This is a genomic window from Paenibacillus sp. UNC499MF (assembly GCF_900107975.1).
Classification (GTDB): domain Bacteria; phylum Bacillota; class Bacilli; order Paenibacillales; family NBRC-103111; genus Paenibacillus_F.
On the sequence record NZ_FNVF01000018.1, the window covers coordinates 9,759 to 67,429 of the forward strand.

Genomic DNA, 57,671 nt, shown 5'->3' on the forward strand with positions numbered 1-57,671 from the left:
CGGGCGACCACGCTCGTCGGCAAAGTCCACAAAGAGCTGAACGTGGACCTGCCGCTGCGCGATGTTTTCCGGCATTCGACGGTTGAAGAAATGGCCGAAGCAATCGCCCGGATGGAACGGCACGAGCACGTTTCCATCCCTGTTGCCGAAGATCGGGAGTACTATCCGATGTCGTCGGCGCAAAAACGGCTCTATATCCAGCACACGCTGGATGGAGCGGATGAGCTTTACAACATGCCGGAGATGCTTCAGCTCGAAGGGCCGGTGGATATCGGCCGCATAGAGGAAGCTTTCCGGACCTTGATCGCAAGGCATGAGACGCTGCGTACCGGATTTGAAATGGTGCACGGCGAACCGGTTCAGCGGGTGCATGCTCATGTGGAATTTGCAGTCGAACGGAGCAAAGCGGCCCAAGAGGAGGCGGAACAGATCGTCCGCCGCTTCGTCCGCGCGTTCGACTTGAAGACACCGCCTCTGCTTCGCGCGGGCCTGATCGAGCTGGAGCCGGAGCTGCACCTTCTAATGTTCGATATGCACCATATGGTGTCCGACGGTGTGTCCATGTCGATATTGGTGGACGAATTCTCCAGACTCTATGCGGGAGAAACACTTCCTCCGCTGCGTATTCAATACAAGGATTACGCGGTGTGGCAGCAGAGCGAAACGTACAGGGAGCGCACACGGCGGCAGGAGGCGTACTGGCTGCAAGCTCTCGCCGGCGAGCTGCCTGACGCCGAGCTCCCGGCCGACTATGATCGTCCGTCGGTACGGAGCTATGAGGGCGCTCATCTGGAATTCGAAGTCGGCGAGGAGCTTACGGCAGAGCTGAATAAACTGGCGGCCCGGTCCGGAATCACCTTGTTTATGATCCTTTTATCCGCCTACAGCGTGCTGCTGTCCAAATACAGCGGACAAGAAGATGTGATTGTCGGAACGCCCGTCGCAGGCAGAACCGATGCGGATCTGGAGCCGGTTATCGGCATGTTCGTCAACACACTGGCGATCCGCAACCGGCCTGCCGGTGATAAAACCTTCCTTTCCTACCTGGAAGAAGTGAAGGAAATGGCATTGGGAGCTTTCGAGCATCAGGATTATCCGTTCGAGGAGCTTGTGGAGCGTTTGAATGTGAAACGCGATACGGGTCGGAACCCGCTGTTCGATACGGTGTTCGATATGCAGAATATCGAGGAGCACGACGCCGAGCTGGGGACCCTTCGTCTTAAGCCGTATGAGCTGGACGATTTGGAAGAAGCGAAGTTCGATCTCACCTTGTTCATGTCCGAAGAGAACGGAACGCTCAGCGGAGGCTTCTTTTACGCGACGAAATTGTTCCAAGAGGGAAGAATCCGGACGATGGTCCGGGATTACCTGCATGTCCTGTCCCAGATTTGCGAAAATCCCGAAAGCCGGTTAAGCGGGATTCACTGCCTCAAGCCTTCTGCCGGCACGAAGAGTTCGGTAGATGCGATTGAATTTGCCTTTTAGACAAAGCCCTGACAGCTGCTAGGTGTTCATGCCTGAAGAGTGTGTGTCCGGTAAAAAGGGACGCGCACTCCGGGTATGGGCGATCTTATTTTAGGGGAGGTACGCATGAAATCACTGTTTGAAAAGGAAGAAGCGTATTGGAAACAAAAATTCAACGCCGAAGACAGCTTGACCTTTCTTCCGTACAATCCGCCTTCCGAGATTATGGACCGCCCGGATTCCGAAGAGAAACCGGACGTTGTCAGCCTTACGCTGCCGCCGGAATTGTCCGGAAGAATCCTCCGGCTTGCCAACGGCTCGGATCTGGCTGTTTTTATGATCGTCCTGGCGGGGGTAAACTGCCTGCTCCACATTTATGCGAGACGGGAAAATGTGCTCGTCGGGATTCCTGCCGATACGGGAAACGGGGAAGAGCCGGCGATCCACGATTTTCTTCTGATTAAAACGTACATAAACCGCGATAGCACGTTCAAATCCCTGCTTGGCCAAGTGAAGCCGGCTATCGGCGAAGCGCTGGAAAATCAGCAGCTTCCTTTCAGGAAAATGACGGAAGCCCTAAACATCGAGATTGCTCCCGAAGGAATTCCTGTCTTGAATACGATTGTTACCTACAAAAAAATCCATAAGGCGGATATTCAAGGAAAAGCCGCTGCGGATACCGTTTTTGAATTCGATCTGAGCGGTGACTCCATCCGGATGAACGTCTGTTTCAACGGCCGGCGGTATGATCCCGGTTTTATCGAAAAGGCCGCGGCGCATCTCGTGCAGCTTTTGTCCGTCCTGTTATTTCAGCCGGATCTTGAATTGGGTAAGGCGGATATGCTTACTCCTTCCGAGAAACACCGGCTGCTTGCTGAATTTAACGACACGGAAACGGACTATGACCGGGACCAAACGATTCATGGTTTGATCGAAGAGCAGGCTGCCCGCGTTCCGGATGCGACAGCCGTAGTTTACGAGCAGGAACATCTCACTTATCGGGAGCTCAACGAGCGGGCGAACCGTCTGGCGCGGACGCTGCGTGCGGCCGGTGTGCAGCCGGATCAGCTCGTCGGCCTGATGGCCGGACGCTCGCTGGAAATAGCGGTCGGCATTTTGGCCGTGTTGAAAGCCGGCGGCGCTTATGTGCCGATCGATCCCGAGTATCCCGAAGAGCGCATCCGCTACCTGCTGGAAGATTCGGGTGCGAAGCTGCTGCTGACTCAGGGGCGGCTGCTGGATCGTGTTCCGTTCGAAGGAACCGTATTGACGCTCGACGACGAGAGCTCCTACAGCGGCGACGGAACGAATCTGGAGCCGGTTAACGGTCCGGATCATCTGGCCTACGTTATCTACACGTCGGGAACGACGGGGAAACCGAAGGGCGTCATGGTGGAACACCACGGCCTGGTCAGCCTGAAGAACATGTTCCGGGACACGCTGGGCATCACCGAAACGGACAGAATCGTCCAGTTCGCGAGCCTGTCGTTCGACGCGTCGTGCTGGGAGGTGTTCAAAGCGCTGTTTTTCGGGGCCGCTCTCTACATCCCCACAGCCGAGACCATTCTGGACAACCGGTCGTTTCAGCGCTATATGAACGATAACGGAATTACGGCGGCTATCCTACCCCCGACGTATGCGGCCTATTTAAATCCGGATCATATGCCGGAGCTTCAAAAGCTGATCACCGGAGGCTCGGCTGTATCGGCCGAATTCGTTCAGCAGTGGAAAGACAAAGTGCGGTACTTCAACGCTTACGGTCCGACGGAGGCGTCGATCGTCACTTCCGTTTGGACGGCCGGCAACGGGGATAACGGGCTGAAGCCGATTCCGATCGGCCGGCCGATTCAGAACCACCGGATTTACATCCTGGATGATCACCTGCAATTGGTTCCTGCTGGAGTGGAGGGAGAGCTGTGTATAGCGGGCGAAGGCTTGGCGCGAGGATATTTGAACCGTCCCGAGCTGACGGCTGAGAAGTTCGTCGAAAATCCTTTTTCGCCGGGCGAGCGGATGTACCGGACCGGGGACCTGGCCCGGTGGCTGCCGGACGGGAACATCGAATACAGGGGCCGCATCGATCATCAGGTGAAGGTCCGCGGTTACCGGATCGAGACGGGCGAAATCGAGGAGCGGCTCCTCCAAGTTCCGTCCGTGCAGGAAGCGATCGTCATCGCCCGGGAGGAGGCGGACGGCCAGCAGCTGTGCGCTTACTTCGTGGCGCAGTCGAAGCTGACGGCCGGCGGGCTCAAGGAAGCGCTGGCTAAAGTGCTTCCGGGCTACATGATCCCGGCGCACTTCGTGCAGCTGGTGCGGATGCCGCTGACGCCGAACGGCAAAATCGACCGGAAGGCTTTGCCCGCTCCGGAAGAGAGCGCAGAGGAACCGGCCGAATATATCGCTCCCCGCACGCTTTTGGAAGTGAAGATCGCCCAGATCTGGAAGGATGTGCTCGGTCTCCGCAGAATCAGCGTGAAAGACAACTTTTTCGATCTCGGAGGCAGTTCCTTGAGTCTTATGCGGCTGATTCAAACGATTTATGACGAAACCGGCATCGAAGTTCCGCTGAATCAGCAGTTTAAGAATTTAACGGTGGAAGCGATGGCGCTCGGAAGCGGTGAATCGGGCCTGGAGATAAAGGGGCAGTCGTTCATCAAGCTCAATAAGAGCGGAGCCATGAACGTATTTTGCTTTCCGCCGGGAAGCGGATTCGGTATCGGGTACCGGGAACTCGCAAACCTGCTGGACGACCGTTTCGTCCTGTACGGGACCGATTTTATCGAAGATTCAGAAAGCTACGAAGCGATGCTGGACGGCTATGTCGACGAAATCGTGCGCCTTCAGGAGGAAGCTCCTTACGTGCTGCTCGGCTATTGCTTCGGCGGCAATTTGATGTTTGAGGTCGCTCAGAGGATGGAGAAGAGAGGCTTCCGCGTCTCGGACTTGATTATGGTGGACTCCTGGATTAAGGAAACCTTGACACCCCTGGAGACAACCGACAGTGAATGGCAGGAAATACTGGAGGATTTGTCGGAATCGGAAAAAGAACTAATGGCGAACCCCGTTATCCGCGAGCGTGTCGGCAGCAAAGTGCGTGCAACTTTGATGTATGAAGCGCAGCTTATAAACAGGGGAACGGTTGAAGGGCATATCCATGAGCTGATCGCCGAAGACAGCGACGCCTTCCGGCTGGAGCACGGCCTGCCGTCCTGGCGCGGAGCGGCTGCGGGAATCTACACGGAATACAAACTCGCGGGCGCACACGAGAAGCTGCTTGAACCGGAATGTCTGGACGGAACGGCCGAAGTCATCCTCCGGATTCTGGAGGAAATCGCTCGGCGGAGCGGTGCATCGACGAAGGTGCTGCATGGAAGCTGACGGCCAGTCCATCACCGGGAAGGGGGAGCTAATGGCGGCACAAAAAAGCAAGCGCGTGTATGCGGCATGGAAAGCGTTCCGCTGGTTATTAATATTTGTAAACCGTCACAGAGGGTGGATGATCGCAGGCACCGTATCCGCGATTGCGGCAGCCGTTATCGAAGTATGGACGGGCAGCTTGATCGAGCAGCTGACCTCCCAGGCCGAGAACGGAGCGGGGCCGGTTGTCATGGAAATCGTTTGGACCGTTTTTTTCGTCATTCTGATCGGGGTGCCCGCGAAATACTTGATGATCTACGGAGTCGAGAGAAGCAGCGCCTCGGCTGTGAGAGATATCCGCAACCATGTGATGAACCATATCGGCAAATTGCCTATTCATTATGTGGAAAAACAGCATTCCGGCGATATTTTGTCCCGAATCAGTAGTGATCTTCAGCTTATTCAGCAATTTATGAGCCGGGATCTGGCCCAATGGTTTTATCATCCGCTGCTGTTCGTGGGCTGCTTCACCTATCTGATCTGGATTCAATGGGAGCTGATGATGTACAGTCTGCTGCTTTTTCCCGTATCCCTGCTTGTGTCTCACTGGATCGGCAAGCAGCTTCAGCAGCTGACGGAAGAAGCCCAGGCGAACATGGGACGGATGAACATGAATCTGCAGGATACGCTTGGTGGTATGCCGGTGGTGAAAAGTTACCTGCTGTCAGGACTGCTGTTCCGCTCCTACCAGTCTCTCTTGCTGCTGACGGCTCAGAAGAAACTGGCCGTGAAGAAGAGGGAAGCGTGGGTCAATCCCCTCTTGTCGACGCTCATGATCAGCCCAATTATTTTTGCCGTAAGCTACGGCAGTTATCTGATTTCCAAGGGGGAGCTCGGTACCGGAGAACTTATCGCGTTCCTCTACCTGCTCAATCTGTGTCTGGAGCCGCTGGATCATATTCCCGAGCTTATCACGCGCACGTTTGAGATGTCCGGTGCTTTAAAGCGGGTTTCCGAACTATTGGAACAGCCTGCCGAAAATCAGCAGGGGCATGCGATCGCGAAAACCGCCTCTGCTCCGGTCGAGTTCCGGGACGTGTCTTTCTCCTATGAGAACGGATCTCCCATATTGCAAAATTTGAGTTTTACGGTTCCGGAAGGAAAGACGATCGCCCTGGTAGGCGCAAGCGGCGGAGGCAAGAGCACGGTTTTCAAACTGCTGTGCGGTTTTTATCCGCTGGAGGACGGGCAGGGGAACATTCGCGTATTCGGCCAGCAGGTAAACGGCAGCAACCCGGATCAGCTGCGTTCCCATTTTGCCGTGGTGACTCAGGAGTCTTACTTGTTCAGCGGCACCGTAGCCGACAATATCGCGTACGGCCGGGAAGACGCGTCCATGGACGAAGTGATCGCCGCGGCAAAATCGGCGCAAGCGCACACGTTCATTATGAGTCTGCCGGAAGGGTATCAGACATATGTCGGGGAACGGGGCGGCTTTCTCTCGGGGGGCCAGCGTCAGCGGATCGCCATAGCCCGGGCTCTTCTCAAGAATGCTCCGATTCTATTGCTCGATGAGCCTACATCCGCTCTGGATCCGGAATCCGAGGGTGCGGTGCAGGAAGCGCTGGGTGTTCTGATGAGAGAAAGAACGACAATCGTAATCGCCCACCGGCTGTCTACCGTTCAGAATGCGGACGAAATATGGGTTATGGAACACGGAAGGCTTGTTGAAGCGGGGACCCATACGCAGCTTCTGGAGAAGAAAGGGCTGTACGCTCAATCGTATCTCCAGGAGTTTACCGGTCCTGCGGAAAGCAAGGAGGTCGTTTACACATGAAGAGCGGCGGATTAGTCTCACAGGTGAAAGAACTGTTGTACTTAATGAGATTCATGAACCGCAGACGCAAAATTCAGTACTACACGGGTCTCGGTATTACGGCAGTCAACCAGACGTTGTTTCTCGTTTCCTTCAGTCTGGTTGTCCAGAATCTGGTCAACTTTGCCGATTACCGCGATGCGGCTCTGATGTATCGTGCTTTTTATATTCTTGCGGGAGCTTTGCTTCTCGAAAATGTCATTTCCCCCTGGTTCACGTATTTGTATCACCGCAGCGTCGAATTTACGATTGTGGACATGCGTGAGCGTCTGTACCGGAAATTTTGCCGGCTCCGGCCGAGATACCTGGAGCAGACGCATCACGGCGACCTGCTGTCGCGTGTAAACAACGATGTGGCCGCGGTGGAACTCACCTTTTCCAGCATTTATTTCATGCTGCTGCTGCAGGTGGTGTTCAGTGTAGGCTCTATCATTTCGATGGTGCTGATCGACTGGAGATTCGCTACCGTTTCGCTGCTCGTTCTGCTTGTTTCATTCTCGATCAGTGCCCGGTTTGCCCGGCAAATCCGTGTTCTTTCCGAGAAGTCGCTGCAAACTCTCGCACGGATGACCGAAAAGTTTAAGGACTTTATCGGAGGCATTCAGCTTGTGAAGCTGTTTCATATTCGGCCGGTTTATTCGCAATACCGGAACCTGAACGAAGAAGTGACCCGGCTTGCCGAGCAGACCGCAAGGAAGAACGGGCTGCAGGCCGCCGTCAACCATTTTGTCAGCTATGTCACGTTCTGCGGCATCATCGTCATCGGAAGTCTGCTATACGCTTACGGGCTTATCGGAATGGGAAGCGTTGCGGCGCTTGCCGTTCTCCAGATCAACCTGACCCATGCGATTATGAATTTCGGGACCGTGCTGTCCATGGCGCAAAATTCGCTGGCCGGCGCGCACCGGATTGAGGAAATTTTAGCGGAGGAAGAAGAGCCGGAGAGGCTTGGATTGCCCGATCCCGCAAAATCCTCGGAAGCGATGGTGGAATTCCGGGACGTGGAATTTTCCTATCAGGCGGACAAAAAAGTGCTGTGCAGGATGTCCATGAAGGTGTATCCGGGACAGGTCGCGGCGATTGTGGGCGCGAGCGGGAGCGGCAAAAGCACCTTGATCAAGCTGCTGCTCGGCTTTTATCCCGCGGACAGCGGAGAGATCTTGCTCGGCGGCAAACTGTTCGGCTCGTATACGCTGGAAGAAATCCGCGGGCAGATCGCTTATGTGCCGCAGGAGCCGTTTTTATTCAGCGGAACGATCGAAGAGAACATCCGTTACGGCAATCCTCAGGCAGCGGCGGACGACGTGATCAAGGCGGCCAAGGCCGCGTATGCCCATCATTTTATCGAGGAACTGCCGAACGGCTATCAAACCCAGACAGGGGAGCGGGGAGCCTCCTTGTCGGGCGGGCAGAGGCAGCGTATCGCCATAGCCCGGGCCATCCTGAAAAACGCCCCGATTCTGCTTCTCGACGAGGCCACGTCCGCGCTCGACAACGAGTCGGAGCATTGGGTGCAGAAGGCGCTGGTCGAACTGATGAAGGGCAGGACGACGATTCTGATCGCTCACCGCCTGAGCACGGTGGAGAAGGCGGATTCCATTACCGTGATGAATCAGGGCACGGTTGTAGAGCGGGGAACGCACCGGGACCTGCTGGCAAAAGGCGGCTATTACGCGAGGCTGTATGGCTGAGAGACCCGGACCCGGCACAAAGCTATACCCTTATGCCCGCGCAGGGCACAATATCCTGAACCGCAGTCCGGTGAACCGGACTGCGGTTATTTTGCGTGCGGAAGGGAACAACTGCTGATAGAGCAGTTTTATGTATTCGCGCGTTCCGGACCGGAAGGATGGATAATCCGCTCCATATCGGTATAATGAGGGTACGAAAGTCGGGCGATACCGGGCGTGGAAGGTGATGAAATGAACAAGGATTTTAAAATGATGAAGGCGCTGATCGAGCTGCTGGATTCCGAAGAACGGTGGTTTACTTTCGGCGAGGCCGAAAGGGAGCTTGGCATATCGGACAAGTCCGTCCGGAGACTGGTGGAGGAGATCACGGCGCTTATGCCGGAGACAATGAGTATCGAAGTTTCCAGAGGCAAGGGCATCTTCTTCCGCCGCGAACGTCACGGACCGACTATCCGGGAAGTCCTGGTGGAGCAGTTCAGGCAGACATCTTATTACCGCCTCATGCACAGGTTGTTCATCTACGGTGGTCAGGCTTCTGCCGAGGAGCTTGCGGAGCTGCTTTATATGAGCGCTTCGTCGTTTAAAAAATTCATTATTCAACTGAATCGGGAAGATTTGAAGCCGTCCTGCCTGCGGCTCGCTTATTCTTCTCCGGCGCTTAAAGGAAATGAAATACACATCCGTTATTTTTACTGGAAATTATTTTCCGATTCACACCCCTATACAGGCTGGCCGTTCGCAGAGGTTGATTATCATCAAATCCGGGACTGGATAACGGAATTGGAAGAGGAGCAAGGAATCGTTTATTTTCTGAATTCCAAACGGAGTCTGATTTTCCTCATCGCCGTTACGCTGGAGAGAATCCGGCAGGGTCATTCCGTTTCGGTAAGCCGGGAGCTTTACGATTGGGAGAATGGCGCTTTCCATGAATCCGTCCGCCGTTTAGCAGGAAAGCTGGGACAAGAGTACGGCCTGGACATGGCCCGGGAAGAAATGTACTTCCTGCAGTCGTTATTCAGTCTGAGCCAATACCATTACCGGAACGAAAAGGAAATGGCCCTGGAGCAGGAGGAGGCTCTTCAGCGGAACGAGGAGCCCAAATACCGGATGATCAACAAACTTTTACCTTTGCTTAGAGAAACCTTTCCTTCGTTAGCTGCCGGCCGGAGGTTTGTCATGGAAATGTGCGAGTTTTTCGAGAAGCTGATGATCGATAATGCCATTCCCGAACTGATGGCCGTATCGAAAAGCCGACTGATCGCCTACATGCGCCAGGAAGAGCCTCTTATTTACGAAGGGGTAACGGAGTGTATAAACCGGTGGAGCCGTGAATACCCCGCCGTATCGGTCAGCTCGTACCATCTCGTCAAACTCGGTTTTATCGTCAGCTCCAATGTCCGGTATAAAAGCAAAAAAGCTTTTCTCATTATCGGCGAAGAATTTTCCGTCCGTCATTATGTGGCGAACCGGATTAAACGAGAGATCGGCGACGAGTTGACGATTGAAACTTCCATCCTGCATGAACTAAGCGATGCAACCGTACGTGAGAGGGAAATTGATTTTATTATAAGCACGATGCCCGTTGCGCTGAAAACCGTGCCCGCCGTGATCATTTCCGCGATACCGACGAAAAGGGATCTGGAAAACATCCGCAAAGAACTGCTGGAGTAAACGCTTGGTCCCGATTATTCCGTATTCAACGGCTTATAAGTGTCTAGTTTCCGGCCGCGGATTCTTTTATGCTGTGGTTGAAAGCGGTTGCGAACCGCCGATCCACGACAATCGAGGAGGAAACACAACATGAGTATCCACTTGGAAGCCAAACCCGGAGAAATCGCCGAACGCGTCCTGCTGCCGGGAGATCCGCTGCGTGCTAAATTCGTGGCCGAGAATTTCCTGACTGATGTGCGCTGCCATAACGAAGTGAGAGGGATGTACGGCTATACGGGGTTATATAAAGGAGTTCCCGTTTCGGTTCAAGGTACCGGTATGGGTAATCCTTCGATGAGCATTTACGTGACGGAGTTAATCCGGGATTACGGGGCAAAGAAACTGATCCGGATCGGTACGTGCGGCGCGATGCAGCCAAACCTGAAGATCCGCGATCTTGTGCTGGCCCAGGCGGTCTCGACGGACAGCAACATGACGGACAAAATGTTCCACGGCTGCAGCTACGCCCCCACGGCCGATTTCGGTATGCTGATGCAGGCGTATCAGGGAGCGAAGCGGAGCGGCGCCAACGTATTTGCCGGGAATGTGTACAATTCCGATGAATTTTACCGCCATACCCTCGACAGACTGCATACGTTTATGGAGTTCGGCGTTCTCGCCGTCGAGATGGAAAGCACCGCGCTTTACACGCTTGCCGCCAAATACGGAGTGAAAGCGCTGAGTATTTTGACCGTGGGCAGCCAGCTTCTTACAAACGAACGTTCCGCGCACAAAGACAGCGAGCAATCTTTCAACCAGATGGCCGAAGTCGCCCTGCAGACGATTATCGAGGATGCCGTATGAAATATGCGGTAGCTTTGATCGGCCTTATCGTCATTTTGTCGCTCGCGTGGCTTGTCAGTTCGGATAAGAAAAAAATCAAGTACCGGCCTGTACTTGTGATGATTGCCCTGCAAATCATTTTAGGAATGATTTTGCTTAAAACGGGTGTCGGGGAATTTCTGGTTAAAGGATTCGCCGACGGGTTTGCCAAGCTGCTCGGCTTTGCCAACGCGGGAACGGACTTCGTCTTCGGCGGAATCGTAAACGATAAAATTCACTCGTTTTTCTTTCACGTCCTGATGCCGATCGTGTTCATGTCCGCTCTGATCGGAATCTTGCAGTATTACAGAATACTGCCTTTTATTATCAAATACATCGGGCTTGCCTTAAGTAAAGTAAACGGCATGGGAAAACTGGAATCTTACAATGCGGTAGCATCCGCGATTCTCGGACAGAACGAAGTGTTTATCTCTATCAAAAAGCAGATCGGGCTGCTGCCGAGAAACCGGCTCTATACATTGTGCGCGTCCGCCATGTCGACAGTATCCATGTCGATTGTCGGTTCCTATATGACGATGCTGAAGCCGGAATATGTGGTGGCCGCGCTGGTGCTGAACCTTCTGGGCGGATTTATTATCGCGTCGATCATCAATCCGTATGAGGTGAAGCCGGAAGAAGATATTTTGGAAACCCGGGACGAGACGAAGCAGACATTTTTCGAAATGCTGGGCGAGTATATTATGGACGGCTTCAAAGTCGTCGTAATCGTCGGCGCCATGCTGGTCGGATTTGTTGCTCTCATCGCCATGATTAACGGCATTTTCAGCGGTGTGTTCGGAATTTCGTTCCAAAACATTCTCGGGTACGTTCTTGCTCCGTTCGCCTTCCTCATAGGCGTTCCTTGGAACGAGGCCGTACAAGCGGGAAGCATCATGGCTACCAAAATTGTAGCGAATGAGTTCGTGGCTATGCTTGATTTTGTGAAAATTCAAGGCGATTTCAGTGAACGTACCCGTGCAATCGTGTCCGTATTCCTTATCTCGTTCGCTAACTTCGGATCGATCGGTACGATCGTGGGCGCGGTGAAGGGGCTAAACGAGAAGCAGGGCAACGTAGTGGCCGGTTTCGGGCTTAAGCTCTTGTACGGAGCGGCTCTCGTAAGCTTTCTGTCGGCCACGATTATAAGTATCATATTCTGATCATTGCCCATTGATTTTAAGATATACTCCAGACATATGAAGAACCGAGTGCAGCTTTGACTAAGGCTAACCGCCAAAACTCGTAACCTCGAAAAGTATTCCGTCCAGAGCGGTAAAATACAGGGTGTAGCCGTTCCGGATCTTTTTGGGGCCTTCTTCCACCGGAATGCCGGAGCTGAGGAGCCGGTTGTAAAAAGCATCCACTTCCTCCGGCGTATCCCTGTAAAAACCGAGATGAAAGTCTTTGGGGTAGGCGGGAGGCTGTGCACCGGGTTTAGAAAAATTGCTGAGAACGAGGCTGAATCCCTCACTGTCGCTCATGGCGGCAATGACTTCCCCTTTCTGTTCGAGCAGCTTAAAGTCGAAAATTTGTTCGAAAAAAAGCCGGGCTTCCGTCAAGTTGTTTACACACAGATTCAAATGGTTAAGTTTCATGATTTTTCTCTCCTTTTGGGTTCCTTTAATCTAGGCTTCGGTACGTAATTTGACGTGCGACTACGGAATGATGCCGAAGCTGTTACTGAACGGGTTTAACAGTAGTGAATATAATCTAATGGCATTAGAATAATCTAATGGTGTTAGAATATAGGACTATGTTATACTTGTCAAGTAAAAAAGGAGGGAGCTTTATGGCAAGAAAACGGACCGTTTCGGCTCATCCGCCAACCGGACGTCATGAGGATGAAAATCTGCATACTCCGCTGGACCGGAACCGGATTGTCCAAACAGCGCTTCAGCTTCTGAATGAAAGCGGCCTGAAAGAGCTGAGCATGCGAAAAATCGCGGATAAGCTTCAGGTTAAAACCGCCTCTCTATATTATCACGTCGAAGACAAAGACCAACTGATGCGGCTGCTGCTGGATCAAATATGCGGGACCATGGCTTGGCCGGACTCATCGCTTCCATGGAATAAGCAGTTGATAATGTGGGCGGAGCAATTCAAGCATGTTCTGCTTTCGCACCGGGATGCGGTGGAGTTGTTCAATTCGGGCTTTGGCGGAGGCTATGAACGATTAACGCAGATGGAAAAACTCTACGGGTTATTTGTTACGGCGGGATTTAAGGACGATCAGATCCCTTGGATCGCTTCGATGGTCAAAAATTACGTGCTCGGATTCGCCGCCGAAGAAGCGAGAATTCACGCATTTGCCGGTGGGGTTCAGACAACGCCGAAGGAACTTGGCGAACAGTACAGCTGTTTTTTCAGGCAGCTTCCCGAAGAGCGGTTTCCGCATTTGATTCGACTTGCCTCTCATACGACGAACACGAATTGGGCGAAGGAGTTCGAATTCGGACTGGGTGTGCTAATAAACGGCTTTGCGGCGAAGCTTCAAGACAATGCGTAACCTTTTCAAACACTATCTCCTATAAAAGAATACAAAACCACCGGCTGCGAAATGCCGGTCAATGAGCCGGAAGCGATTTATGCTTCCGGTTTTTCAGGTTTTTACAGAGAAGCGGCATCAACGAGCAGGGGCGGAACGGAGCTTGAAGATGTCTGGGCCCGAACTACGCGGGAATCCGCAAATCATCCGGAGTTAAATGAAGCGAAATCAATTAATTAATGAGATTAATAATAAATGACGTGTAATTATGGACACTTGGCCTGTGCGTCAAAAGGAATACGAAGTATTTCGTGATCCCGAAATCCGGCAGGTTATGGAGAAAGAGAACATCAAGCTGATTAAATGACGGAATTTACGCGATTTGCAGCGAATCGATTAAACGCATCGGTATGGGAATGGGTACCGGCTAAGCGCTAAAGGGCTGATCGCACCGTAACCGGAGCGGTCAGTTTTTTGGTTCAGAAGGAAGCTGACATGAAGATAATTAATAGGAAATCCATATTAATTACTCGACAAACATATATTTTTCATATCAAAAAAGGCTTGTTATAATCGGAGGCAAACGATGGGAGGCTGGATCAATGAAATACAGGAAGCTGGGAAAAAGCGGCTTATCAGTCAGTGAGATGGCTCTGGGGAATTGGATCACACACGGGGCTCAAGTGGATGACAGCACGGCGCAAGCCTGTGTGAATGCCGCACTAGACGCGGGGATCACGACTTTCGACACGGCGGATGTTTATTCCGAGACGAGAGCGGAGTCCGTGCTGGGAGCGTCGCTCAAAGGAATCCGGCGTGACAACATCGAGCTCTGCACGAAAGTATTTCATCCGACAGGCAGCGGACCCAACGACAGAGGGCTGTCGCGCAAACATATCATGGAAGGCTGCGAAGCTTCCCTGCGCCGATTGCAAACCGATTATATCGATGTGTATTACGCACACCGGTTTGATCCGGATGTGCCGCTTGAGGAAACCTTCTTGGCTTTCTCGGATCTCGTCCGGCAGGGGAAAGTTCTTTACATCGGGGTCAGCGAATGGACTGCCGAACAGATTAAGCGGGGTGCGTCTCTGGCAAAAGAGCTGCGCGTTCCATTTGTGGCGAGTCAGCCCCAATACTCCATGCTGTGGCGGGTGATCGAAGCCGAAGTTATCCCGGCTTGCGAGCGTGAGGGCATCGGACAAGTGGTGTGGTCGCCGCTGGCACAGGGTATTCTTTCCGGCAAATATGCGCCCGGCAAGCCGGTGCCCCAAGGTTCCCGCGCTTCCGCAGCGGCGGGTGCCCCTTTTTTCGATCGTTTAGCCGGACAGTGGCTGCGTGAAGAAACGCTCCGGGCTGTCGAGCGGATCCGTCCCCTTGCCGAACAATCCGGTTTGACAATGCCTCAGCTTGCATTGGCATGGGTTCTGCAAAACCCGCACGTTTCATCGGCTATTATCGGGGCCTCAAAGCCCGAGCAGGTAAAAGAAAACGTAAAAGCGGCAGGAGTCGGGCTGGATGCCGAGGTTATGAAGCAGATCGACCATATTTTAAACGGCATTGCGGAATTTGACCCGGGAAAAACCTGTTAAGCATGCGGAGCCAAGGCCTCGGCGGCCGTTTTTTCTTCCAGAATGTTAAGAAAATTCGTCAGAACGGCGTCGCTGTCTGATTTCCAAGACGCATAAAGAGGAACGGACGGCGTGATTTCACTGAAGGAGCGGAACACGACATCCTCCCGCCGGAAGGCGGAAACCGAAGAAGGAACTATGGAGATGCCTATTCCCGCCGCCACGAGATTAACGATCGTATACATTTGAACCGCTTCCTGTACGATACGGGGCTGAAATCCATGCTTTCCGCAGAAACCGAAAATCAGCTCATGAAAAGCCGCCCCTTTATTGTGCGGAGGCATGATAAAAGGCTCGTCCGCCAGAGCATGTATAGACAGAGACATTTGTGCGGCTAACGGGTGAGTAACGGGCAAAACGGCAAGCAGAGATTCGTTTGCATAAAGACGCGAATTTATGTGAGCCGACGGGCCGGCCGAACGCAGGAAGCCAACGTCGATTTTTTTGTCGTGCAGAGCTTTCAGCTGCTGGGTGGTCGTCATTTCCGTAAGCGTGAGCTGAACATCCGGAAACTTTTCGCGATACGCTTTTAAGACTTCGACCATGGTGCCGCCGACTGCCGAATCCACGAATGCGATGGACAAATTTCCGGTTTTACCTTGTCCGGCGAGCTGTGTTTTTCGGATCGACTGCTCCAATTGAGCGACAAGGCTTCTCGACTCTTCTAAAAATACCGCTCCCGCAGGAGTCAGCCGAACCTGCCGTTTGGTACGTTCGAACAGTTTGACCCCGAGTTCTTCCTCCAGGACCTGGATTTGCTGGCTTAAAGGAGGCTGGGTCATGTTAAGCTTCTTCGCGGCCCGGTTGAAGTGAAGCTCTTCCGCCACGGCGATAAAATAATGCAATTTTTTCAAGTCCATACGTTCAAATTTCCTTCCGCAAGAAATAGTCAATTCCTTTGCAAATTCACTTTATCACAGGCTCTCACGCGGCGGCAAAATTCCGTACGAGGGTCTGTATTTTTCTTTTATTGAGTTTTCTCCGATCCGGGTAATGTATGGCATAACGCAATTCGGCGCTTGCCGTACAAAAAGGAGAGGGGGAGAGGAACATGTACCTTCAGAGCCGTTTTTTCCGTATATGCCTGGGAATTATATCGGTGCTTCTGATTATTCTGCTGTTCAGCAAGATCAGTTTCGTGTTCAATCCCTTGATCACGATGATCAATATTTTGATCGTTCCGTTTATGATGGCGGGCTTTTTCTATTATCTGCTCCGCCCCGTGATCCATTATTTAACGACCCGGAAACTGAATAAAGTGTTGTCTATTCTTCTGGTGTATTTTGTACTGGGTGCGATCACCGTCGTCTTCGTAGCGGGCGTATGGCCGACACTGCAGCACCAGGTGGAGAATTTCGTAAACGGGGTTCCCGGACTGATCGAAAACTTCAAGCATCAGATGGCCAGGCTGCAGCAGAACCGGATGTTCTCCATGTTCGCAGGGAGCGAATCGGATCTGTCGACCAAGCTTTCGGATTATTTGAACCGCGGGATTACGGCGGCTTCCGATTATGTGTCCAATGTGGTTTCGATTTTGACCAATTTTGTGATTATTATTGCGACAGTGCCGATCATTCTGTATTACATGTTGAAGGAAAGCGAGCATATTCCGTCCTCGATTCTGACTGTCATTCCAAGGCGCTACCGCCGGGACGGGAAGGAAGTGCTGGGCCAAATCGATTCCGCGCTGAGCGGGTTTATCGTGGGTCGCGTCATCATCACCTGTTTGCTGGGTGTCATGCTGTACATAGGTTTTCTGATTATCGATCTTCCGTACTCGCTTCTGCTGGCCATCGCGGCTACGATATTGAATATCATCCCGTACATCGGGCCTATTCTCGGCGCTATCCCGACGATTATCGTCGCTTTTACCGTTTCCCCTGCCATGGTAGCCTGGGTGCTGATTGTAACGGTTATCGCGCAGCAAATCGAAGGTAACCTGCTTTCTCCTCACATTTACGGAAAAAGACTCGATATCCACCCGCTGACGACCGTGATCCTGCTGCTGGTCGCCGGGGATATCGCGGGAATACTTGGCGTGATTCTGGCGATACCCGCGTACATTGTGCTGAAAATTATAATCGTGCGCATTTATTCGCTGTTTCTGGCGGAGAAAGTGGAGGAGCTCGTGGAATAAAAGCCGCTTCTCCGTAAGAAAGGCTGCCGCCGGGCAGTCTTTTTCTTTGGGGAAAGAAGGTGGTAAAATTTACGGGAGGAGGGGATTGTTCATGCAAAACGTGCTTATTTTGGGCGGAACGCGCTTTTTCGGTAAAAAGCTTACCGCGAATCTGCTTAGAAGCGGGGCCGATGTAACCATTCTGACCCGGGGGAATGCTTCCGATTCGTTCGGACCTGACGTCAAAAGACTTATTGCCGACCGCACGGATGCGGCAGCGCTGCGTCAGGCGGTCGGTTCCGGAGACTACGACGTGGTGTACGACAACATTTGTTACACGCCTCAAGATGCGGAAGCCGCAGTCCGGTTGTTTGACGGCCGAGCCGGCCGGTATATCGTGACGTCATCGAAGAGCGTCTACCCGTTTGGCGGCCCCCGCAAAAAGGAAAGCGATTTCGATCCTTACCGCTATCCGCTGCCTTCCGAATACCCGGACAAGCCGGATTACGCGGAAGGCAAGCGGCTTGTGGAAACGGTATTGTTCCGGCAAGCGACTTTTCCGGCCGCGGCCGTACGGTTTCCCATCGTGCTCGGATCCGATGACTATACGCGCAGGCTGCATTTTCATATCGAGCATATCAAGCAGGGACTTCCGCTCGGTATCCCGAACCCGGATGCGCTCCTGACCTTCATCGACTCCGATGAAGCGGCTTCTTTCCTGGGCTGGCTTGGAACTTCCGCGCTGGAAGGACCCGTGAACGCCTGCTCCAAGGGAGAGACTACGCCGGGTAAAATCGTCTCCCTGATCGAGGAAGCTTTGAACACGAAAGCGCACGTTGCCGACAAAACGGACGATGATCACATGTCCCCGTTCGGCGTACCGGAATCCTGGTACATGGACACGTCCAAAGCCGAATCTGCCGGCTATACGTTCCGTCAGTTGGACGACTGGCTGCCGGACTTGATCCGCAAGCTTGCAGGAGAAAGCTAGACTGGCATAGTTTGCAGGGCTAAGCGTCACCGTGGAGCAGAAACGCTCGCATAGGTTGCCGTCGGCAGTAAATGGCCGGAGATAGCTGCACTTTGGTTGCGGAATTACAAAAAGCACACCCCTATAACGGAGTGTGCTTTTTTGTATGGGATGTAGTCAGATGTTAGCTTCAATCTCGGAAGCCTGTGCTCCCTCATGCGGCTTGTTCTCATTCCGGGTGCGAACTCCGGCTTTTGGCTTGAATGGATAAATTGACATAAACAAGCTTAATCCTGCTATGAACGCGAATTCTTCAAAATTTGAATAACTCGTCAGTATCGATTGCAAAGGTGTTACAAAGAGAAATAGAGGATAGAAGCTCAGAACAAAAAAAATGACAAAGACAGTAAAAAATAATGCCCGATGAACATGCGGTTTACTGGTTATGAAAAGCGTACCGCTGCAAAAACCCGTTCCCATAAACAGCAAAATTTTAAAGATACCGAGCAAGGGAAAAAAAGTCTGGGGTAGCCTCGCAAATCCTTCGTCGATAGATGCTCTAAGCTGTGTCGTAACAAAAAAGAAAATTGCGGCCCCGATCAACCAAATAAAAATAAACGCCGTTTTGTTCAGTTTCACAGAAAAATACTCTCCTTAAATTGCGATAGGTTGTTTTTACCGGACAATCGGCCTTCATTACGGGTAAAAAAGGCACGCTCTATCAAGGGAGCACGTCTATACGCGATTCAAGTTAACCGGCCTTTAAAAGTTCTAGTAGCCTGCGGCCCGGTCACTTACGGGTTCTCCTGCCTGGTGCGGATGAGCCGGGGACTTTCCCTTGAATTTGTAAAGCGACATAAATAAGCACAAACCCGCTACGAACGCGAATTTTTGGTAATGGAGAATAAGGAAATCTGTCATCGGCATAGGCATGGCAAATATCAGAAGCGGGTAAAAGCTCAAGAGAAGAAACACAAGGAATACCGTGAAAAACAAGGCCCGGTGAACAGTCAGTTGACTGGTTAGAAAGAGAGTGCCGCTGTAAATTCCGGTCAGCATATACAACAAAATTTTGAAGCCGCTGAGCAAGAGAATGATTGAGTAAGTAGATTTGATACTTTCAGCATCCAGAAACCGTTCCAATTTTATGATCCCGTAAAAAACAATTGCGGCCCCGATTAACCAAATAAAAATAAACGCCGTTCTGTTTAATCGCATAGAAAGAAATCCTCCTTGAAGTTGTCAGGTTAAATTTACCATATTAATTGGAATATGGGTAGCGAAGCTGTATGGACGATTGACTTTCCGCCGGGAAGAATCCGTTTCCCGCTTGCCAAAGCATATATTGTCGTATATTATAGACATTATAGATCCGCAATTAAAAAATGACGAATAAGCTCGTTAATCTTCGTTCATTTTTAATTCGCACGGGAAGGAGGCGCAGCCCAATCATGCAATTTTCCAAAAGCACCGGATACGCTCTGCATGCACTGATTCATTTAGCCCATACGGAGCGCGGCCGCAACGTAGGCATTAAGGAATTAGCGGCCTGGCTCGGCGTGTCCGAAAGCTACTTGTCCAAAATTATGTCCAAGCTTCGGCAGGACGGTATCGTTCGTGCGGTACCGGGAGCAAGCGGGGGTTACGAGCTAGCGCGGAAGACTGATGAAATCTCTTTTTTTGATGTCATTCAGGTGATCGAAGGACGCCAGCATATGTATGAATGTTTCAAAATCAGCGAAGAACATCACCCGATGTTTTTCGAATCGGAGATTCTGGAGCCTGAATCGCCGGACGGTGCGGACGACAGAGAATGTCTCGTTAAAAAAGTGATGATGGGCGCCGAACGGCATCTGAACGATTATTTAAGAAAGCACACGATCCAGTCGGTACTTGACTCGGCGTCCGCCTGCAGCGGCGAAGTCACGCACAAGAAGGAATAGCCTTTTTGTATTCTAATTATAGACATTAAAGATCCATAAGGAGGAGAATATGGAGCAGCATATCGATGTAGGCATTATCGGCGGGGGGCCGGCGGGTTTGAACGCGGCCCTCGTACTTGGCAGAGCAAGGAAAAGTGTGGTCGTTATCGACGAAGAGCGTCCGCGCAACAGGGTTACCCGCGAGTCTCACGGCTTTCTGACACGGGACGGCATCAGCCCCGCAGAATTCCGCCGTATCGCGAGGGAGCAAATTGCAGCGTATCCTTCGGTCTCTTTCGATGCGGATGCGGCCGAATCCGTCACGGGATCGGATGGCAATTTTCAAATCACGACCCGTCAAGGAACGGTCTACCGGTGTAAAAAACTTCTTTTCGCTACGGGAAAGAAAGACCTTCCGCTCGATATTAACGGTTTGGCGGACGTTTACGGCAAAAGCGCGTTTGTCTGTCCTTACTGCGACGGATGGGAATTGAGGGACCAGCCTCTGGTTCTGATTGTCAAGGGAGGGGCCGCGATGCATTCGGCCCGTACGATTTCCGGCTGGTCCGCGCGGACGACGATCTGTACCAACGGTCCCGATGAGCTAACGGAAGAACAGCGTGAAGAGCTTAACGCGCATCGTGTGCCGGTTTACGATTCGCCCATCGTGCGCATTGAATCGAGCGGCGGCATGGTCGAAGAGGTTGTGCTTCAGGATGGCAGCGCCATTCCATGCAAAGGAATTTTCTTCGCGCCCAAGCTGGCCGCCGGTTCGGATCTTCCCCGTGAGATCGGCTGCCGCATGACGGAAGGGGGATCCGTGGTAGCCGATCCTTTCGGCAAAACGAACGTGCCTGGAGTCTTCTCTGCCGGAGATTCCGCAACCGAAATGTATCAGGCGATCACGGCCGCCTCTCTCGGATCCCTTGCCGCCGTCGGCATAAACACGGAGCTGCTTGCAGAAGCCTGGGGCAACCGCGACTAGCGGCAGCTTCTGCAAGTACATGGATGCAGCGGGTATGCAAGTGGCTGGCCTGTCCAGTCTGACCCCGCAACCTCTTCTTTTTAAGTAAACGCAGCGGCCCTCTGAGGCCGTTTTTTTATTGTTGGAATCGTGCCGGTATTATGTTGACTGGTCGGTTAGCATCCGGTACAATTTTATTAACCGATCGGTTAGTATAGAGGAAGGAGGGCACCGGTTGCCTTTACAACTTTACGAAAGAAACGCGATCTTCGAAGCTTGTCTTTCCGTTTTCGCGCGCCACGGGTATAAAGACACTTCGACCGGAATGCTGGCGGAGGCGGCCGGAATTTCCAAGGCGTTAATTTTTCACCATTTCAAAAGCAAAAAACTGCTGTATTTCAGCCTGGTGGATCACTGTTTCGAGAAGGCGAGGGAAGAACTCCGGTTGGAAGCTGTTCCGGACTACGGTGATTTTTTTGAAGCGATTGACGCACACAGCCGCAAAAAGCTTGATTATTTCCGGAAGCATCCAAAAGATATTCAATTGATTTACGAGGTCTATTATCAACCCCCGGAAGAGCTGAAAGAGGAGATCGACAAGAAATACGGGCACGTACTAGCTTCCAAGCATGAGGTGTGGGAGCGGTTGTTTGAGAGTGTGCCGCTCCGGGAGGGAGTGGACCGTAAGCAGGCATTTGAGCTGGTCATCATTACCCTGGAGCATTTTGAGAACAAGTTCGTAACCGAGGTTACGGATCTTAGCGCCATCGACGACCATTATATCGAAAACATGTTCAAAAAGATGAATGAATTCTGTACCATGATCCGTCATGGCATTGCACAGAATCATGCTTAAACGATGCAGCACGATATTTTCCTCATAAAGGTCAGCCGGTTTTCCGCTTATTCGCTTTTAAGAAGAAGGGAGTAAATCCATGGAAAAAATTACGGGCGGCGATTTAAATTCGCCGGAAACGATGCGTGATGTGGCCGCGTTCTATAAACGGCTGGCTGCACAGAAGGAGCCGCTTATCCGCCTGGATGATTTTTACGGTATGGGAGGGGCCTGGGTCGCTTATCGTCACGAGGATGTGGCCGCGATGCTGAAAGATCCCCGGCTTGTCAAAGATATGAGGAAATACGTGCCGCAGAACGAGCCGGAAGCAGCAGGGGCAAGCACGTATGTGGGCAAGCTGTTTGAATGGTTGAGGAACATGCCGAATATGCTGACGTCCGATCCGCCCGATCATACCCGGCTGCGCAGGCTCGCTTCGAAAGCTTTTACCCCTCAGATGATTGAGGGTCTGCGTCCGCGCATCCAGCAGATCGCCGACGAGCTTCTGGATGACGTTCAGGAGCGGGGCCGGATGGATCTTGTCGCGGATTTCGCTTACCCGCTGCCGATTATCGTCATTTCGGAGATACTGGGGATTCCGGCGGCAGACCGCAGCCTTTTCCGGGGCTGGACTCAGAAACTTCTGCAGGCCGCAACGGACCCTAGTCAAGGTTCCGCGGCGGAAGATACGCTGGATGAGTTCATTGCGTATATCCGGACGCTTCTGGACGAAAAACGCCGCAATCCCGGCTCCGATGTGACAAGCGGTCTTGTCCAGGCGTACGAACAGGGAGACAAGCTGAGCGAGAACGAGCTTCTCTCCACAATCTGGCTGCTTATCATCGCCGGTCACGAAACGACGGTCAACCTGATCGGCAACGGTGTGCTCGCGCTGCTGCAGCATCCTGGACAAATGCGCCTGCTCCGGGAAACGCCGTCTCTCCTCCCGAATGCGGTAGAAGAACTGCTGCGCATGGAAGGCCCCATTGTCATTGCCAGCCGGTTTGCCGGAGAGAACATCGCCATGCACGGCAAAGTCATCCGCGAAGGGGAGATCGTGCTGCTGACTCTGGCCGCCGCCAACCTGGATCCGCAGAAATTTGCGGATTCCGATAAGCTCGATATCACCCGTGAAGAGAACGAACATCTCGCCTTCGGCAAAGGGATCCACCACTGCCTCGGCGCGCCGCTTGCCCGAATGGAAGGGGAAATTGCTTTCGGCACGCTTTTGCGGCGGCTGCCGGACCTGCGTCTTGCCGTCGAACCGGAGAGGCTCGTTTATAACCATGGAAAGCTGCGCTCACTTACCAGCCTGCCTGTAATTTTTTAATCGAAAATTAGAAAAAAGACCAGCAAAAACAGAGGAAAACGCACTTGCATTGAGTTTTAGACATCCTACTCTATGTGCAAACAAGTAAAGCCCCATCCAATTGGACGGGGCTTCGTTTGTTACCTGATGTATGGATCATTGACCTATTCCTCTTTAGTTCCTCCAGCCGCCCAATAGCCAGCCGGAAAAGCAACCAGGAATGTGGCAATAAAGCGGATAGTCATGTTTGAATCATAGTAAAAATCAAGTCTTGTCGCAATTATAAGGACCGCAAGGACAAAAGGGACAGTCAGAAGTACTCTCTGGGTGCAAGTTTTCACAGCATCACCACCGTTTTACAGCTTAATTATATTTCTTTCGTAATCAATTAAAATTTATAACCTGTATCAACGTAAGGCTTACTTAAGACCGTTTTTTCAACTGTGTTCTAAACGGGTCAGTGCAAGTGCGGCAGACAGAATTTGTCAAATGGTTTTCTACACAGTTCTATCCATTAATGCCGATTTAATGGATAATACCATAAAATAGTACCGATTATTTACAATTCAGTCAATAGTAACGTAGAGTCATACATGCTCTAGCCGTTAAGTAAACTTGGTCGCAACTTTTATGGAAACGACCGTAGGACAACGTTATCCAGCTCTATAACGATATACCTAAGTATCCAAGCATCACAAAGGAAAGGCCATCAAAGAGAAGACCGCATCCTTAAATCGTTTTAATCCCGCACGCAGCTCTCTTTCATTCAAATAAGAATAACTGATCCGCACCCGGGATGCCGACTCTCTCAGCGGATCACAGATCGTACCCGGGACGAAGGTAAGGGACTGCTCCATGCAGCGGCTGAGCAAGCGGTCCATCGGTACCGAAGCCGGCAGCTCCACCCACAGATTAAATCCGCCGGCAGGACTGGTCCACCGCCAACCCGTTCCGGCCAATTCATCTTCCATGATGTCCTTGCGCACCGCCAGGGCGATTCTCAGTTTCTCCAGATGCTGCTGCATCCGGTCGGAGAAGAAATAGTGCAAGAAAATTTTCTGATTGAGCAGGGGAGCCCCGCTGTCGGACAACGATTTGGCCCGGATCAGATAGGTCATGATCGACGGACGGCAGGCCACAACGGCAACGCTTAAGCCGGGAGCGATATATTTGCTGAAACTGCGGAGATAGATGACGTACCCTGCGGTGTCGTAAGCAAAGAGCGGCAGGGGAGGCTTATCGCCGAAGTAAATATCGCGGCACGGATCGTCTTCGATCAGCAGGCACTTGTACGTCTCCGCGAGCTCGACCAGTTTCTTCCGCTGTTCGGCCGGTACGGTATAACCCGTCGGGTTGTGAAAGGTAGGGTTGAGGTAGAACAGGCGCGGCCTGCAGGTCCGCATGAGCAGCTCCACCTGCTCCAGATCGTAGCCGGACGGATGAATATCGACCGGTATGATGCGGGCACCCTGCCGGCTGAAAACGTCTATGGCCGGACTGTAAGTCGGCCGTTCCAGCATAACGGCATCCCTCGGTTTTACGAGGACTCTGGCGACCAGATCGATGGCCTCCTGGGAACCGGAGGTGATGAGCAGTTCATCGGGAGACACGAAAAAACGGTAGTTCTTCGAAAAATACTCGCGAAGAGCTTCCCGCAGCTCCTGATCCCCCTGAACGGTCGAGTAGGTGCCCAGCACTTTCGGATACAGATCGAACACTTTTTTTACATATTCCGACAAGTACAGATTCGGCAGCAGGTTAGGATCGAGCAGCGCTTTGGAAAATTGATAGTCCGCCTGCACTTGATGAATTTCCGAAAGATGGCTTTCATGCACATACGCGGAAACGATCGGATCGTTCGAAGAACCCAAGATCGACCGGCTGCCGGGATGAACATAGTACCCAGATTTGTCTTTTACATACACGTCTTCACTGTTCTTCAGCAGCTGATAAGCCTTGAATACAGTCAGCCGATGGACCCGGAATTCCGCCGCCAGCGACCGGATCGAAGGAAGCTTGTCATGCGCTTTCCATTCTCCGCGTCTAATCCTTTCCAGCAGATAATCGTAAATTTGTTCGAACAGCTTATCCGAATGGACGTTCCGATGATTTTCTTTTTCCACCCTGCATCGCTCATTTCCTCGGTTTCGGTTTCCTCCAGTATAGCCGATATCGGCGTTAATCTGTTCTGCACTTTAAAATCTGTTCTGTTCAACCCCCTTTATACTGGGGAAAAGGAGGAATGGATATGATCCCGTTCAACTATATCCTGATGTGTTTAATTTTCGGGACAACTTTTTTGGTCATCAAAGTGGGGATCGACGCCGGCGCGTCCCCCTTCTTCTCGGCCGGAATCCGGTTTTTTCTTGCCGGCGCTATTCTGTTTATTGCCATGATCCTGCAAAAGAAAGCGAGAATCTCGCTTCTGCTACGCAAAGAGATGGTGCTTACCGGACTCGCGCTTACTTTCGGTGTTTTTGCCAGCCTGTACTGGGCGGAGCAGTATGTAAGCTCCGGAATCGCCGCCGTACTGTCGGCAACGGCTCCGCTTATGATTATGCTGCTCCAGACGGTCATGACCCGGCAGAACATGTCCGCATCGTCCTGGACAGGCTGCCTGGTGGGACTTGCGGGTGTGATTATTTTGCTCCTGCCCGGTATGACCGTCGCTTTCAGCACGGTTTGGGCGGCGGGATGCATCGCGGTTTTGACGGGGCAGATCTTTTATTCGGCGGGCACGGTGTATTCCAGGCGGGTGATTCGGAGATTTTCGGATACGTCTCCGATTGCGCTGAATGCGGCCCAAATGCTGCACGGGGGAGTCATGCTTCTGGTATTGTCGCTGTTCACGGAGCAAATACATCCGGAAGCGATGCTTGTTCCGGAAGCCGCTTTTTCACTGCTGTATCTGGTTGTTTTCGGCTCGATGATGGGGCACACCATATTTTACTGGCTTGTAGCCAAGACGAATCCCGTTTTTCCGTCCACCTGGCTTTATGTTTCTCCGCTGATCGCCCTCAGCCTGGGAGTTTATCTTTACGGTGAGCCCCTCTCGTTTTTATCGCTTCTGGGGGGAGTCACTATTATCGCGGGCATTCTTCTGATTAATCTCAAAAGCCTGCGGCAGCTCGCGGGCAGCCGGACTAATCTGGCTGAACGAAGTTAGCGGGCGGGAGGACTTACGGACCAAAACCGGCAGATCATTCGATATCAAAATGTTCACAAATATGTCACTTATGCGGAGCCTTTCATTGTCCCTATAATAACAAAGGTAAACAGAGAGGATGATGGAAGTGCCGACAACGAAGAAAGAACATATTTATTATGGCTTGATGATGTGCTGCGGGATGGTCGTGGGTATGATGTCTTATAATTTAATTAGGAATGGCCTCATCGGCACGATATCCTGGCAAGGATTACTGCTTCAATTCGTACTTTGCTTTATTACCGCGTTTCTTGTGGAATCGTTTGTCGTAGGTCCCCTGGCGAAGAAAATTGCTTTCTCGCTGCCTTTTGACAAGTCGAAGCAGATACTGGTTATCCTGTCCATGTCCGTCTGTATGGTAACCGGAATGGTTCTTGTTATGTCGGTGTACGGACTGGCGACGTCTTACTTCATGAATCCCCCGGCGGGACAATCATTGCTGGGAAGCTATTTTACGACGGTAGGTAAAAATTTTATATTTGCTCTGCCTCTGCAGCTCCTTATTGTAGGACCGATTGCCCGCTATTTGTTTAAAAGATTCATTAAAAGCGAAAAAATGACGATATCTCCAACCTGATTTCACGTATTTTCGGATATTTGACGGAATATGACGGAATTTTGTTTGAGAAAAAGATTGACACGGTTATATGAATCTGTTACCTTGAAGGTAATTTCATACCCTTCAAAGGGGAGTAGCTTATACATGCTTAGTCGTCATTACGTGGCTTTATCGCCTCCGGCTTCGCATGCGACGTAAGAACGATCACGTTGTTAGCGAGACCTTTGCCTTACGGCATCGGTCTTTTATTTTGGGAAAAACAGCAGCCTTTGCCGGCCAACCGGTGAAGGCTGTTTTTATTTTGCCCTATTTCGGGGGAGGGAGGAAAAGCGGCGCGAGCTTTCAAGGGAAATTCTTTACCGCAGCATCAGATTACACGAGGAGGTAGATCAGCCCCATGTTAATTTCTTCATCTGCCCGGCTGAACGAGAAGGCGCTCGATATTGCGGCCGCCAGGCATCAGGCGATTCTGAGCAATCTTGCGAACGCGGATACGCCCGGTTACAAGAGCCGGTTTGTTTCTTTCGAAGAGGAGCTGGAGAAAGCGACGGAAGGAACGACGTCTTTGGAAGGCACCGTGACCCACAAGCGGCATTTCAAAATTCCCGGATCGGGAGAACCGGACCCCATTAAAACCTCGGTTCTCGGTCCGTATGCTTTTAACACTAACGGAAATAGTGTCGATGTGGATTACGAAATGTCCTTAATGGCTAAAAACCAGCTTGCCTACTCGGTTTTCGCCGAAAGGGTGAGCGGACATTACAAGAAAATGAACGGGCTGCTCAGAAACTTGACATAACCCGCCCGGCGTAAATTCAACCTACCACAAAATTGCAGGAGGATAACGTATGGATGTTTCTCTAATTCTCGAATACGGCTGGGTGCTGCTTGTGCTTGTCGGCTTGGAAGGGCTGCTTGCGGCGGACAATGCCCTCGTGCTCGCCATCATGGTCAAACATTTGCCCGACCAAGAAAGAAAAAGGGCGCTGTTTTACGGATTGGCCGGCGCTTTCGTCTTCCGCTTTCTGTCGCTGTTCATCATTTCTTTTCTCGTTGACGTCTGGCAGGTTCAAGCCATCGGCGCGGTGTATCTGATCTTCATCGCGCTCAATCATATTTTCCGTAAAGTTCTGGTCAAGAAGAGTGAAAACGGAAGCGCAAAAGAAAAACCGGCCAAAACGGGCTCTTCCTTCTGGGCGACCGTTTTCAAGGTGGAGCTGGCCGACATCGCTTTTGCGGTCGACTCTATTCTAGCGGCTGTCGCCCTGGCGGTGGCGCTGCCGGAAAGCGGACTGCCGAGAGTCGGGGGGATGGACGGGGGACAATTTTTTATCGTCTTTGCGGGGGGACTCATCGGATTGATCATTATGCGTTTTGCCGCCTCCTACTTCGTGAATCTGCTCAACCGGAGGCCCGGCCTGGAAATCGCCGCGTTCGTCATTGTGGGCTGGGTGGGGGTTAAGCTTATCGTATACACGCTCTCGCATCCCGCGCTTTCCGTTCTGCCCGAAGGTTTTGCGAAGCTGCCGGCCTGGAAATATACGTTTTATGCCGTTCTGGTTCTTATCGCCTTGTGCGGCTGGTTTCTGTCGAAAGAAAAAAAGGAAACGGCGGTCTGACGGAGCCAACGCGGCTATTTCCGCGGTTATTAGAAGATATGGGGAGGAGAGATGGGAATGGAGCAGTGGATTACCGAAACGATGGGGACATTCGGATATTTCGGCATCTTTCTGCTGATTGCGCTGGAAAACTTGTTTCCTCCGATTCCTTCGGAGGTTATCCTGACCTTGGGCGGGTTTATGACGATCACCTCCGCCTTGACGGCAGCAGGCGTTATCGCGGCCGCAACCGCCGGTTCCGTGCTGGGTGCCGTCTGTCTGTACGGAGCCGGAAAGCTAATGTCGATGGAACGCCTAAAATCTGTGGTCGCCCGGTATGGCGGTGTTCTCCGGCTGAAACCGGACGATATCAGAAAAGCGGGCATCTGGTTTGACAAGTACGGTGTGTGGGCCGTCTTTCTGGGGCGGCTTGTGCCCCTGATCCGCAGTCTGATTTCCATTCCGGCGGGAAGTGCGGGAATGAGCTTCGTTCCTTTCCTGCTTCTCACTACGGCGGGTTCGCTGATCTGGAACAGCGTTCTCGTCTATGTCGGAGCGGCCGTAGGTGCATCCTGGGAGACGATTGTAGGCTATATGGACATTTATTCCACCGTTATTTACACGGGACTGGCTCTGTCCATCGCACTTGTCGGTTTTCTCTTCGTGCGCAAACGGATGTTAAAGAACGATCCGGGGAAAGAATCGGCGGAGATCCGAACCGATAAATAAAGGACAAGCCTTGGAAGTTTCAAGAAGCTTGTGCCGAGCAGGTAGTGAAAACAAACCGTTCCCATTCCGGCAGGATACGAAAAGATGGACAAAAGGGGTGCTCGCAAATTTCGCGGGCACCCTTTCCGTTTGAGGCTGTACTATTCGTTCCCCCTTTGAATTGTGGCGTCCAGACCGGCGGCTTCTGAATTCAGCAGCACGCTCACACCTTCTTTCGGCTGAATAACCTTCCCTTCGACGACAACATTGAGCCGGCCGGTAACGGGATCAATAACGAGCCCATGTACAAGAACCGATTCCGGGAACAGGGGATGCGAACGGATCATGGATACACTGTTCGCGATGCTTTCTTCCATGCTGGAAAATCCGGACAACCATCCGTTCAGATCAATGACGGCTTCGGAAAGCGTCCGCATATAAGGATCCGGGTCAATGAAGCCCCGGGCGCATTCGATATCGTCGGCGCTTCTTAAATTCGCTATCCTGCAATCGCGATGCCCGATCACGAATACTTCCCGGGCCTTCGATTCGCAAATGGCAAGGAGGATGCTTCTCAGCACAGTGCCCGACGGATGAGACACGACAGCACCGGCGTTTTTGATGACTTTGGCATCTTCGTTGCGGATTCCGAGTGCTCTTGGCAGAAGTTCGGGGCTCGGAATATCCGTGCACGTTAGGATCACCAACTGTGTATCCGGGTAAGTGGGCGCCGGTAAAGGGAGCGTCTGTTTTTCTTTCAAGAAAATCCGGTTGCGAGCGAGTACTTCATTCAGGCTTGACATGCAAAACACCTCCTTTCTTTTGTGATCTAAATTACCAAAATTAGTAAATTTACATACTAATGTTAATTTGAGACCATGTATTCGTAAATAATAAAAATCAACGAAAAATGATACATATCAATTTAACCCCTGCTTTTTACCGAAAATTGATTCATTTTACGGATATATAAAAAAAAATCCCCGATGTGTATTGCGGAAATCCGCCTATGTGAAGTAGACTTAACCTGCACAGATGAGAATGATTATCAAAATCAGTGAATGGAGCGAAAGCACAGATGAGAGAAAAGGGTCTGAACAAGGCAGTGTGGAGTATGCTTACCGCGCTGGCTTTAGCGGCAATGTTAAGCGGCTGCGGGGAAAAAGGAGGGAGTGCTGAGAGCACTGCCGTAAAAAGTACTCCCGCCGGGGAGAAAACTGAGGGGGATAAACGCCTCGTCAAGGATGCTTTCGGTGAAGTGGAGATTCCCGCAAAGCCGAAGAAAGTGGCGGCCATCTATCTGGAAGATTACGTAACGGCGCTCGGTGTGACTCCGGTAGTCCAGTGGTATCATCCTAACTGGGGGATTCAGGAGTATCTAAAGCTGAATGTGCCGAAATTTGATATGACCGGAAGCATAGAGGCTCTTTTAGAGGCCGGTCCCGATCTGATCATCGTAGACGGCGGTGCGGATAAAGCCAAATACGACATGTATTCGAAAGTGGCTCCGACTTACCGGCTGCCCGAGGACATTTTGACTGATGCGCCGGCCATCCTCAAAACGACTGCCGACCTGCTGGGCGTGCCCGAAAAAGCCGAGACGATCCTGAAGGATTATGGAAAAAAAGTCGACGATGCGAAAACGGCCCTGAAAAAAGCCGTCGGAACAGAGAAGGTGGCCGTAATCCGTTTAAATGTAGGAGAAAAAACGTTTACGCTGTTCGGCGTCAACAACCGGTTTATCGGTTCCATTCTGTACCGTGATCTGGGACTCACCCCGCCTCCTATGGTCAAAGATATGAAAGAGTTTCAGCAGATCATCTCCGAAGAAATGATTCCTCAAATCGACGCGGATCATATTATTCTTCTGCCTTCCAACGGGGATTGGGCATCGGAAGAAAACAAAGAAGCGGTTCAACTCCTAAAAAGCCCGTTCTGGAAGTCGGTTCCCGCCGTAAAAAACGGACATGTGTACCAGGTAGAACGTACCCACTGGCAAACCGGTGCCTTTTTGGCTAACGGGATGAAAATAGACGATTTATTAAAGCTCCTGGTGAAGTAACTCGTGAGGATGAACGTACATGAACGATAATCAAGACAGAACGACTGGACGCCGCGCCTCGTTTTATGAGCTGACCGGCATAAGCCGCGAAAATGCTTCTCCGGGATGGAAGCAGGAGCCGGCCGGAGCCGGCGGTTATTTCATTATGGCGGTGACAGGCGGAAGCGGCACCATGACGATAGACGGAGAAAGTTACGCCGCAGAGCTCGGGAAATGCTATCTCGCCGCTCCCGCAAGCGATGCTTGTCTGGAATCCGCTGTTGCGGACGCAAGCTTCTACCTATTGAGATTCGAGGTTCTGAAGAGGCAAACAGACGGCCAAATCTCGGCAAGAGATTTTTCATTCCCTGACAAGCCTGATCATTGTGAAGATGAACCTTCTCGAGACCCCGGAGCCGCGAAGGAGACGCTGCTGGAACCCGGTGAAATCGTCTGCGCGTCCTTTGCTTCCTGTGTCACGATGCTGGAGACGATATACGACCTCCGCCATCCGGCCGGTGAATTCGAATCGTTCGATGCTCATGTGCGTTTCTACGAATTTCTCCGCTTCCTGCTTCAGCAGCGCGCTGTCATATCCGGCGGTCTGGACGCGATGCAGGCAGTGGAACGCTCGATTGTCGTCATCCGGGACAATTACCGGAGCACACTGACGGTAAAGGGTCTGGCATCGGACGCCGGTTTGGACCGGTGGAAGTATTCCCGTCTGTTTAAAGAACGGACGGGAACGACTCCGCTCGATTTTTTGAACCGTATCCGCATTGAACGGACGAAAGAGCTGCTCATCCTGACCGACGATCCTTTGTCGGGTATTGCAGATCACGCCGGCTTTAACAATGAATATTATCTCAACCGGCGTTTTAAACAAACCGTCGGCATAACGCCGGGACAATACCGGCGTAATCACCGGGAGCAAATCCGTGTTTTCGCTCCGTACCTGGAAGATTTTTTGCTGGCGCTGGAGATTAAGCCCTTTATGCAGTGGTACTGTGAGGGATGGGGGAAACAGGATTATCTGGGCATGAGCGATGTGCCTGTTTTTGACGTTTCGGAGGGAAATATAGAGCCGCTTGCGAAGGAGAAGCCGGATTTTATTTTACTCGACGCAGGAACGCATCCCTCAAGTTACAGCGGGCTCGCTCCGACGTATAAGATGGCTCATCCGGGGGAGGATTGGAGATCCACGCTGGATAAACTGGCGGATCTTTTCGGAAAGAAGAGCCTCGTCAAGGACATTGTCGGCGAGTACGAAAGCAGCGCTGCCCAAGCAAGAGAGGCCCTCGGACTTACCGTGCGTGACCAGACCGTGGCGTTCCTGCGCATTTCGGCCGAAGCCGTTACGTTGTACGGAGGACAGGAGCATGGCTACACAGGACCCGTCCTGTACAGAGATTTAGGATTGACCCCGCACCGCCTTGTCAGCGAATTAACGGGCCGCTCCCGCAGAAGCGTCGCTTTGACTCCGGAAGGCCTGGCCCGTCTCGATGCGGATCATCTATTTGTGACGTATGACAGGCGCTTCGGGCACACGGCCGGAATTCATGAAGACGAGCGGCTCGCTATGCTGCCCGGAATAAGGGGCGCCAACGTCTATGAGGTCGATTTCCTGACCTGGATGAACTACGGCATCCTCTCCCGGGGGAAAAAAATCGATGACGTGCTGAAAGTGCTGGCATGAGGTTTGGCTCATGCATGCGGTGTCACGGATGCGGCCTGCTTTTCAGGTAACCTATCAGACTGATAATCGCCACAAAAGCCAGCACATGAGACCATGAAGCGGCATTCGTTAAGTTTAGCCCGAAATAAGTCGTTTCCTCTTTGACATACAGCATTGTGAGCGCGATTTCTTCGCGGAGAAGCATACTCACCACGATTAAAATGAGGAAGACGTTGCGAATAAGACTCACCTCCTTTTAGCTTCACTATACCATCCAAAAAAGAGAAGTATGGATAACTAAGCTTGAGTTCATGATAGTTTTTCCTCCGTCGGCGGACAGAATGCGCTTTTTGCAACAGCCGGTTAACGGGCCAAACTGTCTCAACCCGTGCTTTTTTCGCTAGTCTGAGGTAATCTTAACGTATACGAACCAGGGGAGGGGCCGGGATGAACGAACCGGGAATCGTCACGTTAAACAACGAGAATATCAGCGGGGAACATATTTGCTGTGCCATATCCGATAAGAAATGCGCCAACGGAGTCAAGCTGAAAAAGGAATGGCTTCAGCAGCGCTTTCAGGAAGGTCTGCGTTTCAAAAAGCTGGATGTCCGGCAGAAGGTATTCATCGAATATATTCCGGCGGAATACGCCTGGTGCCCGGTGGAGGCTCCCGGTTACATCTATATCAACTGCTTCTGGGTAGCAGGTTCTTACAAAGGAAAAGGTTACGGTAAAAAGCTTCTCAGGGAATGTCTGGAGGAAGCGGGCGCGACAAATGGCGCGATTGCGGTAACGAGCCGGACCAAAAGGCCCTATTTGTCCGACAAGTCTTTTTTTGTCCGCAATGGATTCCAAGTGTGCGATCAGGCGCCCCCTTATTTCGAGTTGGTCGCGCTGAAATTCAAGGAAGACGCACCGTCGCCGAAATTTAAGCCAAGCGTGCATAAGCAGAAAGTAGATGTTCTAACCGGATTTCAGGTTCTGTACACCGCCCAGTGCCCCTATACGGACCATTATGTCGGCGAACTTGCGGATTGTGCGCGAGAGCGCTCCATCCCGGTCGAAATCAGGAGAATCGAGTCTGCCGGTGAAGCGCAATCCGCGCCGACGCCCTATACCAGCTACAGCTTGTTTTATAACGGCCATTTTGTTACACATGAAATTTTGACCCGGAGCAAGTTCGATAAACAAATAGACGGCTGGATAGAAAAGTACGGTTTGCCGGACGCCTGATAAAAACGGTATATTTGCGCATGCGGACGAGCGGCCTGAGCAGCAAAAGCTTCGAAAATTCGAGTGCGGAGGCTGAATGATGAAAGAGAAATTTGTGTTTCGTTAAGTCCGGGGACCCCCGGGTATCCGATCGTTCCTCATGCTTTTTACGGTTGCAAAACAAATAGTGGAGGATGAACATGGATATTCGGATCAGAGAATTAACCGCGGATGATGAGTTTAGAAGCATTGAAGTGGACGGGAGCTTTGTCGTCGATTCCGTACTCGCACTTACTCTGGAGAACGGCCGGATCGGCTATACCGTTACAGAAGTGCCCCGTTATATCAAAAATTATGCGGACGAACCGGACGGGGAAACGGAAGACAGCGGGTATGCCGGCCATATTGGGAATCCCGATAAAGTCATGTATCTGGCCTGCTCCGGTAACCGGCTCATAGGTCAAATATCGCTGCGGAAGAATTGGAATGCCTATACTTACGTCGAGGACATTAAAATAGATCCCGCCTACCGGAGATACGGTGTTGGCCGTAAGCTGATCGACCAAGCCAGGCAATGGGCGAAAGCGGGTGGAATGCCGGGGATTATGCTGGAGACGCAGAACAATAATGTCCGGGCCTGCAAGTTTTATGAAAGCTGCGGGTTTGTGCTGGGAGGATTCGATTCCTGCTTATATAAAGGTCTCGATAAACAAAGTCAGGAAGTTGCGCTGTACTGGTATTTGATGCTTGACTAAGCTTATGCCTTCCTATCGGACGGGGAGGTCATTTTCATTCTTCTGTCCGCTTGACTGCAGCTTGATTTTCATGTAAATTGATAAAAATAATTACATGAAAAGCGTTGAACAAGGATACGGAGTTCAGCGGTCGCCGCACAGAAATGAAACCCGGAGGCTGAAAGGTTTCACGAAACGATCGGACTCTATCCCGCCTTGCCAGCTGTAACGGGTCTCCATTGGAGGATGCCATATAACCGTTACCGGGTTAAGCCGTTATCCGAATGAGGACCGCGCACGCCTGCACGGTTGAATTAGGGTGGTAACACGACACATTCGTCCCTGACGAATGTGTCTTTTTGTTATTTTACGAGTTTTCATAATGAGGTTACCAAGGAGACGATAGCGATGAGACAAAGCCGATTATTGCTTAACACTTTGCGGGAAGCGCCTGCTGATGCGGAAGTGATCAGCCACCGGCTTATGCTGAGGGCTGGATATATCCGCCAGCTGGCGGCTGGGATTTATACCTACCTGCCTCTTGGAAGAAGAGTTTTAAGAAAGGCGGAGCAAATCGTGCGTGAGGAGATGGATCGCGCTGGAGCCCTGGAGATGCTCATGCCGGTTTTGCAGCCGGCAGAACTGTGGAAAGAATCCGGGAGATACTCGGTATACGGCCCCGAATTAATGCGCCTTAACGACCGGCACGACCGGGAGTTTGCACTTGGCCCGACTCATGAGGAAGTTATCACTTCTGTCGTGAAGGGAGAAATAAATTCATACCGCAAGCTGCCGGTCACGCTGTATCAGATTCAGACGAAATTCCGCGATGAGCGGCGTCCCCGTTTCGGATTGCTGCGCGGACGCGAGTTTCTTATGAAAGACGCCTATTCGTTCGATACCGATTGGGAAGGGCTTGATGAATCATACAGGAAGATGTATCAAGCTTACAACCGGATACTGACCCGGTGTGAAATCAATTTCCGTGCCGTCGAGGCCGATGCGGGTGCGATAGGCGGAGAAGGCGGCACGCATGAATTTATGGCCCTTGCCGATATCGGGGAAGATACGATTGCCGCATGCACCCTTTGCGAATATGCCGCCAATCTCGAACAAGCGGAATCCAAGGCCGTACGAATGGAGTCCACTGAACGATCCCCGGAGGAGAAGCCGGTGAAATTTCATACGCCTGACATCCGCACAATCAGTCAGCTCGTTCAGTTCCTGGGGGTTCGTCCTTCCGATATTATGAAAACGATTGTTTATGCAGCCGATAAAACGGCCGTCGCAGTTGTCGTAAGAGGAGACCGGGAAGTAAACGAGATTAAAGTGCAAAATTTCCTTCGGGCCCAAGATTTATCCATTGCGGATGCAGCAGCTGTTGAAAAAGCTGTGGGAGCACCTGTTGGTTTTGCCGGACCTTTCGGCCTGAACATCCCTGTTCTGCTCGATGAAGAGGTTCTCGGAATGGCGAATGGAATCGCCGGTGCCAACGAAGCGGACTACCATTACCGAAACCTCAATCCTTCACGTGATTTGACCAATTATGAAATCGGCGATTTCCGTCAAGCTGCCGAAGGAGACGGTTGTCCGCGCTGCGCCGAAGGCGTACTGAAGCTGTCGCGCGGTATCGAAGTCGGGCATGTATTTAAATTGGGTACGAAGTACAGTGATAAATTGGGGGCATCTTTTCTGGATGCGGCCGGCAAAAGCGGCTCCATCATTATGGGCTGCTATGGAATAGGGGTTTCCCGTATTCTTTCCGCCGTAATCGAACAAAATCATGATGCGAACGGCATCATTTGGCCCTTCGCTTTAGCGCCCTATCAGGTTCATCTTATTCCGGTTTCAGTCAAGGACGACGCTCAAATGCGGATGGCGAATGACATGTACCGGCACCTGCAAGAGAAAGGGATAGAGGTGCTCATGGATGACAGAGACGAGCGTCCCGGCGTTAAATTCAAAGATTCGGATTTGATCGGGATTCCACTGCGTGTTGTAATCGGCAAAGACGCGGTACAGGGCAGGGTGGAGTTTGCAGAACGCAAAAGCGGGTTGAAAGAGATCATCACCGTCGAAGCCGCTTGCGAGCGGATTTTCAAACGGGCCCGCTTAGCCAAACCTGCGGATTGACAAGACCGCAGAAGCATTATAAAATAGCTCCAAATGAAAGGGAGTATTCCAGATGAACAGCTTGGGAACTGAAAAAAGATATCCAAAATGCCGCTCCGTACAATCGGATACAAACGATGAAACGTTGTCCGGAGCTTAATCGAGAAGCGAACCGCTTTTCATTCATCGGCTGATAGCTTTCGAATTTGCGTGAACTTTTCATGCTTATTTGAGCTGCCGTCCGCCGATTAAATTAAGGCTGCCGACAATAGTTTGTCTGCAGCCTTTTGCGATACTTTGTTCAGTTTCCGCTGAAGATCGTATTGCTGTATTTGTACGCAAAATACAGAAAGCAGAAGGTTTGTGCCGTACCGGCGCATTCTTTCTGCTTTTTTTTTATGGGGAAAAGGAGAAGATAAACATGAGCTTGCTGGAAATTACGGGTATGTCCCACTCGTTTGGAGACAGAACGTTATATAAAGGTGTGGATTTCGAATTATTCAAAGGGGAGCACCTGGGGATCGTCGGACAGAACGGTACCGGAAAAAGCACACTTCTGGGTATTTTGACGGGAGAAATCATACCCGATGAGGGAGTCGTACGCTGGCAGCCGAACGTCCGGATCGGTTATCTCGATCAGTATGCCGTTATCGACGGAAACTTGACGGTTATGGAATATTTAAAAACGGCTTTTGCCCCACTGTATGAGCTTGAAATGAAAATGAACGCTCTTTATGAAGAGAGCGCAGTCACGGGGAAAGAAGAACTTCTGTTGAAAGCCGCACGCTGTCAGGAAGAGCTGGAGAGACAAGATTTTTATGGAGTAGACAGCACGATCGGGAAAATCGTCAACGGGCTCGGGCTCAGCGCCATCGGGACAGAACGACCCATTCATGAATGGAGCGGGGGACAGCGGGCCAAGGCGATTCTGGCGAAACTGCTTCTGGAAAAACCGGATGTGCTCCTGCTCGACGAGCCGACGAATTTTCTCGATAAAGAGCATATCGGCTGGCTGACAGATTATTTAATGTCATTAACTAATGCCTTCGTCGTTATCTCGCATGATTCTGCTTTTCTCGATAAAATCACGACCTGCATTTGCGATATCGAAGGCGAAACGATAAAAAAATATCCCGGTCAATATTCGGATTTTATCCGCCAGAAGCAGCATTTGCGTGAGGAGCATATCCGGCGGTACAATGCCCAGCAGAAAACGATTCAAAGGACGGAAGAGTATATCCGCAAAAATATGGCCGGAGTCAACTCCAGAATCGCCCGGGGCCGCAAAAAGCAGCTGGACAAAATCGAGCGGATCGCGGCGCCTGCTTTTGTCTCCAAGCCGTCCATCCGCTTCAGGGAGATGCCGCTCGGGGCTCAGGAAGCTCTCCGTGTAAACGGACTGGAAGTCGGGTATGGCGTCCCGCTGCTGCCCAAGTTAACTTTTTCCGTCAGAAACGGGGAAAAGGTCGTCATTACCGGCTTTAACGGAATCGGGAAATCGACGCTGCTCAAAACGCTCACGGGAAAAATTCCGTCTATCTCCGGCGAATTTCGTTTTGCCGAACCGGTCAGGACCGGCTATTACGAGCAGGATTTAGTCTGGGAAAACGACACGCTAACACCGGTTCAGTATATGTCGGATTGTTATCCGCAGCTCACCAACAGAGAAATCCGGCGCCATCTGGCACAGTGCGGAGTCAACGAAACAAAAGCTTCCCAATCACTTTCTACCTTGAGCGGGGGAGAGCAGTCGAAGGTGAAATTGTGCCGACTGCAGCTTTCGCCCTGTAACGTGCTCCTTATGGACGAGCCGACCAACCACCTGGATGCGGAAGCGAAAGACGCTTTGCGCAGCGCCTTGATTCATTTGGGCGGCAGCCTCATTCTGGTGTCTCACGAGCACGAATTTTACGAGGGGTGGGTGGACCGGGTGCTCGAAATCGGGAACCTGAAGCGCTAGTTCTAAGAGGTGGGACGTCCTCTTCATACCGTATACGATTGTGTAACAAAGAAAAGCACAGGGAAAGCGGGCCGATTCGTTTGGCCTGAAATTCCCTGTGCTTTTTTACTCTATTCCTACTGTAAAAACATGCGGAACTGACTATAGGATCGAAAAGATCCGCTTATTTCGGTCTTCCGCTTTGCAGCCCCGCCGAAAACACAAGCGCGATAACCACGGCGGCGGCTATGGCCAGAAAAGCGTCGGAGTACGGAGCGGCGTCCAGAACATAGAAGGGGTTCAACGCACCTTGCGCGTCTTCTTTACGAGCCGCCAGGAAGGCTCCAATAACGGAAGCGCCTGTACCCGCCCCGAGGAATAAGGCTCCCTGGAATATCCCGAGCCCCGCGCCGACTTGCTCATCTCCAAGCGTATTGGCGGCAGCGTTGTTCGCCGGCGAATTGGTAAAGGCGACGCCCAGGCCAAGACCGAGCATACCGGTCGCAGCCAATAGAGGAGAACTCCCCGCCGCAAAAGTGGAAATGAACAAGAGCGAAATGCCCATGAGCGAAAGTCCCGCGGTAACGGGGATTTTGACTCCTATCCGGTCGGAGAGACGGCCGGCCGCAGGGGAGAAGACCGCTACGGCCGCTGCGCCCGGAAGCAGAACAAGTCCCGCTGCTGCAGGAGACAGGCCGTTTACTTCGACAACGAGAAGCGGGACGAAGACGAGCGACGAGACGTAAGCGAACATTGTGAAGAAGCCGACCCATACGGCCGCTGAATAACTTTTATCTGCAAATAAGGCAGGCGGGACAAAGGGATGCTCCGCGGTAAAAATTCGCCGGATGAATGCGGCTGTCAGGAGACAAGCGCCTGACAGGCTGCCCCAAGAGGCCGGCGACCGGAATCCTTCCGTTTGTCCCTGTGTGACGCCGAAAAGGAATAAACCCGCCGCAAGGCCGAACAAAATGCCGCCCGGCAGATCCAAACGGCTCTCTTCGGGGGTTCCGGTTCCGGCACCGCCAGGCAGCACATAAAGAGCGCAGGGAACAAGTGCCAGCAGCAGAGCAAGCGTGAGCCAGAAGAGTGATGGCCAACCGAATATTTGGCCGACAAGACCGCCAAAAATCGGCCCGGCCGCCGTTCCGAGACCGATGCTGCCCGCAAGGAGACCGAGCGCGGCGCCTCTGCTTCCGGACGGAAGAACTTGAGAAACCGCGATGACGGAAAGAACCGGGACGGCCGCGGAACCCGCACCTTGCAGCATCCGGCCCCCTACCAAAATCGGAAGGGTAGGGGCGGCTGCGCAGACGAGGCTTCCGGCGGCAAATATCAAGAGAGCAAAAGCATAAAGCTTCCTTATACTGAAAAAATCCGAAATACGGCCATATATCGGAACACCGATAGCGATCACAAGCAGCACCCCGCTCACTACCCAGCCGGCCCCGGCTTCGGAAGCCCCGAAATCTTTGCGGATGAGATGAAGAACCGGGTTGACCATATCGGCCGTCATGCAGGCAACGAATAACGAAAAAACGAGCACAAGCAGCAGAGGGAGCTGCCGCGTTCTTTTCAAATCAGTTTGAACGTTCATCTAGGTTTACCTCCTAAAATTAAATGGGGTTCAATCTTAGGAGGGAGATCCCATGCTGTGTTAATCAAGACAGTCACCTCCCTTCGGAAGAGATGTACGTGCACGTAATTGAGCACAAAAAAGACGCCTGAACAAACTGGCGCCAAGTCGCTGCATATTGAATGAAAACCTGCTGGTTACTCACAAACGTTCTTTCATTGGGCAGATTTCCTTACGCGAGGCAAAAAGCGTCCGGCGGCAGTTTCTATGAAATTCGCTTCAACGCTGCACGAAAAAAGGCAGACGTATCCCGTCACTGCCTGATCGCCGGATTTTTTGATTCTCTTTTTAACCGGAACGAAGTTCGGGTTCATCGCTTTTTGCCTCCTTTCCTGCGTGATTGTCTCTAATTTTATGGGATCACACTTTGAAAATCAACATCGCTTACAGAGCTACAACAAATTTTTCAAATAATCATCCTTCCACTGGAAATAAACTTCCTTATTTTCTTCTCTTGATAACACAGACTTAGGATATGGCAATGCCAGCTCAGGCATCTGCTCCGGGCTGAAATAACGAAGTTCGGCTGTTTCGCTGTCTAAGGGATCCAAGATGCCGGAATGTACGACGCAATCGAACATAAATATGGTATATTCCACTTTATGGCCGTTCGGATACTGATACCGGTATTCCTTTCCGCCGAATACGCCTATCAATTTGCTCGGGACAACATAGAGACCCGTTTCTTCACGCACTTCACGGACTATCGCTTCGGCAGGCGCCTCGCCGGGTTCAATGGCTCCCGCGGGCAGACTCCATTTCTCGCCGTTTCCTTTGTTTTGCAATAAAACTTCTCCCGAATCATTCCGGACAATTCCCGCAACACTGGGTATGAAGATCCGTTCACTGCCCACTTTTTCCCGCAGATTTCTATAATAATCGGACATTCCCATTTATCCGCCCCCTTAAATTTTTTGCGCAAAACCTTATATTTCTTTATTGATCGAGAACTTCCTTCTTGTATATTAGCTGCTAAACGGCTTCTTAACAAAAAAGACAGCCCCAATCGCGAGGCTTGTGTATAGGAAGGACGTCTGCCGTCCCGCAAAAATTAATTTCTTTAAAGAGCGTGATTTAGTATGCTAGAAGATAAGACTTTACGGTAAGGGGGAGTACAGGTTGAACGATAAAGATGCTTTAAAAGAGGCTTTTAAACGGACCTCCTATCCGCTCGGCGGTAACGGGCAGCGGGAAGCCGGGGTATTGAAGCAGGTTTTCGACGGGGTGGAGGACACACTGGAAAGCGACGTTTACGGAACAGGGAAGCTCATAGAAGAGTTTCAAAGCAAAATAGCTGCTTACCTCGGCAAGGAATCGGCCGTATTTTTCCCGAGCGGAACGATGGCCCAGCAAATTGCGCTAAGAATCTGGTGCGATGAGAAAGGGAGCAAGCGGGTTGCGTACCATCCGCTCTGTCACCTGGAAATTCACGAGGAAGACGGTTTGAAGGAGCTGCACCACATAGAGCCGGTTTTGCTGGCGGACAAGAACCGGCTGATTACGCTTGCGGATGTGAAGCAGGTAGGCGAGGAGATCTCTTGCCTTCTCCTTGAACTGCCGCAGCGGGAAATTGGCGGTCAACTGCCGGATTTCGAAGAACTGGCGGCCATCTCCGCTTACTGTCGCGAGAAAGGCATTAAGCTCCATTTGGACGGAGCGAGGTTATTTGAAATTGCGCCCTACTACCAAAAAACGGCGGCTGAAATAAGCGCGTTGTTTGACAGCGTGTACGTGTCCTTCTATAAAGGAATCGGAGGCATTGCGGGAGCCGTTCTGGCGGGAAACAGCGACTTTACGGAGCGTTCCAAAGTATGGAAGAGGCGCCACGGCGGCGATCTCATTAGTCTTTATCCGTACATCGTTACGTCGGATTATTATTTTGACCGGCGGATCGGCAGGATGGCGCAGTATTACCGAGAAGCGAAGGAACTCGCGGCTTTATTCAACGAATGCGAAGGGATCCATACACGGCCCGCTGACCCGGTTTCCAACATGTTTCATGTTCATTTCAAGCTGCCGGAGTCCGCGGTCATTCCGATTCTTATCGAAGTATATGAAGCCACTGGGGTGGGGCTGACTTCCTGGGTGCGTGAACGTGAAGAAGAAACCTGCTATTTTGAAATCAGCATAGGCGACAAGTATGAGAGCGTGCCGAAAGACAAGCTTCATGAAGCGTTCCGCCTGCTGAAAGAGAAGCTGGGAGCGGCTTTGTACATATGAAAGAAGGCGCGCTATGAAACGGACCTTGGTCATCAGTGACATACATGGAGAAATAGACAAGTTTACAAGACTGCTTGAGCAGGCGGGCTACGATTGCCGGCAGGACCGGCTGATTTTGCTTGGCGATTATGTGGATAAAGGCCCCGATTCCAGGCGGGTAGTGGAAAAGGTCATGCAGCTTCACCGGGACGGCGCGGTTGTTCTCAAGGGAAACCACGATCATATGATGGTAAAAGCGTTCGAACGTGATCCCGTATTTGTTGAACGCTGGTTCCGGAACGGGGCGCGGACAACATTAGCGAGCTACGATCATGGAGGAGCCGCAGCGGAAGCCCCGGTTCCGGAAACAATGGAGCTTACGCCCCTGCTGGAAGAGCACCTCGCCTTTTTAGACGGGCTTCAAACTTATTATGAAACCGAGGACACTATTTTTGTCCATGCCGGCGTGCATCCTTCCACTTCGCCTGCGGAAACGGATCCTTATGTGCTGATATGGATCCGCGACGAGTTTCACAAGGGTTACCGGGGCAAGAAAACGGTTGTGTTCGGGCACACGATCACGCAAACCCTTCACGGGAAACAAGAGGTTTATTTCGGCGATAACAACATCATCGGAATTGACGGCGGAGCGGTGTACGGAGGGCTGCTGCACTGCCTTGAACTGCCGGGCCGTCATGTCTATTCCGTCAAATAAACAACCGGCTGCGCACGAAAAGGACGCTTTGTAAAAACGCGCTCGCTAAGCGGGAACAGCCTGCACCCTGAAAAACCGTTCAGAAGCTGAACGGTTTTTTCTTTTATAAACAATTGGACAGAGGAAAGTAATAATTCCTTAACAAAGGCTTTAGGATTCGTTTCGGATTGAAAGCCGCTTACCGTTGTATAATGCAAACAAACGTCTTATCCAGACCAATCCAACCATAAAAACTGCTTAAGCGGCCGCAAGTTTGCAGAAAGAAAGGATGCCCTTCCATGTACCAAGGAAAACTCCGTAAAATGACGCTCTTCCTGTTAGTCTCCTACACCGCATTGACTCTTTATTTCTTATATATCGGATTTGACCGGAGTTCCCGTCTCGCCAACCGGGCCATGCGCTACAATTTAAATCCGCAGGGAATTCCGCTGCATTTTCCGATGGGGCGGGATTTTCAGAGCTGGATTTTCGAATTCGGCAACTTTGCCGCTTTTATTCCTTTCGGTTTGCTTATTCCGCTTTTGTTCCGCAGTAAATTTATTCCGTTTATCGGGTGCTTCCTGGTGTCGATCACGTTTCTTGAAACGATGCAAATGCTGACACGCTTGGGTTCTTTCGATATTAACGACATCGTGATCAATACGCTGGGAGCCGCCGTAGGTTATGGAGCGCAGCGCTTAGTCCCGGGCAGCCGGGACAATTTGCGGGGCATCGTCCGGCTTGCCGTGATGACGATTATCCTGTCGGCCGGGACGGTTGCCGCTGTCGGCGGGATGAACGATTCCCTGGAAAAAGGGAGCCGCAGTTACCTGTTTACGCCCAAGGAGCTTCCGCCGCACAGTATAGTGCTGCATAACGAGGTACAGCGGCAGAGGGCGGACTAAGCTGCTGAGGATGCCGGTACCGGCGTTCTATAACCATCCGCAAACCATCGATGGTCTGATCCGGCATCTCGTTGTCCGGACGATTGATCAGTTGGGCGTATCCTTGCCGTCGGCCAAACGATGGGAGGGCATGAAAGAAGCTTGACCGATATTGAATCAACCTCTCCCTTGACGTATAGTTGAATTAACTTACAGACTTAACCATTCCAAGGGAGGAAGCGGAAGTATGAGCGAGAAAGCCCCTGAGCCGGTTCTTTGTTTTGAAGATCAAGCGGCGTTTGAAAGTTGGCTCGAAAGCAATCACGGAACATCGACCGGAATTTTTTTACAAATCGCGAAAAAAAACGCCCGCCTTGTTACGGTTTCTTATCAGGAAGCTCTCGAAATCGCGCTCTGTTACGGATGGATCGACAGCCACAAGAAAAAGCTGGACGACGAGTCGTGGATTCAGCGGTTTACACCGCGCGGCGCGAGGAGCATCTGGTCCAAGGTGAATAAAGATAAAGCGGAGCAGCTGATCGCGGATGCGAGAATGAAGCCTCCGGGTCTCGAAGCCATCGAGGCCGCCAAGCGCAGCGGTCAATGGGACAAGGCGTACGAACCGCAAAGCAGCGGCAGCGTGCCGGAGGATTTTGCCGCCCGTCTGGAGCAGAATGCCCGGGCTAAAGCGTTCTACGACACGTTAAACAAGCAGAACAAATATGCGATCCATTTCAGAATCGAGAATGTCAAAAAACAGGAAACCCGTGAAAAACGTATCCTACAGTTCATAGACATGCTTGAAAAAGGCGAAAAAATTTACCCTTGATGGGGTCGGGCGATCGGGAATAAGGGGGAAATAGGGTGTGCCATTCATTGGCACGCTTTTTTTTTGCGTCTAAAATAAGAACTTCTCGAAGTTTGACAACCGGATAAACGTATGGCGAGGCAAAACGAAGAAGTGAAGCAGGCAGAGCTGAGGAGAGGCGTTTAAGTCCGGCGGGACAGGGCAAGCTTAACAATAATAAATAACGTAGACAGGGGGAAACCGGATGTTTCATTACAGGGTGACGGCCGTTATTGATAAAAGCCGGTGACCTTCGGAAGAACCCGCAGAAGGCTGAGGAATCAGTCTTCTTTTTTATACGGATACCGGACTTATGAGTATAAAAGAAGGGAAATCACAGTTGACAAAATAAGCCTTCCCCTGTAAATTGATAGTAACATAATGATAATAACAAATTATTACGAACAGGTGGCTGAAATGATGAAAAGAGACCGCAACGGGCTGACAGAGGAGCAATTTCTCGCGCAATACCGTGCGGGAGACTTTGTGCGGCCGTCAGTGGCAGCGGATATGGTGATTTTCACGGTGGCCGATACGGCGGAGTTCAACTACCGCAAGCTTCCGAAGAAAAAATTGCGGGTACTGCTCATTCGGCGGGGAGAGCACCCCTTCCTCGGAAAATGGGCACTGCCGGGTGGATTCGTCCGTCCCGGGGAAACGACGGAACAGACTGCACGCAGGGAACTCCGGGAGGAGACGTCGGTGGACAACGTTTACCTGGAGCAGCTTTATCTGTTCAGTGAACCGGACCGCGATCCGCGGACATGGGTCATGAGCTGTGCTTATATGGCCTTGATCGATAGCACCGGAGTGCGGATAAGAGGCGGGGACGATGCGGCGGAAGCCGCCTGGTTCGATGTAACCTACCGGCTTATTAACGAGGAGAAAAGGCGGGCGGGAAATGACCGATGTTTAACGAGAAGGTACGAGCTGACGCTGACCAGGGAACGCGAAACGTTAACGGCTGTGGTCGAACACAAAAAACACAAGACCGAAACTGCCGCGGCTGTGGAATACGCCATTACCGATGGTGATGGTATAGCTTTCGACCACGCGAAAATAGTCGGCTGCGCTTTGGAGCGGCTGCGCGCTAAGCTGGAGGATACCGATATCGCCCTTCATCTGATGCCGGATCTTTTCACGTTAACGGAGCTTCAGCAGGTTTACGAGGTTATTCTGGACAGGGAATTGCTGAAGGCGGCTTTCCGCCGAAAAGCGGCACCTCTTGTTGAAGATACCGGACAATATACCGAGCATGCCGGGCACCGGCCTTCCCGGCTGTACCGGAAAAATCAGGAGGAATTCGAATGACCTATACGATTGAAGGGCTTAGGAAAGCGCATCAAGCGGGGGAGAAACAAAAATTTCTTTTCTTCTGGGGACATACGCCTCCAGCCGACGGAAGTATCAATGCGAGCTGCTTCAGCCAGTGGTGGAGCTCCGGTTTTAATGTGGACGGCGAGTCTTACACCTGCACGGAGCAGTATATGATGGCCGAGAAGGCAAGGCTTTTCGGCGACGACAATATGCGTAAGGCGATAATGAACGCCAGGCATCCCAAGGAGATGAAGGCGTTCGGACGCGCGGTCGCATCTTTTGATGCGAATGTTTGGGAAAGCCGCTGCTACGCCATCGTGAAGCAGGGGAACCTTGCCAAGTTTCGGCAAAATCCCGAGCTGTGGAGCTACATGAAATCGACGAAAAACCGCATCCTGGTCGAAGCGAGTCCGGTTGACCGGATTTGGGGAATCGGGCTGGCAAAGGACCATCCCGATGCGGATAACCCGATGAAATGGCGGGGGAGAAACCTCTTGGGATTTGCGCTTACCGAGGTGAGGGACGCTCTTCTGCTAGAGGAAGCAAGCCTCAAGTGAAGAGCGGCATGTCGCCGAAGTCCTGCTGACGCAGGCGATGAAAGTGAAAGCATGACGACAACAACATGCTCGGCAAAGTAAGGTTGCCATGGCAAACCCGTACCGGAAATCCGGTACGGGTTTTAACCGTTGTTGAGGATGCGATTTCACATATCGCATAAGACAAACCGAGCCGTTCGGCGTCACATGACGGAAGCCAACTTACGTTGAGCAAGCTTTTTTACTGATTCAGACTGCGTAAATAATGTTCATACTCGACGCTGAATTCCAGCGCTTCCTTGAAATCGGCCGACAAGCCCGATAAGGCTTCCACAATGTCCTCTTGCCTCGTTTCGGCAAGGGCAATGATGCCCGGCTCGCGGGGAATACGAAACCGTGTATGGTCATGATAGGTGATAGTGACAATCGTACCGATAGGGCCATCATTCTCCGTATGAAGCGTACTCCACATCCACCGCTCCTGCTCGCTGTGGTCCGCCTTCCGGCCCCATTCACGGGAAATTTCGAAATTACCCGGAAGGCGGGGCTCCGGCCGAATCCCCGCTTCTTGAAGCTGACAGTGCACGGGGAGGAGGAGCAGGTTCAAGTACGTTCCGTAAGCCTGATCTCCCGCTTCCGCATAAGCTTTGAGCAGCCGATCGTTCTCTTTAGCCAAAATTTTCTGCCAATTTTCACGGATATGAGATTCGATAAAGGCTGCGACGACACCAATCTTGCTTTCCGGCTGTTTTTTCAGGTAATTGTTTAATGCTTGGGTTGTTTGCATATGAGGTGTAAACTCCCTTCCCACTATCCATTTTATGGAATACAACTTCATCTTACAACATGCATGCAAATGATAAACTTATCTTCACAAAACAGGCTGTTGAAGAGGGTTTAGGCGTGAAACATTAGAAAGTGCTTTAAGCTTTACCTGAGTGTACTCTTTTGATCTCATATAAGTTGCCATTTAAAAACATCCCCTTATAATTACGTACCAACAGTAAGTCCGTCGTTAGCTTTATTATGAGTCGGGTCCTTTTATCATTTCATCACTGTTTTTTTAAGGCGATAATTTCTTCCTTAGACAGCCCAGAGGACTTAGCTATGACAGATGTATCCACCCCATGCTTGAGAAGCTCCAGAGCCATCTGGATCGCTTTCCTTTTCTAGTCGCGAGCCTCACCTTCAACCAGAGCCCCTTCAATCATAGAAGCTTTATCATGCAGATACTTTTGCCTGTCTTCATACAATCGGCGGGCCTCAGCATCCTGACTAAGAAATTCCAATGTGTCCATTGCTTTTTTCAATACAGGCTCGTTCATCGTCAGCACCTCCCAATTGGATTTATCGACCCCTTTTAAGAACAGTAACCAATTGACTAATCCACCACTGTCCACAGGAGCATGATCGCTAAGTTTGGGCAATTCAGATGAATCATTGATGGCACTCTCTTAGTTGTATGTCTTAGTTATAGATTAGACACATACACACGAAGCTAACATTAAGATTCCTATGTACTTGCTCCTACAGTTATAAGAAAGGATAGGCGATATGACAACTGCAAAGTCATGGTACGATATAGTTGCTAACGGGCAGATTTGCTTAATCTAATAATTCGTAACAGACTTCATTTACATAAGAACATATGTACGATATGATGGATTGGAATATTTGGTTATATTTAGTTACCCTTATTTGTGGAGGATGACGGCATGGACAAGAGTTCTGTTCAAAGAACAAACATGATAGGCGGTGGTGAAGTTAGCGCCATCTCGATCGACGTGGATAATCGTAGTATTCATGAAACCAATAGCTTATTTTGGGATACAAAAGGAAATGATGTTTTAGGAGCAACCGCACTTCCGTTCTATGGAGCATTTGTCTCGGAAGAAAAGTGCCAGCTTTTTGGCGAAGTCTCGGGTAAAAAGATGCTAGAAATAGGCTGTGGAAGCGGCCAATCATTGCAATATCTGGGGGAACGCAAAGCATCCGAACTATGGGGGGTGGATTTATCGGAAAACCAAATCGAAAAGACAAAACAGCATTTGGCGGCGTGCGGTCTTTCAGCGACGTTAATCTGTTCACCCATGGAAGAGAAATGTGGCATACCAGAGGATTATTTTGACTTTGTTTATTCGATTTATGCCGTGGGCTGGACAACTGATCTTGAGAGGACTTTTCGCCAGATTGCTTCTTATCTAAAAAAAGACGGGGTATTTATTTTCAGCTGGTCTCACCCTATACACAAATGTGTTGCTCCAGAACATGATAGGCTTGTATTTAAGAAATGTTATTTCGATGAATCTTGGTATTCGGTAACCCTTGGCGAAAGTACGCTAACATTATCCGACCGCAAACTATCAACCTATGTGAATGCGTTGGCAAAAGAGGGATTTGTCATTGAGCAAATGATTGAGGAATCTGATGATGAAATTATGCAATCAAGTAATGGAGATTTTGCAAAAAAAGCAAAGATGCTTCCTGTAACCTTTGTAATCAAGGCACGAAAACTATAAAATACGATAGGGAAAGTTCTATCCAAGCGAAAACCACTTCATTATTGGAATGCCTTCTTCTTTACATGCTGATGCATATTTTATGGTCAAATTGTACTTTGTGCTTAGATACATTCAGGTGAGCCTTATCATAAGTGACGGCAAGTTTTGAACTTGAATTACGCACTATTAACTTATATTTTTTGATAAGGGGGAAATTTGCATAGCTATCTATTTTAATATTTCAATGCCTGTTATGGATTTTCTTACTGAGAGCCATAATGCAATGCTGAGTCATGGAGTTAATCTATATGCCGAAATATTTGTTAACGCACAGGGTGATCGTCAATATTCATCTTTTGAAATTAAGAAAATCGATTTGTTCGCCAGTTATTTTAAAGACACTGCATATAACTCTTTTTTCTTTTCCTCCTATCCGGTGAAAAATATAACACAAATAAAAGATTCTGGATATTTTTACAATACGCCAAGCACTTATTCTATTGAAGTTAATGGCGGCAGAGAAACAGATAAAAGTCGAGAACTTATACAAATGCGTATGATATCAAAGAATCCTAACAAACAGATACAATCTTTTTATCGATCTTTTCAAAGGGACTTAAAGAAAATTTCAGGATTGCAAATGCATATCCAAAAGAAATATTTTTACTTGCCAACGGAGAAAATCATAATTCCTGCTAATCCACATTCACAGAACACAAGAGATAATTGGGAAGACTTTTGTCTTTCAAAAACTGAGAGTGTCGAATAACTTAGAAAGTAAACAAATCGTCTTTTGATATAATCCGCATAATACCTTCATTTGTGATACTGTTCAGGACAATTGTGGGAATGATTACGATAGCTGAGGATCAAAGTGAAGGGGTCATCCATTACACTATCGGGTACGATAGTTGAACCAAGTTTCCAAAGGCCGCCAATTTAATTTGGTGGCCTTCATGCATTACTATGTAGGCATGTCATGCCTCTCGATTGGGTATTAAAAGATTGGGCAAAACGCACAGCGGCTAAATCGTTACGCATTTTTCGCCGATAGACCGGTTACGCTGAACCTTACCATAAGTGACGGCGAAATTTTTTATTGTATACTTTACGGCATATTCTTTTATTCATTGAAATAGGGAGGACCATGATATGGGTTCAAGAATAATGCACGTTATTATTGCTAATAGAATTGCAGAGCGTCTGTCGATGGAAGATCGAACACCGTTTTTACTCGGAAGCATTGCCCCGGATGCGGTTTCAACTAAAAACGAATCACATTTCTTTATAGGTGAACATCAGGACTATTCAAGAAGTGTGGACTACAAGGGATTTTTAAATAAGTATAGTTCACAAAGAGATAATCATTATGTACTGGGATACTATACACATTTAATTGCTGATGAAATATGGATGAAGGGTTTTTATCTTGCTTGGCTGAGAAATAGAATGGATGCAGATAAAGAATTACATGGTTTATACCATAATGATTTCAGATTACTAAACGGAAAATTATTGGAACACTACGGTTTTAGAGATGAGCTTAGAAAGACGCTGTATTACATTCCAACTATCATTGATTTAGAAGAGGTTATGTCCTAAGATGTCAAAAAATTTATTCCCTATGTATGGGGAGATATGGATTACGAAAAGGAAGTTGTACATCAAAACCTTAATGTTTTTACTTTTGATCAGATAGTAGGTTACATAGAAACATCAGTTGATTTAGGAGTATGGAATTTAAAACAGGCTGCCATCTTACACCGACTACACTCCGCCCGCGAATGGCCGGTTAACCCCCATCTTTAAAGAGGGAGAGTTACGAAGGCAAGTCAAAATGAAAAGTCCACGACATCTGAAATGGTTGGCCTGAAACGAACCGATATAGACAGCTCGAAGAACACCATAAGTGACGGCGAAATTTTTTGGTAGTGGCAAGTGCAGAAGCCTGTCCGGCAATCGGGTAACATAGCTAAATGTTACAATTACTCGGATTTGTTGGGGATCGATCCTCAGGAGATCCTCGGCATACTGACTTTTTCGTGCAGAAAATGCAAGGTAATTATTTTGTATCTGCCATAAAATTTATCTAGAAAGGAGGGAAAACGATGGATTGGTTGAACAGGATGAATAGCGCCTTGGAATATATCGAAACAAATCTAGCGGACAATATCTCATATGAAGAAATAGCGCAGAGGGCCTATTGCTCCACATATCATTTTCAACGAATGTTTCCGTTTATTACTGGAGTAACGTTATCTGAGTACATTCGACGTCGGCGGTTGACATTGGCAGCATTTGAACTGCAGACAACGAACGCAAAGGTTATTGATGTGGCTATGAAATATGGATATGATTCGCCGGAAGCGTTTGCACGGGCGTTTAAGAATCTTCATGGGATAATGCCGATATCTGCGCGAGATAAAGGTGCTTCTCTAAAAGCCTATCCTCGAATGTCCTTTCATATTTCAATAAAAGGAGATGTCGAAATGAATTACCGCATCGAATCAAAAGGTCCTTTTGAGATGTTTGGAGCTTATGGTCTGGTCAATTCCGATCCCCAAAAAGTATATGATGAAGTTGCTCAATTCCGTCAAAAATGTGATGTGGATGGCAGTGTTGAAGGGATGAATGGATTACTGGGACGCTTTAGTAACACCATCTTGCACGCTGCCTTATATGATCATACTGGAACATCGTTTAAATACATGGTGAGTTATTTTTTGCCAAAAGGGCTTGAAATTCCGGAGAGATTTACAAAACTTTCTGTTCCAGCATTAACGTGGGCGGTTTTCCCAGAACCTCAATGTGATTTAATAAAGTTATGGGGACGTATTTATTCTGAATGGTTTCCGACATCGGAATACGAGCAGGTTGAAGGCCCTAGCTTCGAAATGTATTATGGAACGACAGGGTATGTTACTGGGGAGATTTGGATTCCGGTGAAGAAAAAATAGCTTTTACTCGAGTGAATGTATTGCACTAACGAAAATGAAAGAGAACAAAGTGAATCAAAGGAAGGCCATCCACAAAGGATGGCTTTTATTCAAAACTTGCCGTTACAGACAGCGCGGTGACCCGTATCATAAATTCAGACCCTGTGATTAAGATCTACTGCCCGTTAGTTCAATGAAATAAATGATACTCATCAATTCTGGACTGTAATAATTGATCTAATGATGGAGTGGAAAGAAACTAAATAATGCTCCTTATTTCTTAAATTAGACCTAACTTTGCTTTCTCTCTATTCGGTAAATGGCGGTGCTTGGTGCGTAAGAACCTCGTGTCCTAGGATTAATGCTTCGCACCAAGCTACATCAACTGATGAAAGAAAGAATAGGGCCCCGACATATTGTCAGGGCTCTATTGTAGGTAGAGGGCACATCGTAAAATTTGTTATCTCTGAGCACTCCACACATGTGGAGTCGGTCATATTGATGGTTCGAAAATGAGATGTGGCAGGTTTGCTTAGAAGAAAACATCATAGGGGTGTTTTTCTTTTTTTAGATAAAGAAGGAAAATTGTCGATATAGATAGAAGAGTTAAGTTAAATGAAATACTTAGTCCTTCTGGATGGCGACAAGCAAACTGGAAACGTTGAGGAAGCTCTACGGAACCGATAGTATCACCGAAATGTTCAGCAAACTGATCGACGAAAAACTGGATAGCAACTTCGCCGCGCACCAGGATAACCGATCAGTCATCACATCCATTGGCGGCAAGAACAAGCTGGCTAGGCGCATTATCGAGTTGATGCCGAAACACAGCAACTATGTGGGGCCGTTCGGCAACACAGCTAGTATTTTGCTCCAGAAGGCTCCTGCAAAGAAGGAAGTGTATAACGATATTAACGAAGATGTTGTTAACTTCTTCAACGTCATTCAAACCGATTCACTGGCGCTGTACCACGCCTGCACCAAGTTGCCCTATTCGGAAGCAGTCTACAAGGACATGTTGTCCTCCCCTATCCCTGATGAGCCAGTAGAACGGGCAGCAAGGTTTATTATTTGAGCCGTGCGGGGTTCCTCGCTTCTTCAAAGAGCAGTACGGGGTTTCGAACCAATGCGTCTGATGGGCGAAACTTCGGTAAATTTTACCACAAGGAGTGCGAGCGCTTCTATGCGGTTTCAAAGCGGTTGCAATCCGTCGAACTGGTGAACCGGGATTTTCGTAAGTCGATCAAAGCGAATAGCGACAATCCCGAGGCGCTCATTCTCGCTGATCCGCCTTACTATGACGGAACTGATTATTACGAGGACAGCTTCACTCTCAAGGATCACCGTGATCTTGCTCGCCTGCTGGCAAGTATCAAGGGCAAGGCGATGATGCTACATAGCGAGAACGATCAGATTCATAAGCTGTATACGGGATTGGGGTTCAGCTTCAAGACGATACGGACGAAGTATGCTTCCCGAAAAGCGATGCAGGACGAATCAGGCAGCCGGATACGTCCAGTAGCGCCGTTGTATGTGTACACGAATTTCTAGTGGGGGTTCAAGCGCGGCAGGCTAACTACCAAGCAGGTAAGCTCGAAAGTTCCGCGAATTCCCTACATATATCGTTATTTTCGAAGTTTGTGAATAAGACGTTATGGGACAAGTTCACCAAAGCAAATAAAGATATAATTGATAAAATCAATATATGGAGGAATTATATGAACTTATATGAAGTTGATTATACTAAACCAACAGGAAAATACGCAGCAGCTATTAAAGAATATAATGAATTCTGGAGTCAGGGACAAATTGATTTTTCAAAAGCTTCCGATCCAATTGAAAAGTTTGATGATGAGACGAGGAAGTTTATTTATAACTTCAATTCTAAATTTCCCAATAATGTTGTATGGCATTATCATAGAGATAAAACATCTGTAGATTTAGAAGTAAATGCACTAAGGAAGGTCATTAATTCTGCGAAAAATGAGCATGATATTCAAGATTACATTAAGAAAAATAGAAAGTGGTTTATCCCGGCTTCAATATTTAAAGAGTATAATTTTGGTCACAAAGAGACTTATCTCTTTCCAGAAATGAAGTTAGGAAGTAGCATGCAAGCAGATTATGTTTTATGTGGTAGAAACTCTGACGGATACAGCTTAATCCTTGTTGAATTCGAATCACCGGCGTCAACATTTGTTTTAACTGATGGTTATAAATTATCAGCATCGGCTAATTCTGGCTTAGGTCAGATTAATCAATGGAAAGAGTGGATGGAATCAAATAATACAACATTTTTTAATGAGCATAAATTAACTGAGAAAGGCATAAATGTTCCTATTACAAGGATTCACTATTGTTTAGTGATTAGCAGAAGAAATCAAGTGGAGACAAATGATAGAGATCGAAAAAATAGAATAATTAGTGAATCAACGAATTTAAATATAATTAATTACGATAGAGTGTGTGATTATGTTTCTAATCTAGATGAAGGATATAGTACTTATAGATAAAAACATAATATCTGGTGAAATCATCCCATAACACGTCGATTCCCACCATTCCCCTCGATGTCGCGGTTCTTGCGAAGCAAGCACCGCGACACTTTTTCCGCTAAGGCGTTAAAAGAGGGGAACAGAGGGAATCGCGGGAACGTTATGCTGGGAGCGAATCGATATCTATCCCGACGAAGGGATTGCGGGTACCAGTACCGCGAAGCGCCATCAGTAGCAGCGGTTAATGAAGGACGCGGAGAAAGGTAAATTTGATGTAGTGCTTACAAAATCGCTTTCACGCTGGGCAAGGGATACGGTGGATTCGATTACATTGGTTCGCCGATTGAAAAGCTACGGTATCTGCTTAATGACAGTAGATGACAATTATAATTCGTTCCAAGACGATGCACTTCGCATAGCCGGCAGCCCAAGGGTTGCCGGGTGTATGCCTGCCGTAGGGGACGCCGGTTGACAGAACCGCTTTATTTTTTCTATAATGGCATGGATTTTAAGTCGGACCGGAAGGTGAAGCGGTATGTCTCCACGTACGAAAGAACAGAACGAAGCGATCCGGAACCAGCGCAGACAAGAAGTGCTTCAGGCGGCTATCCAGGTTTATGTCGACAAAGGTTATGCGGCGGCCGAAATGGGGGATATAGCGGATCGGGCGGGACTCGCCCACGGTCTCGTTTATTACTACTTCAAAAACAAGAAAGCGTTGTTCCGCGAGCTTTACGAAACGATGCTGGATGACTCCAAACGCTTTACGAAATCTTATTTTGAGCAAGAGGGGAACGTGCTGGAACGGTTTGAGAGTTATGCCCGGATCGTCTGCGAACGGGTGACGGCCAATCCCGTGGTCCCGCGTTTTTATATGCGGATTAGTTCGGATGTGCATCATTTGTATACACCGGAGGAATTTTCTCCGTTTTCTTGGGCTCAGAGCTTTTTAGAGGAAATGACCCGGGCTATTGAAAAAGGGATTGGAGAAGGCTCGATTCGGCCGGGCAATCCCGATCTTATGGCGAGACAGTTCTGGGGAGCCGTGTCGCAGGGAATGAGTTACTTGGATCAGGCGCAGCAGGAATGGCAAACAAACGGTATGCCGGAGACGGAAAAGAAGGAACAATGGAGCAGGGCGCTGGATCAGGTGGTGGAGTCGTCGGTTTCCATTTTGAAACCCCGCTAAATTTTTTTACTTTTAATATTGACTTGTATATCAATCAAAAATAAAATATGGGAAAGGAGAGTGATGTTTGTCTGAAAACGTTAGTCGTCGTGGCCCATCCGGATTTGCAAAAGTCCCGTGTTAACAAACGGTGGGTGGAGGAACTGAGGAAACATTCTGGTGTGATAACCGTTCATGAACTGTACGCCGCGTACCCGGAGAAAGTGCTGGATATCACCCGCGAACAGGCTTTGCTGGTGGAATGCGGCCGACTCGTGCTGCAATTTCCGCTGCAATGGTACAGTACGCCGCCGCTGCTTAAGCAGTGGCTGGATGAAGTGTTCACAACGGCATGGCTGTTCGGACCGGGCGGCAGGGCCGTGGCGGGTAAAGAACTCCTGCTCGCCGTTTCTATCGGAGGAATGGAAGAGACTTACGAGGCAGGCGGTTTGATCGGCTATACGATCAGTGAATTGACCCGTCCTCTGCAAGCTTTTGCCAATCAGATCGGCATGACGATGCTCCCGCATTTCAAATTTCACGGTGCGAACCAGGCGTCGGACGAACAGATCGAAAAGAGCGCGGAACGTTATATCCGGCATATCCTGACTCCCGAGCTCGATCCCCGGATCGCACGCCAGAGAATGATCAGCGAAATGAAACTAAAGATGCAGGCCTCCCTGTAAAAGCGAAGCCGAGGTTCCCCCCCGGGGGCCCCCGGCTTATGTGACGTCCGGATTCGGACAGCGTATAATGGAAATGATTTGTATGTTCCGTATGAGGTTAAGAAGCCCTTTGGACGGATATTTTTCCGTCAATACGGCCTTCATACGGATCAGCCGTTACAACAGACACAGCTTGAGAGCTTGGGAGGAATCGGACAATGAGTGCAGAACCGAGTACGGCGGGATGGGACGCCATTGAGAAGGAATTTGTTAAGCTGTATGGGGATCAGGAACCGAAACATTACGGAACGCTAATCTCCTATGCGCTGGGAGGGCCGGATCCGCTGGATGGAATCAGCGCGTACAAAACGGACGAGCCTGTCCCGCATTGGCATATCGTAACGTTCGGATTTTCGGAACTTTACGATAAGGAGTCGGATAATACGGAAGAAAGCGGATACGGATTCGAATTGACGCTCCGTCTGGCCCGGGGGCCGGAAGAAGATGAGCCTCCCGCTTGGGCGCTCAACCTGCTGCAGAATATGGGAAGATACGTATTCAACAGCGGCAATATTTTCCGGTCGGGCGATTACATGGACGCCAACGGTCCGATCTGTCTCGGTTCCGATACCCGGCTGACCGCTCTTGCTTTTATCGGGGATCCGGAGCTTCCCGCTGTCGATACGCCTAACGGACGAATGGAATTTATTCAGATGGTCGGAATAACGGGAGACGAGCTGGAAGCCATGCAAACCTGGAATACACTTGGCATGCTAAACGCGTGTTTGCCCTATATGCCGCAGTACATAACGGATTTATCGAGGGATTCCCTGCTCAAGAAGGAAGCCGTTTCCGAAG

The 57,671-nt window shown here is 50.2% G+C and carries 52 protein-coding genes and 2 pseudogenes (1 of these 54 only partly in view); 43 read left to right on the forward strand and 11 right to left on the reverse strand.

From position 1 onward, the window contains the following. From C4S74_RS27145 to C4S74_RS23575, 7 genes are all read left to right on the forward strand, one after another. Positions 1-1,485 (forward strand): condensation domain-containing protein (locus tag C4S74_RS27145; protein WP_258042592.1); only part of this gene is annotated, 1,485 nt, incomplete at its 5' end. A 105-nt stretch (positions 1,486-1,590) separates the two neighbouring features. Further along, positions 1,591-4,842 (forward strand): non-ribosomal peptide synthetase, encoded by a 3,252-nt coding sequence (locus tag C4S74_RS23550; RefSeq protein ID WP_103997774.1) that lies wholly within the window; start codon positions 1,591-1,593, stop codon positions 4,840-4,842. Continuing rightward, positions 4,832-6,658 carry an ABC transporter ATP-binding protein gene (locus tag C4S74_RS23555; RefSeq protein ID WP_374755413.1) on the forward strand — a complete coding sequence of 609 codons (1,827 nt, stop codon included), beginning with the start codon at positions 4,832-4,834 and terminating at the stop codon, positions 6,656-6,658. Before C4S74_RS23550 ends, C4S74_RS23555 begins: the two co-directional genes overlap by 11 nt. Then, positions 6,655-8,388, forward strand: coding sequence for an ABC transporter ATP-binding protein (locus C4S74_RS23560; protein ID WP_103997775.1), 1,734 nt, complete (start codon positions 6,655-6,657; stop codon positions 8,386-8,388). Before C4S74_RS23555 ends, C4S74_RS23560 begins: the two co-directional genes overlap by 4 nt. A gap of 231 nt (positions 8,389-8,619) precedes the next feature. Beyond that, positions 8,620-10,059 (forward strand): helix-turn-helix domain-containing protein, encoded by a 1,440-nt coding sequence (locus C4S74_RS23565; RefSeq protein ID WP_103997776.1) that lies wholly within the window; start codon positions 8,620-8,622, stop codon positions 10,057-10,059. Between the two features lie 129 nt (positions 10,060-10,188). Further along, positions 10,189-10,902, forward strand: coding sequence for a purine-nucleoside phosphorylase (deoD, locus tag C4S74_RS23570; protein ID WP_103997777.1), 714 nt, complete (start codon positions 10,189-10,191; stop codon positions 10,900-10,902). Beyond that, complete coding sequence (locus C4S74_RS23575; RefSeq protein WP_103997778.1) at positions 10,899-12,080, forward strand: NupC/NupG family nucleoside CNT transporter; 1,182 nt, start codon at positions 10,899-10,901, stop codon at positions 12,078-12,080. The genes deoD and C4S74_RS23575 overlap by 4 nt, the downstream gene beginning before the upstream one ends. Positions 12,081-12,146: 66 nt before the next feature. On the opposite strand, the gene C4S74_RS23580 is transcribed toward C4S74_RS23575, so the two are convergent. After that, a complete protein-coding gene (locus C4S74_RS23580; protein ID WP_103997779.1) occupies positions 12,147-12,515 on the reverse strand; it encodes a VOC family protein in 369 nt (122 codons plus the stop codon). Positions 12,516-12,709: 194 nt separating this feature from the next. Here C4S74_RS23580 and C4S74_RS23585 point away from each other — a divergent pair, with 194 nt between their 5' ends. Next, positions 12,710-13,426, forward strand: a complete 717-nt coding sequence (locus C4S74_RS23585) for a TetR/AcrR family transcriptional regulator (protein ID WP_181024525.1) — start codon at positions 12,710-12,712, stop codon at positions 13,424-13,426. 581 nt (positions 13,427-14,007) lie between these two features. Then, a complete protein-coding gene (locus C4S74_RS23590; protein ID WP_103997781.1) occupies positions 14,008-14,997 on the forward strand; it encodes an aldo/keto reductase family protein in 990 nt (329 codons plus the stop codon). On the opposite strand, the gene C4S74_RS23595 is transcribed toward C4S74_RS23590, so the two are convergent. Beyond that, positions 14,994-15,896, reverse strand: a complete 903-nt coding sequence (locus tag C4S74_RS23595; RefSeq protein ID WP_103997782.1) for a LysR substrate-binding domain-containing protein — start codon at positions 15,894-15,896, stop codon at positions 14,994-14,996. The two genes, C4S74_RS23590 and C4S74_RS23595, sit on opposite strands and share 4 nt — an antisense overlap. A 191-nt stretch (positions 15,897-16,087) precedes the next feature. On the opposite strand from C4S74_RS23595, the gene C4S74_RS23600 reads away from it, so the two are divergent. After that, a complete protein-coding gene (locus C4S74_RS23600) occupies positions 16,088-17,173 on the forward strand; it encodes an AI-2E family transporter (protein WP_103997783.1) in 1,086 nt (361 codons plus the stop codon). 91 nt (positions 17,174-17,264) lie between these two features. Beyond that, complete coding sequence (locus tag C4S74_RS23605) at positions 17,265-18,143, forward strand: NAD-dependent epimerase/dehydratase family protein (protein WP_103997784.1); 879 nt, start codon at positions 17,265-17,267, stop codon at positions 18,141-18,143. A 156-nt stretch (positions 18,144-18,299) separates the two neighbouring features. Here C4S74_RS23605 and C4S74_RS23610 read toward each other — a convergent pair whose 3' ends face one another. Beyond that, positions 18,300-18,761 carry a hypothetical protein gene (locus C4S74_RS23610; RefSeq protein WP_103997785.1) on the reverse strand — a complete coding sequence of 154 codons (462 nt, stop codon included), beginning with the start codon at positions 18,759-18,761 and terminating at the stop codon, positions 18,300-18,302. An 812-nt stretch (positions 18,762-19,573) separates the two neighbouring features. Here C4S74_RS23610 and C4S74_RS23620 point away from each other — a divergent pair. From C4S74_RS23620 to C4S74_RS23635, 4 genes are all read left to right on the forward strand, one after another. Continuing rightward, on the forward strand, positions 19,574-20,065 hold the full coding sequence (locus C4S74_RS23620; RefSeq protein ID WP_103997787.1) for an Rrf2 family transcriptional regulator: 492 nt from the start codon (positions 19,574-19,576) through the stop codon (positions 20,063-20,065). Positions 20,066-20,114: 49 nt separating this feature from the next. Next, positions 20,115-21,029, forward strand: coding sequence for an NAD(P)/FAD-dependent oxidoreductase (locus C4S74_RS23625; RefSeq protein ID WP_103997788.1), 915 nt, complete (start codon positions 20,115-20,117; stop codon positions 21,027-21,029). Positions 21,030-21,243: 214 nt separating this feature from the next. Continuing rightward, positions 21,244-21,864 carry a TetR/AcrR family transcriptional regulator gene (locus C4S74_RS23630; RefSeq protein ID WP_103997789.1) on the forward strand — a complete coding sequence of 207 codons (621 nt, stop codon included), beginning with the start codon at positions 21,244-21,246 and terminating at the stop codon, positions 21,862-21,864. A 79-nt stretch (positions 21,865-21,943) separates the two neighbouring features. Further along, the gene (locus C4S74_RS23635; RefSeq protein ID WP_103997790.1) at positions 21,944-23,173 is read left to right on the forward strand and encodes a cytochrome P450; all 1,230 of its coding nucleotides are present in this window, start codon (positions 21,944-21,946) and stop codon (positions 23,171-23,173) included. 671 nt (positions 23,174-23,844) lie between these two features. Here the strand turns inward: C4S74_RS23635 and C4S74_RS23640 are convergent. Further along, positions 23,845-25,275 carry a PLP-dependent aminotransferase family protein gene (locus tag C4S74_RS23640; RefSeq protein ID WP_103997791.1) on the reverse strand — a complete coding sequence of 477 codons (1,431 nt, stop codon included), beginning with the start codon at positions 25,273-25,275 and terminating at the stop codon, positions 23,845-23,847. A 125-nt stretch (positions 25,276-25,400) separates the two neighbouring features. On the opposite strand from C4S74_RS23640, the gene C4S74_RS23645 reads away from it, so the two are divergent. The 5 genes from C4S74_RS23645 (at position 25,401) to C4S74_RS23665 (ending at position 29,243) form a co-directional block, all read left to right on the forward strand. Then, a complete protein-coding gene (locus C4S74_RS23645; protein WP_103997792.1) occupies positions 25,401-26,318 on the forward strand; it encodes a DMT family transporter in 918 nt (305 codons plus the stop codon). 127 nt (positions 26,319-26,445) lie between these two features. Continuing rightward, positions 26,446-26,934 (forward strand): hypothetical protein, encoded by a 489-nt coding sequence (locus tag C4S74_RS23650; protein WP_103997831.1) that lies wholly within the window; start codon positions 26,446-26,448, stop codon positions 26,932-26,934. A 379-nt stretch (positions 26,935-27,313) separates the two neighbouring features. Continuing rightward, positions 27,314-27,715, forward strand: coding sequence for a flagellar basal body rod protein FlgB (flgB, locus tag C4S74_RS23655; RefSeq protein ID WP_103997793.1), 402 nt, complete (start codon positions 27,314-27,316; stop codon positions 27,713-27,715). A gap of 49 nt (positions 27,716-27,764) precedes the next feature. Continuing rightward, on the forward strand, positions 27,765-28,535 hold the full coding sequence (locus C4S74_RS23660; RefSeq protein WP_103997794.1) for a TerC family protein: 771 nt from the start codon (positions 27,765-27,767) through the stop codon (positions 28,533-28,535). A 57-nt stretch (positions 28,536-28,592) separates the two neighbouring features. Next, positions 28,593-29,243 carry a DedA family protein gene (locus C4S74_RS23665; protein WP_103997795.1) on the forward strand — a complete coding sequence of 217 codons (651 nt, stop codon included), beginning with the start codon at positions 28,593-28,595 and terminating at the stop codon, positions 29,241-29,243. Between the two features lie 140 nt (positions 29,244-29,383). Here the strand turns inward: C4S74_RS23665 and C4S74_RS23670 are convergent, their stop codons facing one another. Further along, a complete protein-coding gene (locus tag C4S74_RS23670; RefSeq protein WP_103997796.1) occupies positions 29,384-30,025 on the reverse strand; it encodes a carbonic anhydrase in 642 nt (213 codons plus the stop codon). 275 nt (positions 30,026-30,300) lie between these two features. On the opposite strand from C4S74_RS23670, the gene C4S74_RS23675 reads away from it, so the two are divergent. Further along, on the forward strand, positions 30,301-31,284 hold the full coding sequence (locus C4S74_RS23675) for an ABC transporter substrate-binding protein (RefSeq protein WP_103997797.1): 984 nt from the start codon (positions 30,301-30,303) through the stop codon (positions 31,282-31,284). 19 nt (positions 31,285-31,303) lie between these two features. Then, positions 31,304-32,959 (forward strand): AraC family transcriptional regulator, encoded by a 1,656-nt coding sequence (locus tag C4S74_RS23680; protein ID WP_103997798.1) that lies wholly within the window; start codon positions 31,304-31,306, stop codon positions 32,957-32,959. A 22-nt stretch (positions 32,960-32,981) separates the two neighbouring features. Here C4S74_RS23680 and C4S74_RS26300 read toward each other — a convergent pair whose 3' ends face one another. Beyond that, positions 32,982-33,188: a hypothetical protein gene (locus C4S74_RS26300; RefSeq protein ID WP_146065522.1), complete on the reverse strand. Its 207-nt coding sequence runs from the start codon at positions 33,186-33,188 to the stop codon at positions 32,982-32,984. 197 nt (positions 33,189-33,385) lie between these two features. On the opposite strand from C4S74_RS26300, the gene C4S74_RS23685 reads away from it, so the two are divergent. The 4 genes from C4S74_RS23685 (at position 33,386) to C4S74_RS23700 (ending at position 38,956) form a co-directional block, all read left to right on the forward strand. Next, the gene (locus tag C4S74_RS23685; protein WP_103997799.1) at positions 33,386-34,171 is read left to right on the forward strand and encodes a GNAT family N-acetyltransferase; all 786 of its coding nucleotides are present in this window, start codon (positions 33,386-33,388) and stop codon (positions 34,169-34,171) included. 179 nt (positions 34,172-34,350) lie between these two features. Continuing rightward, complete coding sequence (locus C4S74_RS23690) at positions 34,351-34,905, forward strand: GNAT family N-acetyltransferase (RefSeq protein ID WP_103997800.1); 555 nt, start codon at positions 34,351-34,353, stop codon at positions 34,903-34,905. 387 nt (positions 34,906-35,292) lie between these two features. Continuing rightward, positions 35,293-37,017 (forward strand): proline--tRNA ligase, encoded by a 1,725-nt coding sequence (locus C4S74_RS23695; protein WP_103997801.1) that lies wholly within the window; start codon positions 35,293-35,295, stop codon positions 37,015-37,017. A 400-nt stretch (positions 37,018-37,417) separates the two neighbouring features. Continuing rightward, positions 37,418-38,956 (forward strand): ABC-F family ATP-binding cassette domain-containing protein, encoded by a 1,539-nt coding sequence (locus C4S74_RS23700; RefSeq protein WP_103997802.1) that lies wholly within the window; start codon positions 37,418-37,420, stop codon positions 38,954-38,956. A gap of 163 nt (positions 38,957-39,119) precedes the next feature. On the opposite strand, the gene C4S74_RS23705 is transcribed toward C4S74_RS23700, so the two are convergent. The 3 genes from C4S74_RS23705 to C4S74_RS23710 all read right to left on the reverse strand — a co-directional run bounded on the left by C4S74_RS23705 (position 39,120) and on the right by C4S74_RS23710 (position 41,464). After that, on the reverse strand, positions 39,120-40,532 hold the full coding sequence (locus C4S74_RS23705) for an MFS transporter (protein ID WP_103997803.1): 1,413 nt from the start codon (positions 40,530-40,532) through the stop codon (positions 39,120-39,122). Between the two features lie 194 nt (positions 40,533-40,726). Then, the gene (locus tag C4S74_RS26735) at positions 40,727-40,885 is read right to left on the reverse strand and encodes a hypothetical protein (protein ID WP_181024526.1); all 159 of its coding nucleotides are present in this window, start codon (positions 40,883-40,885) and stop codon (positions 40,727-40,729) included. A gap of 78 nt (positions 40,886-40,963) precedes the next feature. Then, the gene (locus tag C4S74_RS23710) at positions 40,964-41,464 is read right to left on the reverse strand and encodes an NUDIX domain-containing protein (RefSeq protein ID WP_103997804.1); all 501 of its coding nucleotides are present in this window, start codon (positions 41,462-41,464) and stop codon (positions 40,964-40,966) included. Between the two features lie 226 nt (positions 41,465-41,690). Between C4S74_RS23710 and C4S74_RS23715 the strand changes: the two genes are divergently transcribed. From C4S74_RS23715 to C4S74_RS23745, 6 genes are all read left to right on the forward strand, one after another. Continuing rightward, entirely contained in the window at positions 41,691-42,791 is a 1,101-nt protein-coding gene (locus C4S74_RS23715) for a low specificity L-threonine aldolase (RefSeq protein WP_103997805.1), read from the forward strand. Positions 42,792-42,804: 13 nt separating this feature from the next. Beyond that, a complete protein-coding gene (locus C4S74_RS23720) occupies positions 42,805-43,485 on the forward strand; it encodes a metallophosphoesterase family protein (RefSeq protein ID WP_103997806.1) in 681 nt (226 codons plus the stop codon). Between the two features lie 278 nt (positions 43,486-43,763). Further along, complete coding sequence (locus C4S74_RS23730; RefSeq protein ID WP_103997808.1) at positions 43,764-44,369, forward strand: VanZ family protein; 606 nt, start codon at positions 43,764-43,766, stop codon at positions 44,367-44,369. Between the two features lie 226 nt (positions 44,370-44,595). Beyond that, positions 44,596-45,177 carry a YdeI family protein gene (locus tag C4S74_RS23735; protein WP_103997809.1) on the forward strand — a complete coding sequence of 194 codons (582 nt, stop codon included), beginning with the start codon at positions 44,596-44,598 and terminating at the stop codon, positions 45,175-45,177. A gap of 435 nt (positions 45,178-45,612) precedes the next feature. After that, positions 45,613-46,506, forward strand: a complete 894-nt coding sequence (locus C4S74_RS23740) for an NUDIX domain-containing protein (RefSeq protein WP_103997810.1) — start codon at positions 45,613-45,615, stop codon at positions 46,504-46,506. Continuing rightward, a complete protein-coding gene (locus C4S74_RS23745) occupies positions 46,503-47,069 on the forward strand; it encodes an NADAR family protein (protein ID WP_103997811.1) in 567 nt (188 codons plus the stop codon). Before C4S74_RS23740 ends, C4S74_RS23745 begins: the two co-directional genes overlap by 4 nt. A 220-nt stretch (positions 47,070-47,289) precedes the next feature. Here the strand turns inward: C4S74_RS23745 and C4S74_RS23750 are convergent, their stop codons facing one another. After that, complete coding sequence (locus tag C4S74_RS23750) at positions 47,290-47,835, reverse strand: DUF6022 family protein (protein ID WP_103997812.1); 546 nt, start codon at positions 47,833-47,835, stop codon at positions 47,290-47,292. A 265-nt stretch (positions 47,836-48,100) separates the two neighbouring features. After that, positions 48,101-48,478, reverse strand: a pseudogene (locus tag C4S74_RS23755) (Rpn family recombination-promoting nuclease/putative transposase); the annotation flags it as partial. Positions 48,479-48,763: 285 nt separating this feature from the next. Here C4S74_RS23755 and C4S74_RS23760 point away from each other — a divergent pair. From C4S74_RS23760 to C4S74_RS23810, 11 genes and pseudogenes are all read left to right on the forward strand, one after another. Continuing rightward, positions 48,764-49,567 carry a class I SAM-dependent methyltransferase gene (locus tag C4S74_RS23760; protein WP_103997813.1) on the forward strand — a complete coding sequence of 268 codons (804 nt, stop codon included), beginning with the start codon at positions 48,764-48,766 and terminating at the stop codon, positions 49,565-49,567. A 265-nt stretch (positions 49,568-49,832) separates the two neighbouring features. Continuing rightward, a complete protein-coding gene (locus C4S74_RS23765; RefSeq protein ID WP_146065523.1) occupies positions 49,833-50,318 on the forward strand; it encodes a hypothetical protein in 486 nt (161 codons plus the stop codon). 383 nt (positions 50,319-50,701) lie between these two features. Beyond that, positions 50,702-51,358 (forward strand): annotated as a pseudogene (locus C4S74_RS23770) (zinc dependent phospholipase C family protein). 299 nt (positions 51,359-51,657) lie between these two features. Then, positions 51,658-52,506 carry a GyrI-like domain-containing protein gene (locus C4S74_RS23775; protein WP_103997815.1) on the forward strand — a complete coding sequence of 283 codons (849 nt, stop codon included), beginning with the start codon at positions 51,658-51,660 and terminating at the stop codon, positions 52,504-52,506. A 616-nt stretch (positions 52,507-53,122) separates the two neighbouring features. Continuing rightward, a complete protein-coding gene (locus C4S74_RS23780) occupies positions 53,123-53,560 on the forward strand; it encodes a DNA adenine methylase (protein WP_103997816.1) in 438 nt (145 codons plus the stop codon). After that, on the forward strand, positions 53,557-54,036 hold the full coding sequence (locus C4S74_RS23785; protein WP_103997817.1) for a DNA adenine methylase: 480 nt from the start codon (positions 53,557-53,559) through the stop codon (positions 54,034-54,036). Before C4S74_RS23780 ends, C4S74_RS23785 begins: the two co-directional genes overlap by 4 nt. Before the next feature lie 167 nt (positions 54,037-54,203). Beyond that, positions 54,204-54,998 (forward strand): Shedu anti-phage system protein SduA domain-containing protein, encoded by a 795-nt coding sequence (locus tag C4S74_RS23790; RefSeq protein ID WP_103997818.1) that lies wholly within the window; start codon positions 54,204-54,206, stop codon positions 54,996-54,998. Positions 54,999-55,224: 226 nt separating this feature from the next. Continuing rightward, positions 55,225-55,452, forward strand: coding sequence for a recombinase family protein (locus C4S74_RS27280; RefSeq protein WP_219819075.1), 228 nt, complete (start codon positions 55,225-55,227; stop codon positions 55,450-55,452). 63 nt (positions 55,453-55,515) lie between these two features. Then, complete coding sequence (locus tag C4S74_RS23800; protein WP_258042593.1) at positions 55,516-56,169, forward strand: TetR/AcrR family transcriptional regulator; 654 nt, start codon at positions 55,516-55,518, stop codon at positions 56,167-56,169. Positions 56,170-56,216: 47 nt separating this feature from the next. Further along, positions 56,217-56,834, forward strand: coding sequence for an NAD(P)H-dependent oxidoreductase (locus tag C4S74_RS23805; protein WP_103997819.1), 618 nt, complete (start codon positions 56,217-56,219; stop codon positions 56,832-56,834). Between the two features lie 197 nt (positions 56,835-57,031). Continuing rightward, positions 57,032-57,671: the 5' portion of a suppressor of fused domain protein gene (locus tag C4S74_RS23810; protein WP_103997820.1), read on the forward strand. 422 nt of this gene lie beyond the right edge of the window; only the first 640 of its 1,062 coding nucleotides appear in the window; the start codon lies at positions 57,032-57,034; its stop codon lies off the right edge, out of view.

Coding starts and splice junctions, on each gene's coding strand:
- C4S74_RS23550 (WP_103997774.1), top strand. CDS start 1,591: ATGAAATCACTGTTTGAAAAGGAAGAAGCGTATTGGAAACAAAAATTC.
- C4S74_RS23555 (WP_374755413.1), top strand. CDS start 4,832: ATGGAAGCTGACGGCCAGTCCATCACCGGGAAGGGGGAGCTAATGGCG.
- C4S74_RS23560 (WP_103997775.1), top strand. CDS start 6,655: ATGAAGAGCGGCGGATTAGTCTCACAGGTGAAAGAACTGTTGTACTTA.
- C4S74_RS23565 (WP_103997776.1), top strand. CDS start 8,620: ATGAACAAGGATTTTAAAATGATGAAGGCGCTGATCGAGCTGCTGGAT.
- deoD (WP_103997777.1), top strand. CDS start 10,189: ATGAGTATCCACTTGGAAGCCAAACCCGGAGAAATCGCCGAACGCGTC.
- C4S74_RS23575 (WP_103997778.1), top strand. CDS start 10,899: ATGAAATATGCGGTAGCTTTGATCGGCCTTATCGTCATTTTGTCGCTC.
- C4S74_RS23580 (WP_103997779.1), bottom strand. CDS start 12,515: ATGAAACTTAACCATTTGAATCTGTGTGTAAACAACTTGACGGAAGCC.
- C4S74_RS23585 (WP_181024525.1), top strand. CDS start 12,710: ATGGCAAGAAAACGGACCGTTTCGGCTCATCCGCCAACCGGACGTCAT.
- C4S74_RS23590 (WP_103997781.1), top strand. CDS start 14,008: ATGAAATACAGGAAGCTGGGAAAAAGCGGCTTATCAGTCAGTGAGATG.
- C4S74_RS23595 (WP_103997782.1), bottom strand. CDS start 15,896: ATGGACTTGAAAAAATTGCATTATTTTATCGCCGTGGCGGAAGAGCTT.
- C4S74_RS23600 (WP_103997783.1), top strand. CDS start 16,088: ATGTACCTTCAGAGCCGTTTTTTCCGTATATGCCTGGGAATTATATCG.
- C4S74_RS23605 (WP_103997784.1), top strand. CDS start 17,265: ATGCAAAACGTGCTTATTTTGGGCGGAACGCGCTTTTTCGGTAAAAAG.
- C4S74_RS23620 (WP_103997787.1), top strand. CDS start 19,574: ATGCAATTTTCCAAAAGCACCGGATACGCTCTGCATGCACTGATTCAT.
- C4S74_RS23625 (WP_103997788.1), top strand. CDS start 20,115: ATGGAGCAGCATATCGATGTAGGCATTATCGGCGGGGGGCCGGCGGGT.
- C4S74_RS23635 (WP_103997790.1), top strand. CDS start 21,944: ATGGAAAAAATTACGGGCGGCGATTTAAATTCGCCGGAAACGATGCGT.
- C4S74_RS23645 (WP_103997792.1), top strand. CDS start 25,401: ATGATCCCGTTCAACTATATCCTGATGTGTTTAATTTTCGGGACAACT.
- flgB (WP_103997793.1), top strand. CDS start 27,314: ATGTTAATTTCTTCATCTGCCCGGCTGAACGAGAAGGCGCTCGATATT.
- C4S74_RS23660 (WP_103997794.1), top strand. CDS start 27,765: ATGGATGTTTCTCTAATTCTCGAATACGGCTGGGTGCTGCTTGTGCTT.
- C4S74_RS23665 (WP_103997795.1), top strand. CDS start 28,593: ATGGAGCAGTGGATTACCGAAACGATGGGGACATTCGGATATTTCGGC.
- C4S74_RS23670 (WP_103997796.1), bottom strand. CDS start 30,025: ATGTCAAGCCTGAATGAAGTACTCGCTCGCAACCGGATTTTCTTGAAA.
- C4S74_RS23675 (WP_103997797.1), top strand. CDS start 30,301: ATGAGAGAAAAGGGTCTGAACAAGGCAGTGTGGAGTATGCTTACCGCG.
- C4S74_RS23680 (WP_103997798.1), top strand. CDS start 31,304: ATGAACGATAATCAAGACAGAACGACTGGACGCCGCGCCTCGTTTTAT.
- C4S74_RS23685 (WP_103997799.1), top strand. CDS start 33,386: ATGAACGAACCGGGAATCGTCACGTTAAACAACGAGAATATCAGCGGG.
- C4S74_RS23690 (WP_103997800.1), top strand. CDS start 34,351: ATGGATATTCGGATCAGAGAATTAACCGCGGATGATGAGTTTAGAAGC.
- C4S74_RS23695 (WP_103997801.1), top strand. CDS start 35,293: ATGAGACAAAGCCGATTATTGCTTAACACTTTGCGGGAAGCGCCTGCT.
- C4S74_RS23700 (WP_103997802.1), top strand. CDS start 37,418: ATGAGCTTGCTGGAAATTACGGGTATGTCCCACTCGTTTGGAGACAGA.
- C4S74_RS23705 (WP_103997803.1), bottom strand. CDS start 40,532: ATGAACGTTCAAACTGATTTGAAAAGAACGCGGCAGCTCCCTCTGCTG.
- C4S74_RS26735 (WP_181024526.1), bottom strand. CDS start 40,885: ATGAACCCGAACTTCGTTCCGGTTAAAAAGAGAATCAAAAAATCCGGC.
- C4S74_RS23710 (WP_103997804.1), bottom strand. CDS start 41,464: ATGGGAATGTCCGATTATTATAGAAATCTGCGGGAAAAAGTGGGCAGT.
- C4S74_RS23720 (WP_103997806.1), top strand. CDS start 42,805: ATGAAACGGACCTTGGTCATCAGTGACATACATGGAGAAATAGACAAG.
- C4S74_RS23730 (WP_103997808.1), top strand. CDS start 43,764: ATGTACCAAGGAAAACTCCGTAAAATGACGCTCTTCCTGTTAGTCTCC.
- C4S74_RS23735 (WP_103997809.1), top strand. CDS start 44,596: ATGAGCGAGAAAGCCCCTGAGCCGGTTCTTTGTTTTGAAGATCAAGCG.
- C4S74_RS23740 (WP_103997810.1), top strand. CDS start 45,613: ATGATGAAAAGAGACCGCAACGGGCTGACAGAGGAGCAATTTCTCGCG.
- C4S74_RS23745 (WP_103997811.1), top strand. CDS start 46,503: ATGACCTATACGATTGAAGGGCTTAGGAAAGCGCATCAAGCGGGGGAG.
- C4S74_RS23750 (WP_103997812.1), bottom strand. CDS start 47,835: ATGCAAACAACCCAAGCATTAAACAATTACCTGAAAAAACAGCCGGAA.
- C4S74_RS23760 (WP_103997813.1), top strand. CDS start 48,764: ATGGACAAGAGTTCTGTTCAAAGAACAAACATGATAGGCGGTGGTGAA.
- C4S74_RS23765 (WP_146065523.1), top strand. CDS start 49,833: ATGCTGAGTCATGGAGTTAATCTATATGCCGAAATATTTGTTAACGCA.
- C4S74_RS23775 (WP_103997815.1), top strand. CDS start 51,658: ATGGATTGGTTGAACAGGATGAATAGCGCCTTGGAATATATCGAAACA.
- C4S74_RS23780 (WP_103997816.1), top strand. CDS start 53,123: ATGGCGACAAGCAAACTGGAAACGTTGAGGAAGCTCTACGGAACCGAT.
- C4S74_RS23790 (WP_103997818.1), top strand. CDS start 54,204: ATGAACTTATATGAAGTTGATTATACTAAACCAACAGGAAAATACGCA.
- C4S74_RS27280 (WP_219819075.1), top strand. CDS start 55,225: ATGAAGGACGCGGAGAAAGGTAAATTTGATGTAGTGCTTACAAAATCG.
- C4S74_RS23800 (WP_258042593.1), top strand. CDS start 55,516: ATGTCTCCACGTACGAAAGAACAGAACGAAGCGATCCGGAACCAGCGC.
- C4S74_RS23805 (WP_103997819.1), top strand. CDS start 56,217: ATGGGAAAGGAGAGTGATGTTTGTCTGAAAACGTTAGTCGTCGTGGCC.